Genomic DNA, 57,671 nt, shown 5'->3' on the forward strand with positions numbered 1-57,671 from the left:
CATTACAAGCGACAGCAAGAAAATCAAACTCATTCCGGCAATTTCAATGAAAAGCATAAAAACATACCGTCCGATGACAACATCTTTTCGTTTCAAGGACAAAGTGGAATACAAAATATCCATATTGTTTTTTTCGCCAATGGTAAATGGATAAGATGAAATGGTCACCAAACTAACCATAGCCATTGCCGCCAAAATAGAAACGGACCGTAAGAACAAAAAGAAAAGAACCAAAATCACAATCATCAAATAAAAAGATTTGAGGTAAGGCTTAATGGTGTAAAAATCCAAACGGGCAAACGCTCCGATTCTTTTCATTTCAATTTGACTCATTTTCAAACTCCCTTCTCTTTCTTTTCAACATTATTTTCAACAATATTTCCTGTATCGTTCTTTGTCTTATTCCGGATATTTTTCTCAATAAAGTCGCCGCCTATATTGAATCGAATGACAATGTCATCCAATGTCGCCGGCTCAACGACAACAGAAGCCGGCAAAAATTTCAAATCATTCACGTCGGTTAGTCCGTCAAATCCGAAATTATAATCCCGATAGCCAATGATTTTCTTTTTTTGATCGTCAGAAAGTGTATTTTGTTTGCCTTTGACAAGAACATATTTTTCAAGAAGATTGTCTTTCGTATCTGAATAAATAATTCGGCCGTCATTGATAAATGTGATGTAATCGGCAATTTTTTCCAAATCCTGCGTGTTGTGAGTGGAAAATAAAACTCCTTTTTTCTCATCCATGACAAAATTTTTCAAAATTTCCATGAGTTCGCTGCGGGAAACAGCATCAAGCCCGCTGGTTGGCTCATCCAATATTAACAAACCGGCGCCGTGCGACAAAGCAACGACAATCATGAGTTTCATCCGCATGCCACGGGACAGGCTCTTAACTTTCTTTTTTTTATCCAGCCCAAATTGGGAAAGAAGAGATGAAAACAAGCCCGAATCCCATTTTTCATAAAACGGGGACAAGGCTTTTTCAACATCGGTAATTTTCCACTCTTCCAAGTAAAAGGATTGGTCCATTACAATACCGATTTTGCTTTTGATTTCCGGCTCGTCGGCAAGATGATCTTTTCCAAAAACAGATATAGCTCCGCTATCCAGTGGAAGCATGTTTAAAATGGATTGGATGGTTGTTGTTTTTCCGGCACCGTTTTTTCCGATAAAACCCATAATAAAGCCTTCCGGTAAAGAAAAGGAAACATTTTGAAGAGAAAATCCGGTAAAATGTTTGGTCACGTTGTTTAATTCAAGAATATTATTTGGAATGGTATTTGAAACGTTATTCATAGTGATCTTCCTCCGACAGAAGTTTAAGCATTTCCAAAAGGTCGTTTTGGGTGATTCGGATTGTTTTTGCTGTCGAAATAGCTGCTATCAAATTATTTTCAATTTCCAGCAGTTTTTGTTCACGCAACAATTCCGGATTTTGTGGTTGCACATAGCAGCCCTTTCCTTGAACGTTTGCAACAAATCCTTCCTGCTCCAAATCCGTATAGGACCGCATAGTTGTGATCACACTGACATTAAGATCTTTGGCCAATTGCCGGATGGAGGGCAGCAAATCTCCCTCTCTTAATTCTCCGGAGTAAATGGCAGATTTGATTTGTTCCTTGATTTGTTCATAAATCGGAATTTTGACGATGTTGGAAATGATTATATTCAATGGATGTCGCTCCTGTCATTTCTGTTAATATTGTCTATAAACAGTATAATCTATATGAACATTTCGGATAGATTTATGCCAACGGGTTTATAAATTGCAAAAATATAAAACATAAAATCTTATAAAACTAAATTGAATTGTTTCGGAATTTAAAAGAATGGAGATGAAGGTTTTTGGGTAATTTAAAAGATTATCGAGAAAAGGAATTGACTTGGTACATTATCACAAATATTTTAATTCTGCTTCTTTTGTCAGGAATTTTTGATATTCATATGACAAAAGAAAGCATTGAACTCGTCACAATCTTCTTTGGGTTGTTATATTCCGCAGTCTTATCTGCTGTTTTTTATTGTTTTATTTTAGTTGTTGAAAGCTTGTTTAGTTCCGGCACAAAGGACAAAGTATTGTACATGAGACAAAATCTTCCGGGAGAAACGGCTTTTAGCGAAATGAATGAAAAAAATGTCGATAAAAGATTTACAAAAGAAGATGTTCTTAAAAAATATTCGGAAATCTATGATCAGATGCCACAAGACCTTGAGAAAAAACGTTCCTATGAAAACTCAAATTGGTATAAAATCTATAAAAAACACAGAACGGAGCCGATGATTGAAATGTCCCACCGGGAATATTTGTTGTGTCGGGACCTTTTCATTACAACAGCTTTTATGATCTTTCTTTATTCGCTCCTGACACTTCTGTTTCAGGTGATTGAGTTTGAAATCGTTTATTTAATTTATCTCGTGATTATGCTCGTAATCACATACATCGGAGCGCATCAAAAAGGCAAAAAGTTTGTCTATGATGTCATTGCGTCCGATCTATAAAATTAAATTGAAAAATCATTCGAACAGATTCGCTAAAATTTCAAACTCTTTTTGAGAATCCGTTCTCCTTTTTTCTTTCGGTGAAAAATTCAAATCAAATTTTTCCGCATCCGTCGGATCTATGTCAAAGGCGGCACTTTCAAAAAAACAACCGGAGATGCCGGACAAAGCACCGTCTTGTAGTTCCAAAGCCAGCATCGCTTTTGGAAATTTGCCGTCCGCCCGGCTGATTCCAAAGGCGGATGCCGCTTTAAATCCGAATTTTGAATAATAATCGGGATTGCCGTAAATGATAATTGCAGAAAATTTTTGTCTTTTTGCTTCTCTTTTAGAATACTCAATCAGCGCGGTTCCGATTCCCTGTTTTTGAAAATCCGGCAAAACAGAAACTGGACCAAATGTCAGGGTTGGAAATTCTTGACCGCTTTCATTGACAATTTTGGACCGGGTATAGACAATGTTTCCGACAATTTTGCTGTTGCAAACAGCGACGAAATCCAGTTCCGGAATAAAATCCGGTGACTTTCGCATTTGGTGAAGAAGAAATGGTTCGGTGCATCCGGGAACGTAAACATTCCAAAACGCTTCCCGCGTCAGTTCTTCGACAATTCGCTCGTCTTCTTTTTTTTCCAAACGGATTTGAATCATAATCTTTTCAATTGCGTTTTTCCATCATATTTATTTTGTGCACGGATTTTTTCACATTTTGCGGCAGGATGGTTTGCCGCCGCATACGTGCGTGACCGCAATCACTTTAGAAGATGAAAATCAAAAAACCGTCCCCGGGCTGATAAAAATAAAAACTCAAAAACCGTCCCCGGGCTGATAAAATAAAAACTCAAAAACTTCATCCGGGCTTGATAAAAATGGAAAACTCAAAAACCTCCTCTCGGGCTTGATAAAAATGGAAAACTCAAAAACCTCCTCCCGGGCTTGATAAAAATGGAAAACTCAAAAACCTCCTCCCGGGCTTGATAAAAATGGAAAACTCAAAAACCTCATCGAGCTGATAAACATAGAAAAACAATCACATTGTTTTATTGAAAAAAAGAAAAAAGAAAAGAAAAAAGAAAAGAAAAAAGAAAAGAAAAATGATTCGGAAATTCGAATCATTTTCATATCATATACAATATCACATAATATGTGCAAAATTATTTATTGAACTTAATGTCGCCTTTTTCAATTAAAGCACCCAAGTCTTCCAGGCTCAACCGGCCGTTTTGCTTGAGTTTTTCCTTGGCGGAATCATGGATTTTATCCACACGCTTTTCATCTTTTTCAGCTTGGAAGTCTTTTCCGCGCTCCAAATAAATGTCCAGTTCGCGCCGGGTGATTGCGATGGATTTTTTGAGCGGATCAATTTTCGCGGAAATCGGCTTAATCATCGCATAGCGCTCGGTGAGCCGCTTGTGGTAACCATCCGCTTCTTTTCGGAGCTCGTCCACTTTTCGGTACATCTCAATCATTTCAAGGTGATATTTTTGAGATTCGTCGGACAACTGCTTAATTTCGGCGGACAACTCATCGCTTTTTTGGTACATGCCTTTGTTAGATTCATAAAACTCCTTCATTTGGTGATGAAGAACATTGGCTTCTTTGGCGGCTTCTAACCGGACGGACAAATTTAAAAGCTTCTCAAAGGAACTCTTTTCATGCTCCAAATTGATATCCATTTCCAGGAACGTTTTGATTTCCGCGCGGTAACCCTTGGACAAGCCTTCAAATGTGCTTTGGGAAATTTTGTTGCATTCGTCCCGGCGGGCTTTCATTTGATTAATTTCTTCGGATTTGGATTTCGTGTCCGCCATTTCCGTTGTCCGGGAACCTTTAAGTTCGGCGATTTTTTGATTGACTTCGTCGCGTTTGTTCCGGCTGACCTGTGCGGTTTTGGACAAATCCCGAACCTGGGCGTTTAAAGCGTCACGTTTCTTTTTGAGGTCTTCCACATCTGCCCGGTGAAGTTTCAATTCTTTAAAGATGTTTTTGAGGGTTTTTTCATCCCGGTCTAAGGTTGTCCGGAGTTTGTTGGATTTGCTTTTCACTTCATTTTCCGTCATGGTTGAGACCGAGACTTTTAATTCGTTGAGACGCATTTCAATAAGTTCTTTGTCTTCTTTTAAAACGGCGGCTTCTTGTGCTTCTTGGACAGCCATCGCGTCTTTTTCCGTGAAATTTAATGTTTCAATTTCTTCCGCGGCAATTTCTTTGGAAACAGATAATTCGACGGGTTCGTTATTATTTTGGGTATTATCCATTTGAGTATTGTCAATTTGAGTATTGTCGGACATGTCAACCACCTTTATTTCATTCCTTTCCAGTAAACCAACGCTTCTTGGTGGCTTTCAATTCTCTTTTTCAACCAGTCGACTCTTTTGTTTTCGACATTTTCTTTTTGTTTTTGGTCCAGCAGAATTTTTTGAGCGGCTAAGTTCTCCCCCAACTCTTTCCCATCCAAATACGCCTTGTAAGCCGCGTCAACTTTTGCCAAAAGGACGGAAACATCTGCGTCTAAACTTTTAATGTCGTTGCAAAGGGTTTCATAAACCGCTTTTCGCTCATCGGCCGTGTCCGAGGTTTTGGAAGAGACGAGGTCTTCAATTCCTTTTTGGATTTTTTCAACTTCCGCCGGTTTGGCATTGAGTTTTTTCAATTCTTCTTCAGCTTCATGCCCTGCGTAGTGTTTTTTCTCGTCATAAACACCGGATTTTTCTTCGGCGCTTTCCACATCTTTTTTCAACGCGTCGATCTCTTGGATCAAAGAGGATGTGCCGGAATTGAGGGCATCATATTCGGATTGATATTCCGAAATAAAGCGTTCATGTTTGACAACAGCTGCGGAGATGAGTTCATCTCGGTTCATAATTTTAATTTCTTCTGCTTGCACAATATCACCGGTTCGGCAATTTTTCGATATTGAGAGAAAACACATAAAAAAGAAATTGAAATTGTCATAGGAATCAAATATGGGAAAAATGGAAAAAATACTTTTCCATGATTTGATTTTATAAAAATTTGATTTCTTAATATCATTTAAAATATTTAATCTCAAAATGAAGTCTTTGAATATGGTTTTTAATTTGAAATAAATTGAAATGAGTTGGAGTAAATTAAAACGAATTGAAATGTTAAATGAATTGAAGTGTTAAACGAATTGAAATGTTTATACATAAAAATTGAAATGAATAAGAGAGATTTGTAATTAAATGTAACCATCCAATGCAATCCATAGTTCATAAACTTTGTTCACTTGATTCCGGCGCAGTCATGGCTTAAATGTGAACTGAATTTAAAATCGTGAAATCATTAATCATGAATTTAAATCGTAAAATATTATCATGTTTAAATCGTAAAACATTATCATGTTTAAATCGTAAAACATTATCATGTTTAAATCGTAAAATATTATCATGTTTAAATCGTGAAGTAAAGAGCGTGTGGAATATCGCCGAAGTAAATCACCGAATCCGGGTCGATGAGCTCGCAATCGATTGCACAGGAAACCGATTTTTTTCCGATTAAATTGGCAGTGGTCGCCGACATTAAAAGCCGAGTCACTGTTTCCGCATCCGCTTCATTTCCCTGATAAAAGGAGGCAGATACATGAATTTCACATTTCTCATTTTTTAATTTTTGGCCGATTAAATCCCGGTCGCAAACCGCGACCATGAAATTTTTCTCGGACTTGTAGGTTTTAACATACATGATTTGACCTGAATGAATTGATTTTGGTTTTGGAAAGAGAAGGTTGATTTTGGTTTTTGGAAAGAGAAGGATGATTTTGGTTTTGGAATACAAGGATTTCAAACTTTTGAAAATTGCCGGCATCATTGATTTTTAATGAATCAGTTTCAAATGATCGACATCCGGCTCGAGAATTTCTCCCTTTTGCCGCATTTTGTTAAGATTGACATCCAATTCTTCTTTTGTAATTCCGGATTTTTCCGCTTCGGCATAGACTTCTTTTCGGGATGCTTTTCCGCCTTGCGTACGATCGGAAATGGTTCGGATGATGTCTTTAATTATTCCGATCTTGTCCCGTTGGGATTTGCTGATACCGGATGCGATAATGTCGGCATCCAATTGACCGGTGCTCGGGTCAATGCCGACATTTTTGAGACATTCCATCGTGATGTCCGTGGTGCGGATTGCGTCTTCCATCGTAACTTTGTTGCTGAGGCGGACGCGGGCGCTGGCTTCCGCCAAACGGACCAACGCTTCCAATTGCCGGGCCGTTACCGGAACCGGCGTGTTTTTTCCTTCTCCTTGTTTGCGCAAGCTGGTGTAAAAATCAATTAAATGAATGCGGGCATCTTCATCCATTACCGGATAAATGTTGCGGCGGGCATAAGCGACATATTTGCGCAGCAAATCCGGCTCAATGTCCGGATTAATGGAAATCAGTTGAGCGTCAATCATTTCTTGGGTGATGTGCGACGATGACAGATTATTCTTTTGCTGAATCAGTTCTCCCGCATAGTGTGTTTGGAGAATATGGCCGGCGATTTTGGCATCCATCCGGCTTTCGGGAACGTCGAGGAGAACGAAAATCAAGTCAAAACGGGACAGTAAGGCGGGAGGCATGTCGATTTGGTCGGCTAAGCTTTCAAACCGGTTGAATCGTCCGTAAACAGGGTTCGCGGCGCCGAGGAGGGCGCACCGGGATTTTAAAGTCGCGATGATGCCGGCTTTGGCAATGCTGATGGTTTGCTGTTCCATCGCTTCGTGAAGTGCACTTTTGTCTTCGTCGCGCATTTTATCCATTTCGTCAACGGCCGCAATACCCATGTCGGCCATGACCAAGGCACCGCCCTCAATTGTCCAGCGCCCGTCCCCGAGTTCGTCACGGACGGCGGCGGCGGTGAGACCGCTTGCGGACGCGCTTTTTCCGGACGTGAAAACCCCGCGCGGTGACAGCCGGACAATGTAGCGCAACAACTGACTTTTCGCGACACCGGGGTCGCCGACAAGAATTATGTGAATGTCGCCGCGAACGCGTGAACCGTCCGGGAATGATTTGACAACGCCGGAAAACAGCTGGTACATCAGTGCCCGTTTCACATGTTCGTTTCCGTAAATGGTCGGCGCGATCGAGCTGACGATTTTCTCGTAAATTTGAGGGTCTTTGGACAGCTTAAGAATTTGGTTTTCTTCTTCAGCGGTGATGTCGAGTTCATCAAATTCCTGATCAAGGCGCTCAATGGAATTGGCGTCCAGAACCAAATCGTAAAACGTGGATTTTCCTTCCCGAAGTGGGCGTTGGACCGACCGGAGAATTCCGTTGATAATGACACGGTCGCCGGGAGAAATGAGTCCGGTTAAATCGTCGGTGAAATTGATCTCGATGCTTTGTGGATTGGAGCCGCCTTTGAGGCTTTCGGGGGATTCTTGAATTTGTCCTTTTTGGGAATCGATGAAGTCGGATTGTTCCACAATCAGTTTAAACGGTCCGCGTTTGCCGCAATTTTCATTTTCGCATCCGGAATAGGGTTCGTCCATTTTGTTGCCGGGCTGTTCGACAAAGGTGATCGTGTCGCAGCGCATGCATTTAAAAGCCGCTTTCATAATCCGGGGGCGAACGTCGGTGGCGCGCCGGATCATGCCTTCGACGGCGACGAATTTGGATAAGTGTTTGCTGCGCAAATCCCGAATCGGGATGCGGTTGGGAATATTAACGACGCGGACATGCACGTTGTCAAAGCCTTTCGCAAGCGGCAAATCCGCGTCTTTTAAGGCAAATTCGAGCGCCGCAAGAACAGTTTCCGGGTCTTCAATTAAATCCGATGCAATCGAGCGGTCAAAAATTTCCAAATTATCATAATTCACAATCAGACTGCGTTTGTCCGGATAGTTGTTGGCAAGTTCCAAAACTTCGTCTTGGTAATATCTTTTCAGAAAATCTTTGAGTTTTTTATGCCACTTTTCATCCGCGACTGCCATATTTTCACCAAAAAACGAATTGATGTGAATTGAAAACGGTTGATAAATTTGAAATTGATAAATCGGAGATTGATAAATTGAAATGTCAAGATATTTAATTAAAATTAGAAATATAAATTCTGCAAAAATGTAAAGTATGAAAGTTCAAACCCTTTGATAAATCTTTTTAGATAATCTTCAAACAGATATTTGTCTTGTAAATAAATTTGAAAATATATTATAATTCAGAAATTTCAGATTAAAACTCAAAAAAATCAAACTCAAAACTCAAAACTCAAAACTCAAACCAAACCAAACCAAACCAAACTCAAAACTCAAAAACTCAAATCAAGACTTTAAAAAATTCAGGAGTTTATAAATGATTTCAAAAAAACAGTGTTTTGAAGTATAAATTATTTATATGAAAAACGGTATTTCAACGGACAAGTTGAATTCTTTCTTGTAAAAATTCATTCATCAACGTGCCCGGTTAGTCTAGCGGTAAGGCGGTGGTCTCGAAAACCACTTCTTCTTCGAAGAGCGCAAGTTCAAATCCTGCATCGGGCGCTTCATTTTTATTTTTTAAAAATTACATTTGATTTTGTTGTTTTTTAAAATTTGCACTTCAAAATTTGTTTTTTTGAATAATCCCGGGTTTTGTTCTTTTTTTGCCGCGTTTGCTTGCTCTATCTCAGAATTGCCGCGACTATTTACTGTTTTTAGGTTTGCTGCGTCTGTTTACTGTTTTTAGGTTTGCTGCGTCTGTTTACTTTTTTAGCATTGCTGCGTCTGTTTACTTTTTTAGCATTGCTGCGTCTGTTTACTGTTTTTAGCATTGCTGCGTCTGTTTACTGTTTTAGCATTGCTGTGTCTGTTTACTGTTTTTAGCATTGCTGCGTCTGTTTACTGTTTTTAGCATTGCTGTGTCTGTTTACTGTTTTTAGCATTGCTGCGTCTGTTTACTGTTTTTAGCATTGCTGCGTCTGTTTACTTTTTTAGAATTGCTGCGTCTGTATATTATTCCGAAGATGTGACTTTCTACGCCCTATCTTTTCCGGATTAACAATCCGAAAAATTCGGACGCGGAAACGCGTCCGAATTTTCGGGAGGCTTTTTTTGGATTGGAATAAAATAAGCTGGTTGTTGCTGTTTATTGTTTGTTGCTGTTTATTGTCATCGTTTTATTTTTTGTGCCGTCGCCCGCATTATCGCATCAACTTTTAATTTTTCCGTCAATCCGGCCTATTCTTTAAAAAATGTATGAATTCGTTCATTTTTTTCCGATATTTTCCACTAAATTTATATCTCATTCCTTTCATTAACTCTCCAATTTAGAATAATTTTGAAATATTCAATCATATTTGCCATCAAAGGGAATATTATGCAGCCGCTACATCATATTATTTCAACCCGGGAATATTCTCGGGAAATGCTCGATGAGATTTTGGAAACGGCGGAAAAATTAGAACCGATCGCCCGAGGCGAAAGAACATCCAAAATCTTAGACGGCAAAGTTTTAGCGCTTCTTTTTTTCGAACCCAGCACAAGGACCCGCATGTCTTTTGAAACCGCAATGATTCGCCTCGGCGGACAAATCATCAACATGGGGTCGGTCGAAGCCAGTTCCATTGCCAAAGGCGAATCGTTGGCCGACACCATCCGCGTCGTTTCCCGCTACGCCGACGCGGTTGTCTTGCGCCACCCGCACGAAGGCGCGGCTCTGATGGCTTCCGAATTCTCTTCGTCTCCCATTATTAACGGCGGAGACGGCGCCGGCCACCACCCAACCCAAACCCTTCTTGACCTGTACACGATCAAACGCGAAAGCAGCCTTGACCATCTCAACATCGCGCTTGCCGGCGATTTAAAATACGGGCGAACCGTACACTCCCTTTGCTATGCGCTGTCCCGTTACGGCGCCAAAATCAATCTGGTGTCGCCCCCCGAACTCGAACTTCCCAAACGCATGATCGACGACCTCAAAAACCGTAACATCAAAATTCATGTCACCCACGCCATGGAAGACGTGATTGAAGAGGTGGATGTCCTCTACATGACCCGCATCCAAAAAGAACGGTTCCCGGATCCCGCGGAATTCAACCGCGTCTCCAACAGCATGCGTATTACCGAAGAACTTATCCGAAATTGCAAACCCAATCTTAAAATTATGCATCCGCTTCCCCGCGTGAATGAAATCGCGCCCGGTGTTGATAAAACCCCGCACGCCGCTTACTTTAAGCAAGCGTTTTACGGAATTCCGGTTCGAATGGCGATTTTGTGCAAAGTTTTGGGGGTGGACATATGAGCTCAACACCGGAAAAAAATGAAAAATCCACCATTCGTTCCAAAAAACTCGGGGACAAAAACGACTTGCGTATCAAAGCGATTGAAAACGGAACGGTGATTGACCACATCACCCCCGGGCAAGCGCTCAATGTTTTACGGATTATCAGCGTCGGCGAAAATTTTAAAAACACGGTCAGTATCGTCATGAATGCCGGCGGCGCTCGCGGAGACAAAGATGTCGTCAAAATCGAAGGAAAAGAATTGACGGAAAAAGAAGTGGCAGCCATTTCCCTTCTGTCGCCCAAAGCCACCGTCAATATCATCCGCAATTTTGAAGTGATTGAAAAAAAGCAAGTGGCAATCCCGCAATGCGTTCACGGAATTCTCAAATGTGTCAACCCAAATTGCATTTCCAATAGTAAAGAGCCGATCGACTCCCGCTTTATCGTCAAAGAGTGCAAAAACGGCGCCATTCACCTCCGATGCGCGTATTGTGAAAGCGTGATGACGGAAAATTTCATCAAAAACATTATTTGAAGAACCGTTCTTGGAAACAAATTTGAAGAACCGTTTTTGGGTAAAATATTTGAAAGGATTGAATAATTTATCCATCCTCTCTTTTTTTGAATTTTTCGGCTTTTTAGTTTTTTTCAAGTCATCTTTTCGCCGTCGATTTCTAAAACCGATTGCATCGGATCAATGAACAAGACTTCTTTGCCGTCCATGTACATTCGAACCGTTCCGCCCGACTCGGAAACAATCACCGCGATTGCGATGGTGTCCCGGGTAATGGATGCCGATGACAAATGGCGGGTTCCAAGACCCTTTTCCAGGCTTAAATCCCGGGTGTCCACATCCAAATACCGGCCGGCTGCCAATATTTTTCCGGTGGCGGATACGATAAAAACACCATCCAGCTGCGAAAATCCCATAACGGATTCCCAGTTGTCCCGTCGATTGATATTTGTTTCTTCCGTGTCTTGTGACCTGTAGGGATTTAAAATCATCTGATGAGAACGGTTCATCACTTCCTCTTCGTCCCCGATAATAAACGCGGTTCCGACTTTTTTGCCTTCTCTGCCCTTTGTTGCGATTCCGAGAGACAAGTGAAGAACACTGCGCAAAGTTTCAGGCGACACCCGCTTCTCACATTCACGAAGCAAGCGGATCGTTCCGCTTTCCGCCATGTTGTGAACCACAATGGAATAAGATTCATGGAAATGAACAATACCGATGACGACTCCCAGATTAATGCTTCCCAATGCGTATTCAATCGCGGCGGCGGTTTGAAGCATGGATGTGTTTCCTTCTGCTTCTCGCGTCAGGTTTTTTGCCATTTCCCGGATGTGGGACGGATCGTCCTGCTTCATAAAAGAAAGCTTCTCAATTACGGTTTTTAAATGAAGGGAAATGTTAATGACCGGGATTTGAGGCGGCATATTTTCCAGGCTCAAATCTCCAAACACGAAAACAGCCACCGCTCCGAGAGATTGCGCCAGAGACGCCGCAGATTTTTCAACCTGGTCTCGGCATGACTCGGCAATCGCCGCCGAGTTTTTTGTGGAATGTGCTTCCTGTTCCATTGAGATTTCCATATCTATCCGCATCGATTTTAAATTTTTGCTGATCGCTCTTTTTTTAAAATACGCGCACTATCCGGGCATTATTAAAAAATTTAAAGGCGCAAAAACGCGTTTTTTTAAAAAAACACGAAAAAATTTCAATATTTTTAAATGTATTGGATGATAATTTCTGATTTATTTTTCAAATTTTAATGCATTTTCATAATATTTTAATGCATTTTTTATACGCTTTTATACATTTCAATACATTCTATGATATTTTTAAAAGATTTACGCAGGATACCCTCTAAATCTTGGTTGATGTATAGAACAATTTTATTTTATAAATACTTTGTAGTGGCTTTTGAAATTTTTCGGTATCTGTCTCATCGGATGTATCGACAATTTAAGAAGATTTATCGACAATAGACTAAAATATATTGAATCTTATAAAATTAATCATCTTTGAATATTTTATATATTTAAAAAAATGATTCGAATTGTTTTTTTAAAAACTGTTTTAGTCATTTCAATGATCTATTAAATAGGTTTGAAATAAAGTCGGACAATGATTCACAAACCCGAAAAAAAATCTGTTTCAAAAAGAAAAGGATTAATAAGATTTCGGAGTATTGGTGTTACAAAAATTGAATTGTTTTTCCAATAACAACATAAAACATAAAACATAAATTATAAATCACTGAAAAAATGAAAATATGTTTCTTGCGGATGATTTTTATATTTCATTTATATTTTATTAAAAACCGGTGCGAATTATGAGAGAGGAGATTTGGATTGAAAAATACCGCCCGATGAAGTTAGGCGACATTTTCGGTCAGGAAGAAACGGTCGGCCGTTTGCAATCTTATGTAAAATCCGGCAATTTGCCGCATTTGTTATTTACAGGTCCACCGGGTGTCGGAAAAACCGCGTCAGCGGTTTCCATTGCCCGGGAAATGTTTGGTGAATATTGGAATGAAAATTTTACGGAACTCAATGCGTCGGATGAACGCGGAATTGATGTGGTCCGCAACAAAATTAAAACATTTGCCAAGACGGCGCCGATTGGAAATGCTGCTTTTAAAATCATATTTCTCGATGAAGCGGATGCGTTGACATCGGACGCTCAATCGGCGCTGCGCCGGACCATGGAACGCTACAGTGGGAATTGCCGTTTTATTCTCTCTTGTAACTATTCCTCCAAAATCATTGAGCCGATCCAGTCCCGGTGTGCTGTCTACCGGTTCAAAAGTTTGTCGGACGAAGCCGTCTTTCAAAGATTGAAGTTCATTGCCGAATCGGAAAATTTAAACGTTACGGACGATGGGCTCAACGCGCTTGTGTATGTCGCGCGGGGCGATATGAGAAAAGCCGTCAATTCCATTCAAGCGGCTGCTTTTATCCAAAAAGATATTGATCGGGAAACCATTTACAAAATTACCGCCACCGCTCACCCGGAGGAAATCCAAGATTTGGTCACCACCGCCCTCTTGGGAAAATTCAAGGAAGCGCGGGAAAAGTTATCCAAACTTGTTTTTGACCAAGGGCTGTCGGCGGATGATGTCATCGGCCAAATATACCGTTCTCTTTTTAAATTGAATTTGTCGGACACCGAAATGATTCAAATGGTGGATGCCGTCGGTGAAATTGATTTTCGAATCGCGGAAGGTGCGAATGAGAAAATACAATTAGAAGCGTTGATTGCTCATTTCGCCTTGCTGCGCAAATAAATAATTGTCAGATTCAAAATAAAATAAAACAAAACAAAATAAAACAAAACAAAATAAAACAAAATAAAACAAAATAAAATAAAATAAAATAAAAAATTCAAAAATAAACCTTAAATAAATATAAAAACAGGACGAATAAGATGGATTTTTCCGGATATGTTATTGATTTGCTGGTCGGCGTTCCTTCATGGCTGGTGGTGACTTTTCTTGCGGCTCTTCCGATTGTGGAACTTCGCGGGTCGATTCCGGTCGGCATCGGCGTGTACGGCATGAATCCGTTGGTTGTTTTTATTCTTTCTGTCATTGGGAACATGCTTCCGGTTGCTGTCATTTTTTATTTCCTGGAACCCGTTTCCGAGTTTTTATCCAAGCACAGCCGCTTATTTGCGAATTTTTTTGATTTTCTCTACAAACGTGCCGAAAAGAAAGGACAGGACAAAATGGAACGCTACAAAGACTTTGCGCTCATGATGTTTGTTGCCATTCCGCTGCCGCTCACCGGCGCCTGGGTCGGAACGGTCGCAGCGCTGGTCTTTAAAATTCCGTTTAAGAATGCGTTTATTTCTATTCTTCTTGGCGTCATCATCGCAGGAATTATTGTGACCGTTTTGACACTGACCGGCGTTCAAATTTGGGACATTGCGCGCAATTTCATATCCGGCTCTTGATATCACTCGGTCACAAATCATGAATCCCTTATCACAAATCTTATCACAAATCTTATCACAAATCTTATCACGAATCTTATCACGAATCCTTCACGAATCCTTCACGAATCTTATCACGAATCTTATCACGAATCCTTCACGAATCCTTCACGAATCTTATCACGAATCTTATCACGAATCCTTCACGAATCTTATCACGAATCCTTCACGAATCTTATCACTAATCTCAAATTGAAAAAAATATCACATTGAAACGTCACAAAAAAGAAAAGTTTTCCAAAAACGGAGGAAAAAGCATGGACCTCACATATCTCTCGCCATTTTTCTTAAAAACACTTCACCTTTCCGGTAATTTTTTTCTGACGGAAAATTCATTTTTAGAACAATGCCGCTTCTCTTGCGGGCTTTCACATTTGTCCGAATTGCTAGACATGGCGAAAAATGATTCTTTTCCTTTTGAAACGGTTTTGCTGACGGATTTTGACCGCCATCCCTACCCGAAAAAAATCGGCTTTGCTTTAATTGACCGCCACAACCTTTCTCCTGAAAAAGAATATGAAACCGGCGGCGATTCTTTATCGGATTTCGGTTCAGCCGATCAAGCGATTGAGACGGCCGACATTCTTATTTTTACGCCGATCGTGTCGCCCGCATCTCAAAAAAAGGATTTTGTCACTCTCCTGGAAAAATTATTTGCCTATCAAAATCCAATGCACTTTGTTTCGATTTCTCAAAAAGATCTTGCGGAAGACGTTATTGAATATTATTCCAAAAGCATGCTGGATTTATCTCAAAAAAGCGGGTGCCGAATGCTTGACTATGATTCCGTGTATTCCACCCGCCGCGTCGAAAAAGCCAAAAAAACATTTTTGCGGATGAAACAAGAAGCTGGGATTGAAACAAAATTCGGATCCAAAACCCCAACGAAGTCCGGAAAAAATCCGGAAATTGAAGTGCCGGAAAGTATTTTTCCGGATGTTTTGGAAATTTGCTGCGGAAACGGCATGTCAACGCTGGCGCTTTATGAAGATGATATTTACCCGCTCTCGATTGACATCAACACGGAAGACATTTGCACCGGTCTTTCTCATACGGTTTTAATTCCATCCAAAACCATTCAGATGGACGCGGTCCGCCTTTCCCAATGCATCGCGCCGGAATCTTTCGGAGTGGTTATCGGATTCATGATCGGAACCATTTATGAATTCAATAAAAACATCTGGTTTTCTATTGCTGAGTCTGCGCTTTTCGTTTTAAAATCGGGCGGATTTTTATTTTTGACTCTTCGAACAGAACCGGAAGCTGTTTTGATTTCCGATTATTTAAAAACATGTGGAATGGATGGAAAAATCATGGACAACCGGGACAACGAAACCGAATATGATCAATGGATTTACATCGGACAAAAAAAGTCCGTCTAAAAACTGCTTGTATTAAAAATGGCTGTTAAATTTTAAATTAAAACATGATTTAACACATTATTTTTAAAAATAAATTAAACGATTAACTTAAAAATCCGGCAGCTCAAAAGTCCGACAAAGATCTTTGAGGTTTTCTTTTTCCGGATTCTCTTTCTTGTGGTTTTTGAGCCGGTTTGCTTGCGGCCGGCTCTGTGGAGGGGGGTCTCGTCTCCTCCGGGACGGATTCGGATGAATCCGCTTTTTCAATGATTTCAACGCCCGCTTTTTCAATGATTTCGGCATCTGTTTTTTCAATGATTTCGGCATCTGTTTTTTCAATGTTTTTGACGTCCGATTTGGAAATTGTGTTTGAATCGGTTTGGATATTTGCATCGTCCTTTTCGGCAACATCTGTTTGAATCACCGATCCGGATGTTTCCGCTTCTGTTTCCATGCCGGCATTCGTCTTAGTATTCGTTTCAATTTTCATTTCCGATTCCGAAATGAAATCCGGCTCGGAAATGAATTCGTCTGAAAAATCATCGGTGTCTTCCACTCCGGCAGTTATATCCTCGGCCGCTTCTTCTTTGAGCAGCGGGGATTTATTGGGTCCCGTATCCGTATCATAATCATTCGTGACCAGAGAATTTTTCGATTTTGTAAATCCATCCAACGAAAAAGCCGCTTGCGGCTTTTGGAATTGAGATGAATCCGATAAAGTCGATGAGGCCGGCCGCGGACTTATCATGTCCGGCTCATCCGGACCACCGAAATCAAACAATCCTTTTTGGCGGTATTTGTCCAAAGACCCGGCGTCTACGCCGAAAACTTCCAAAATCCGCTCAACCGGTGGCAAAATTTGTTTTTTAATGTAATAATCCACATCTAACGGAACGTTGTTTTTAAGAACATATTCCGGGTCTTCGGCCCGCTCGACAAACAATCCTTTTCCGGATGTAATGACAAACGGTACCCGTGTTCCGATCGGCGTTGAAATGCCCGTTCTTTTTTTGATTTTTTCGACCACCGTCAAATGCGGCTGCTTGTTCTTGTAATTGTCCGTTTTTTTGGAATAATTTTTCGTCAAAACCAATTTGTTGATGAATTCCGGATTTTCTTTTAAATTCATGGAGCGAAGGTTGCTTGTTACTTGACGGACATACTTGGCGGCTTCGTCCACATTACCTTCAATCAAAACCAGTTCCAAAACGCGGTTCATCGTGTCCGACGTTAATTCACACCAATCGCGGCGTACGGTTTCCATGCCTTTGACTTTAATTTTGTCGGACCAGCCCGACCCCGTCCGCTCAAACAACCATTGAGCATACCGTTTTTTGGCAATGAGAACCGCACGGCGAGCAACGGCTTCAAATTCAAGTTCCATCGGCGCCGGCAAGGACGCGGTCACAATTCCCGCGGCTTTCGAACCGACAAGCGCCGCATCATCGAGCGAAAATATTTCTGCCGCGAATTCGCCGCCTGACTCCGGGGCGCAATGCATAAAAACGCTGTCGGTATCGCCGTAAACGACCGACAAAATCACAATGAGAATTTCTCCCGCAATGACCGCTTTGTCCAAATCCGACAGCGTCCCGGTCTCAAAATCCGATTCCGTTGTCCTGTTCTTTCTTTTAAATTCCGCCGCGATTTCCGAATGCAGCCACGCTTTACTGTCATAAAGATAAACTTTTCCGATGTCTTGCGTAATGATTTTTTCCGTATTCAGAATATTTTCCCGGCCGATGCTGGTCACGGAATTGGCCATCGACATGCTGTACAAACGGGCACGGGAGTAGCCGGAATAACCGTAATAACTGTTGAGCAATATCTTCAGCGCCATTTGTGTCGCATCCAACGCCAAAATCTCATGCATGTCTTTGGTCTGCTTCATTTTCCGCTTCGTTTCCACCCGGCGGTTGAGTAAATCTTCAAGAATGGATGGCACCACGCCTTTTAAAATCGAGCTTTTAACAAAAATGCCTCCGGATGGGGTCTTATCCAAATCACTTTCTGAAAGCCCCATGGATTTTAAATCAGCACCTTCTTCCACGACCGTTGTGTAACAGAGATTGTGTGCCATCATAATGGTCGGATACAAAGATTTGTAGTCCAAAATAATGACATTTTCATGCAGGCCGCGCACGGGATCTAATACCGCGCCGCCTTTAAGCCCCTCATCTTCGGAATCGCGCTCCTCATAAATCTCATCGTCCGGCTTAATCGGCATAACCCGGTCACGTTTTCCATATTCTTTAAGCATTACCTGTTCGACCATGGAAGTCTGCCCGCCGTCTAAGATTTCCTGAATGACAGAATTGGTAATGCGTGCCAGAGCGATGTATTTGTCCAGCATTTTTAAGTCCAGGAGAAGTTCCAGCGCCAGTTCCGAGTCGCGGCGGGAGTAGTTGACGAATTTAAACAACTTTTCTCCGTTGTCATACCAATGCGCTTCCATTTCCGACGGCGCAACATCTAATTTTTCCCGGCCGAGCAGTTCTTTGGATGCGTTTCTTAACGTATATTGTTTCAAACTGAAATTGCGGCGGACCAGCGGAAGCGCGTCGGCAATAATGCGTCCGGTGACTTCCGTTTTCACGGTCAGCCCGAATTTTTTGGAATAAATGGGACTGCCGTCCCGGGAAATTCCGGTTCGGATGCGGGCGCCTTTCTTTTTCAAAGCGTCAGCCCGCTGAAGAAGGTAGGGAATATCAAAATCAGAAATATTGTATCCGGTAATGAAATCCGGGTCATAGTCGTTGATGGTTTTAAACAGTTGATCCATTAGCTCGTTTTCGTCCTGAAGCCAAATGGTTTCATTTTCGGAGTCCGGCGCGTCATCCCATTCGGTCAGCCAGGTCTTGTCCGGTTTTTGTTTTCCGACCAGCACTCGTGTTTTTTTGCCATTCCAAGCCGGTTCAAATGCAAAACTGGCCAAAACCACTGGCGATTTGTCCGGCGTCGGCATGGCGCCATGATCGGGCAGGCACTCTATGTCAAAAGAAAGGTAACGCAGGCCGGCATTGGAAATGCGGTCGATTGGGGTAACTTTTTTGGAACAGATAATTGTGTCGGCTTTAATCGGAATTTCCGTCATCAAATGGTTGCGGTCTAATGCGGGGTCTTCCTCGCAGGAAACCCAAAGAAAACCGCCCAAATCCAAATCCACCAAAAAGCGGTTGCGAAAGAGAATATCGCTTTCATAAAGGGAAACAACATGTTGTAATTTTAAAACGTCGTCACGGATTTCAGGCACGTTTTTGGGTGCTTTTACAAAGATTTTCAAGTAGGGTGTTTTTTTTGTTTGATAACCGACCGGTCCGTATTTTTCCACCGGTTCCACTTGGATGATTTGAGGAAACGTATCCATGAGGAGTTGAATGGTTTCATTCTGGTCAGACGCGCTGCTTTTGATATAAAAATACGGCTCAAATCCCGGAATGAGACAGCAAACGCTTTTTCCGTCATCGCCACGGCCGAAAAGACGAATGACCGGTTCGTCCTCGCCGATTAATTTATAATCCGCGTCAAGTATTTGAAAATTCATCACTGTATAAACCCGACCGTTTTATATATCCTTTTTGATTTAATTTTGAAAAATACTTCTGCCAAAGTGTTCCCTTGAATCCTATCGTTTTTTTCAAAAAATCATCGGTTTTTATCGTTTTTTCAAAAATCTATATAAACCTTTATATAGAATCGGTCCTCTATTCCATTATTCTTAAAATACTTTTATTCAATCGGTTAATCCAAATGGTATTATCTGATTTATTCAATTGATTAATCCAAATGGTATTATCTGATTTATTCAATCGATTAATCCAAAAGGATATTTCTGATTTATTCAAACAGGGTATTTCAATATTATTCCCCCAAATATTATTTTGAAAAATTATTTCTCTTTAAAAATACTGTTTGAATAAAAACAGCATGTATAAGCCACATTAAATTGAATTATTCTTTCATCCTTTCACAAATCACATATTTTTCCATATCTGAGAAGGTCATATTCATGGTTGATGTTAAACAGGAACTTGAGTTGTTGAGGCAGAAGTTATTGGATTTGTCGCTGAACAACAATCTTTTAAATTACACGCCGTCCAAAAAAAGAACGATTGAAATCAAAAATGATAATATTTCTGAAATTTATGACATTTTAGTGGTCCAGGAAAAATCCATGCGTTTTCGGGCGGACGGTGCGGAAACAAAAACCAAAAAAACAGACAAAGCGGAAAAATCCGAATTTGATGCCGAACAAGAAGACGAAGATTCCGGTTTTTTAAGAAACGTGCTGAAGAAAAAAGAAAACAGTGCCCGGGAAAGTTCAGCTGTGATGCTTGGAACACCGTATTCCGCAGACGATTTGGAAAACCGCCTGTTTTATGCCAACAACCAATCCATTTCCATTTTTGAAGAACAAGGTTATCCGATTTTGTATTTGGCGCTCGGATTTTTGCAGTGGACGGACGGCTCCAAAAAAACATTTAAAGCACCTCTGATCCTCATTCCGGTTCAGTTCAAAAGAGTCGGTCTAAAGCGAAAATTTACGATTCAATGGACCGGAGACGACCTGTTCGCATCCATTACGCTTAAAGCCAAGCTGCTCGAATTCGCCGGCTTGGAGCTTCCCGAATTTACCGGCATTGAAGATAAACACATGGTTGATTTTTATCTCCAAGCGGTCCGGGATTTGATTTCGGAAAAAGACGGTTGGGATGTCACAACCGACGCATATCTTGATTTTTATAATTTCAAAAAATTCGTGATGTATAAGGACCTTGATCCGGCGGTTTGGCCCAAAGGCAAAGGTCCCGAAACCCATCCGCTCATAAATCAGGTTTTTAATCCATCTCTTCCCGATTATGATGGAGGCTTTTTAGAAAATGACGTTGATTTAAAACTCAAAACACAAGATATTTACCACATTGTTAATGCCGACTCTTCTCAAATCGCGGTCATTGAAGATGTCAAAGCCGGACGAAATTTGGTTGTTGAAGGTCCTCCCGGAACCGGAAAATCTCAAACCATTACTAATTTGATTGCCGAACTGCTCATCATGGGAAAAAGCGTTTTGTTCGTCAGTGAAAAAATGGCGGCGCTGCAGGTTGTTAAAAAACGGCTGGATGCGATTGGCCTTGGCGACATGTGTCTTGAAATTCACAGTCATAAAGCGCAAAAGAAAGCGGTTTTGGATGAATTGGAACGGACACTCAAACGCCAGCCGCCGGTGGAAAAAAATATTTCTCAGGACTTGGTCGAACTTGAAAATTTAAAGTATGAACTCAACGAATACGCCAAAGCGCTCAGTTTAAAAGTCGGTCCGATCGGGTATTCCGTTTACGATATTTACGGCATCCGCGAACATGTTCATCACTATTTTGCCGTTGAAAACCGGAAAATGAAACCGGTTACGTTTTCCCATCCGGAAAAATGGGACAAAAACCAATGGACACAAGCGGTTTCTATTTTGGAAAAAATGACTGACACACTGCCGGGACTCGGAAGTGTAAAAAACAATCCTTGGAACGGATGCGCTCCCGGAATTATCCTTCCGCCCGATTCTCAAAAAATTGAATCCGACATTGAAGAGGCTTACGCCCGTGTGCAAAAAGCGGACGATGCCCTTGAAACAATTATCGGAAAAACCGGTCTTTACGCGCCCGCATCTTTAAACCATTTGGATGAATTTTTGGAGGCGGCAGAACTCATTTTAGCGTCTCCAAAAGTTGACCGGACGGTTTTAAAGAACATCTTGCAAAAAGGCGGGCTTAAGACCGGGGAAGAGTTGGCTCAAAAGGCGAAGCGGTACAATGAGCTGGACAAGCAGGTGGAAGAGATTTTCACGTCTCAAATCTTTGATGTCGATATTGATTCTTATTTGAAAAATTCCTCTAAGTTGCTTAAATTCATGAATTCTGATTTAAAGGCGCAGCGTGCCGTTGTTTTGAATTGCTACATTAAACGGTCGGACAAAAGCGACGCGGCGATTAAAGCGGATTTGCAAAAGGTTTTAGAAGTCAAGGATTTGGACCGGGAATTGCGCAACTTGGAACCCAAAGCCGTTTCCGTATTCGGTTCTTTTTGGAATATCGGTCAAAAGGATCCGGCGGTTTTGGATATTTATTTGGAATGGGCGGCTCATTTCGGGCGGCTTGTGGAAAACGGTCCGGTCACTGATAACATTTTTTCCAAAATCGAAGCCGGCATTGATAAGGAAAGTGTTTTAAAGGCGGTTGCCACTGTTCAAGAGTCGGTTCAAGGCCTGCCCGAGTCGGTATTAAGAATTCTCAATGGCATTGGCGCCGACCCGGCTGTTTTCTTTAATCCGGGAACGGTTCTGGAAAAAACGCCGGATACGTTTGAAAGCAAGTCGGCAGCAGCGGAATTCGGATCTGCCGAATACAATGCGGCGGAGTTTTCTCCAAAAACGGATGCGGATTTATTGGGGGCATCTTTTGGAGCGTCATCTGATCCGGCTTTCCGTCCGGCGGCAGAAATTATTTGTGACAACGATGCGGCGGACCTGCAAGAGTTGCCGCCCAAAAAGGAGTATGCGTTTGCCGGCCCTCATCCGAAATTATCTGACTCGGTTTCCGCCAAATCTTTGCGCAGCACTTTGGATGTTTGGAAAAACGAGTTGCCGTCTTTGGTTCTTTGGAGCCAGTTTTTGATTTACCAAGACCAATGCCGCCATACGGTGGCGTCTCCGATGATGGATTTAATAGATGCCGATGCGGTGCTGCCGCAAGATATTCTTCCAACCTTTAAGGGAAACTATGCCGATGGGGTTTTAAGAGCGGAATTTACAAAAAAACGTGTCCTTTCTACCTTTATTAAAGAAGTGCATGAAAGCAAGCTTCACAAATTCTCCGATTTGGATGAAAAAGTGATTTTGAAAAACCGTGACCGGTTGAATTCGGAAATTTACAGGCAAATGCCTCAAATCTATGTCGGGGCATCGCGTGAATCCGAAGCGGGTATTTTGCTCAACGAATTTAACAAAAAGAAAGCATATATGCCGATTCGGCGGCTTATGTCCAATGCGGGCGGCCTGATTCAAAAAATTAAGCCCTGTTTTATGATGAGTCCGCTATCGATTGCTCAATATTTGGATCCCTTGACGACGTCTTTTGATGTGGTTATTTTTGACGAGGCCAGTCAGGTCCGCCCGGAAGACGCGCTTGGCGCGCTTTTGCGCGGGCAGCAGGTGGTTGTGATGGGCGACTCCAAACAGTTGCCGCCCACTACGTTTTTTGAAAACCTGCTTGAAGGGGATGATGAGTACAACGAAGATGTTTTGTATTCCGATGTGGAAAGCGTTTTAAATATTTGCAAGCGCAGTTTCCCCTACAAAACCCTGCGCTGGCACTACAGAAGCCGCCATGAGTCTTTGATTGAAGTGTCCAATAATGAATTCTATGGCAACCATTTGTATGTTTATCCGTCGCCGCTTCATGAAGATAAGGAAATGGGTCTTCAATTGGTTCATTTAAAGGAGACGGTGTACGACCGCGGAAAAAGCGGCGCCAACAAGGAAGAAGCCAGAATCGTCGCGCAAGAAGTCATCCGTCATTTTATTCAATTCCCGGACAAAACATTAATGGTTGGCGCGTTTAACGTCAAACAGCAGGAAGCGATTCAAAAAGAAGTGGAAATTTTAGTGAAAAACAGCCCCGGCTTTGAAAAAGTTTTCAATAACGAGAAAGGTGAAAATTTCACGGTGAAAAATATTGAAACCATTCAGGGCGATGAGCGCGATGTGATTTTTGTCAGCGTCGGGTTTGGTTTTGACCAAAACGGCAAGTTGTCCAAAAACTTCGGTCCGCTCAACCGGGAAGGTGGAGAACGCCGCTTAAATGTGCTTTTCACCCGGGCGCGGGAAAAATGTGTTATTTTTTCCAATTTCACGGCGATTGATTTGGATGTCGGGGATGAGGACCCGGCCGGCCTTCGGATTTTAAAAGCCTTTTTGGCGTATGCGGAAACCCGGACCATTTTTTCAAGGATGCCGGAATATCAAAGTGATGAAGCGACGTTTGATGAATCGGTTTACACGTTCCTTCAAGAGAAGGGATATGTTTTGCATCAAAAAGTCGGGTGTGCCGGCTATAAAATTGACATGGCAGTGGTCAATGAAAAGGCGGAGGGTCATTATTTGATCGGAATCGAATGTGATGGTCCGCAATATTTCAATTCTCATGTTGCCCGTGACCGTGACCGCCTCCGGCGTGAGGTTTTAACGGGTCTTGGATGGAATCTTTATCGGGTTTGGTCGACTGATTGGTACATGAATCCGCAAAAGAGCCGGAAAAATCTGCTGGACGCCATTGAAAAAGCCAAGGAAAACGCGAAAGAAGTACCGTCAAAAGTCATTTCCGAGCCGGAAGACGCCGTATCTGTGAACGCCAGGGATGTCACATCCATTTTAAAATTCATGAATGAGCGGGATGCTCAACTTCAAAAAGAAAAAAAATCCACTCCTGCGGCATCCGGTGAAGATATTTTTGAAGAACAAGCAAAAGCGGATGAAAAACCGTGTATAAATGAAGAGACGGCAGGTTCGGAATTTGAATTTGAACAAGAAAAAACGGCATCCAAGACAAAAACCAAGGAAAAAGAAGTCAAGGAAAAAGAAGTCAGGGAAAAGGAAGTCAAGGAAAAAGTAACCCAAGAAAAAGTCATCCAAAAGACAGAAAATAAATACGAAACGGAAGATTCAAAAACAAAATCGTCGGATGACTTTTCGATTTCATCCGAAAAAGACGCGGATCCGGTCGAAAAAATATCGTCGCCGGTCTCCCAGACAACAGCGTCCGGTTCCGACGCGGTGAAACGTAAAACGCAGGTGGATGCGGATGATTGTATCATCGTGGAAACGGTCCCCAAATCCAAGATGCCGCTTAAATCAAAATCGGTTGCCAAAGAAAAATCTGCCGTTTTAACAGAATCGGATGATGTAGATAATATTGTCTTGGATTTGGATGCCGAAATAGATAGCGATGATTTTGAATTTGATGAATTTTTGGACGACCCGTTTTCCGATTCCCGGATTTTAGCGGACGCGACCGAAGAGATTTTTGACGTGACTTACTTGCTGCAAAACGGCATTCCGAAATATCAAAATTACATGGGAACCAGCTTGCCATCCACCGATAATTTGCTGGAGATTCCGCGCCACAAATTGGAACATGAAATTGTGGAAATTGTTGCCTGTGAGGGTCCGATTCACAAAGAACAATTGGTTGCCCTTATTAAAAAGCAGTGCGATGTCAAACGTATGACAAAACCCATGCGGGATATGATTATCCGAGAAATTTCTTCCGCTGAAAAATCAAGCTACATCCGAGTTCGGGGCAATTATTTGTGGCCGGTAAAGTCACGTTCCTGTTTGGTTCGAAAGCGGGAAGGCGATTCTTTAGATATCGACCGGATTTGTGACGAAGAAATTCTTCAAGCCGCTGTTTATGTTTTAAAGACGCAGTACTCGATTCCGAAAGACCAGCTGGTCAAACAAGTGTCGGTTGCGTTTGGATTTAAAACGCTCCGGCCGGCCGCAAAAGAAAAAATAGAGAAAATCGTGGACGACGCGCTGGAAGAAGAAAAATTGGTGACGCTTCCGAATGGAAAAATTTACTTGGATGAGTAAAATCAAGAAGAGGCAGAGGCGAATTATTGGGAAATATTTTTCAAGTCATTTCCGGATGAAAAATCCAAAAACTGTTTTTTCATTCCCTCTTCTTTTATTGTTTTTCTCTTCTTTTTTATTGGTTTTTTCCTTTTTTTTATTGATTTTTCTTCTTTTTTATTGATTTTTCTTCTTTTTTATTGATTTTTCTTCTTTTTTATTGATTTTTCTTCTTTTTTATTGATTTTTCTCTTCTTTTTCTTCTTCCAGCTTCTCTCGGAATTTCAAATAATTACAAGCGGCCGCACCGACCGGAATCACCCGGATATCTTGAACCGTTCCCGGTTTTTTCTCTTCTAACTCTATTTCAACGACGGATGGTTCTGACATGCGCGGCTTAATGGGGGATCCCGGGCAAATCAAATATTTTTCTTGGTAGGCTTCAATCACCGGGGTGTGAATGTGCCCGAAAATGAGAATGTCCACATCCATTTCCCGAAGTGTATACCATCGGGCGGTATTTTCGTTGAGGGAACGTCCGGCTTCATGAACGACACCAAAGCGGATTTTGTTTTGCTCAAACACCAATTTATCAGGGATTTTATTTCGGATGTATTCCCCGTCATTATTTCCGTAAACAGCCTTGAGCTTCCCGGTTTTTTCAAACAAATCAAAAATTTCATCGGAATAGAAATCGCCGGCATGAACAATGATGTCGGCTTCTTTCATTTTTTCGCGCAAAATCTCCGGTAAAATTGTCAATTCGGAGGCATCCCGGACATTTGAAATATCAGACGGCTCTAATTTCGGGATATGTGTATCGGATAAGACTAAAATTTTCATAAAATTCATCTCAATGAATATTTTAATTCAATAATATATATAAAATAATGGATTTCATATTTGGAATTGATTTTTCATTTTTCAATATTTTCAATTTTCAATTTTCATTTTCAAATTTCAATTATTCCATTTTTCAATAATTACAATAATTACACATAATTACAATAAAGATTTAAAAGGATGATTTCATTAACATTGGTATTTAATGTTTTTTTAAATTTATTTAAAATTTTTAATTTATTTTTGTAAATGAAATAAATCCGATGAGGGGTCAAGGATGGATTGTATTTTTTGTAAAATCGCAAAAGGTGAAATTCCCTGCTTTAAGGTGTTTGAAGACGGCAACCATTTGGCATTTCTAGATATTTCTCCATGCTCGGATGGGCACACAGTTGTGATTCCAAAGAAACATTCGGTTTCTTTTTTGGATTTGAATGAAAAAGAGGCGGGAGAACTTTTCTCCTTTGTCAACGCTGTTTCCAAAAAAATATATGATCCGCTGAGTGCGGATGGTTTAACGATTGGCTCTAACATTTACGAGAGTGCCGGACAAACAGTCATGCATACCCATATTCATATTATTCCGCGCTACGAAGGGGATGGTGGCGGCTCGACACATTCGGTTGTCTGCTCCGCACAATCCTCCGACATGAATTTTTTGGCTCAGATTCATAAAAAAATAACAGAATCATCCCGTGCAGAATGAAAATTCAAGACTAAAATCCTATGAACTTCAAAGATTCAGAGATAAAATCCGCAGACAAAGCTTAAAAGAATGAGGAATGAAAAATGAATACTGCCCAAGAAATGAAAAATCAGGAGGAGCCATACCGTCCCGAACAATTCGGACGTTATTTCGGTGTCTGCGCGTCTTTTCACCATTCCAAAGTCTGCCTTTGTCCGACTTGTTCCATACGCCCACCGGTTGGGATTTTAATGTATTGTGCCAAAGGAAAATGTCCGACTTACGGCTCCGGCGAAGAGCACAACAAAACAATCGGGCGGGATGATTCTGGGGACGGAAAAAACGAATTCTGTTTATGCCAAAGCTGTGCCGTTTATAAGCAATTCGCAATGGAAGGCGCTGATTTCTGCTCGACGGACTAAATTTTTCGTGGGAATGTATTTCTTATGTGTTTGTTTTCGTGTGGATATATTTTCTTGTGGATGGGATGGCTGTGATTTCCAAAAAATATTTTCGACAAAATTCGCTTTTGAGTGACGCCGGACAACAGGCGTTGCAAAACTCCCGTGTTTTTATTGCCGGGGCGGGCGGTCTTGGCTCTCCGGTTGCGACTTATCTGGTGGCGGCGGGCGTTGGTCAAATCACGCTTTTGGATTTTGACGCGGTGGATGCAACCAATTTGAACCGGCAGTTTTTGCATCATGAAAAAGATATCGGGAAGAACAAAGCATTTTCCGGAAAAGAGAAGCTGTCATCGCAAAATCCGGATATTTTGATCTTGCCGGTCACTGAAAAATTGACGGCAAACAATGTGGCGGACTTAGTGAATAATTCTGAAATCATTGTGGATGCACTCGACAATGATGAGACGCGGCAGATTTTGGCAAAATTTGCGCATGACCGAAAAATTCCCTATTTCCATGCGGCTGTTTACGGATTTTCGGGACAAGTCAGTGTTTTTTTACCGGGGGGCGGACCCTGCTTTTTCTGTGCGTTTCCCGAATCGGAACTCTTGCCGGAACCCCTTTTGGAATCCTCGTTGAAATCTGTATCGGACTCCGACTCCGGCTCCAACATTGACTCCGGCTCCAACTTCAACTCCGGCTCCAACTCCAAATGCGAAACCGCGGAAAAGTTTCCGATTGTCGGATCGGTTTGTGGGGTGGTCGGCTCGATGGAAGCGAATGAAGTCATCAAATATATCACTCAAAAAGGTGAGCTTGCTACCGGAAAATTATTGATTTGGGACGGACTTATAAATTCGTTGGATATTTTGGAAATTCCCAAAGAAGAAAACTGTCCGGTTTGCGGCAAAAATTTGGAATAATTCAATTAAAAAACAAAAATGGATAAAATAATGGACTCGAAAAAAATGATAAAAATCACAATTTTTGCATACGGGCGCCTGAAAGAATATTTTCCGGAAAAAACAGACCTGGCGGTCTCGGAAAATTCAAGCTTAAAAGACATTTTGATCACGTTTTCACGGTCCAGCGAAGACGGTGGGTCGCTAATATTTGATTGTTCCGGACATCTGCGCCGAAATCTGATTGTTCAATTGAATCAAAAAAGAGTTCTCAACAGCTCGATACATTCTGTTCTTCCAAAAGACGGAGATGAAATCATTATTTATCCGCCGGTATCCGGCGGCTGAATGATTTTTTCGGCAGCTGAAAAGATATTGCCGAAAATTTAAATTAAAAAAGGCAATCTCTAACTTAATCATAATTCTATATTTATATTAATATATATTACTTTTAATCTTATTTTTATATTACTTTTACTCTTATCTTATTTTTATATTACTTTTACTCTTATTTTTATATTACTTTTACTCTTATTTTTATATTACTTTTACTCTTATCTTATTTTTATATTATTTTTGCTTTTATATTTCTTGAAAAAAAATGTTCATCATTGGAAATCCAAGAGGCTTTTGGTTGATTTTTTGGACACCAATTTGGAGACGTCAATTTCGTCTTTCAATATCGAGTTCAAGATTTTTATGGTCCGGATCAGAAAATCTAAATCCAATTTTTCAATATGAATTTCAAAAGCCTGCGTCCCACGCGGGATTTCTAAAAAATCGTCATAATATTTTTTGTCGGTTTTGGATTTATACGCCAACAAATCCGTTCCGTTAAAGTAGCGGGAAATTTGGTGTGGATCAATACCGGTTGCGGCAAGTTCCGTCTCAAAACAGGGCCGCTCAAAAAGAGTTGTGTACAAGTAAACGGCGGTTTCCAAACGGACGGCGGGCGTCAGATGAGAAATTTTGGCTTCCACAATCCGGTAAATATCCGGATGAATGTCCTTTTCATCGGGCTGAACTTCATTTTCGATGTCATCTCTTTCGATTTTTTCGTCCGATTCGGAAAAATCAATTTCGTCCGGCAAATTTTGGCTGTTTTGTCCGGAAGCTGCCGCTTTTTTGAGATTTTCTTCCGTTTGAAAGGGAGAAATTTCAGGGTCTAATTTCATTTGAGAAGGAAGCGTGTAAATTTTAGATGGAGACAAATCGAATTCATTGAGCCTTTTTAAATCATTTAAGGCCCGCAAATAACCGGTCACAATCAAACGGTGTTCATGGATTCCCCGTTTCTTCAATTCGCGCGTGATACCACTGATTGAAAGTTGTCTTCCGTCTTTTAAAAGATCGAATATTTCAACAGAGAGATTGATGTGTTCCTGCATAAATGTCCAACCGTTATCCATGTCGGTTATTTTAAAATATGTCGGTTCAAAAAAACATATCGGAAAAAAAACTCTTAAATCCTTCAAGGTCAACTTTCTGAAATATTTTTTTGGTAAATTCTTTCTTTTTTATTATTTCTTTCTTTAAAAACTTTAAAATACTTTGCAAACCTTACTTTATGTCTCTCTCTTTTATAAATCAAATTTTTATGATTTAGCCGGATGGGAGACAAAAAACATTTTTTCTTGTTCAAAGGTAAAAATGCAAATATTGCAAATATTGCAAATGAAATATACGCCCCTGAATGCATATAATTTTTACCATATTTGGATACAAATCCTATGTGCTTGTTTTTTGAAAAATATTTTACCGCAAGCACTTTTCAAAAATAATAAAAATGTTGTAAAATAAAATCCGGATTCGTCAGAATATTAATCAGAATCCTTTGTATTCTTGCAAAACAAAGCGAATGAATTTGTTTTAAATATAAAATAAAAAATAAGAACAAAAACAAAACAAAATGCAAAAAATAAAAACGAAATGCAAAATAAGAACAAAAACAAAAGGTTACATTTGAGGTCTTGCCATGGGAGAAAGAACACGCATTATTAACGACCCCTCTTACTTAGTTCCGCTTTTGAGAACTTTCGGGTCACGTACACACAAAAAGGTTTTTGATTTACTTTTGACGGAATGGATGACAAAAGAAGAATTGGACGAAGCCATTGATTCAGACTCTCTCAGCAGTTTAATCAATTTAAAGAAGGCCGGATTGCTGGAAAGCAAATGGCGTGTCCCCGAGCCTGGAAAATCCCCGTCCAAAGAATTCCATACGTCTTACACCAATGTTCAAGTGAATTTTCAAAGTTCATTTGAAGATTTAAGTGACATTATTATGCTTGCGTTTAAGCCCTACGACGAAGTGAAAGACACCATCGAAAGTTTGGAATCGCTTGTCGCGGAAGGCAATACATCCATGAGCAAATTAACCCGGGAATTAAATATGAATACGTGTCTCATTTGCGCAACTGCCCGGCGTTCCGACCGGCTTTCCGTTATGGGACAGCGCCTTAAATTGATTGAAAAAGATGAGGAGATCTAACCGTGAGTTCAAAAATCCTTCAAAGCAAAAGTGAGATGACCAAGTTTCAGGTTTTGACCGAAATCGCGGCCCGCCAGCCGACCGTTCGCCAAAAAGAAGTCGCGGTCAAAATCGGGATCACGCCGCAAGCTGTTTCGGAATATATCAAGGAATTGACAGCGGATGGATTGATTCATTCGGACGGGCGCGTTCGTTACAAAATCACAAAAGACGGCATTGAATGGGTTTTGGAAAACGCGGCCGAGCTGCGCCAATATTCTCAATCGGTCATGGAAGAAATCATCAGTCATGTTTCCACCTGGACGGCCATTTGTGATGAGGATGTCCGAAAGGACGACAAAGTGTTTATTGAGATGCGAGAAGGGCTTTTGTATGCCAACAAAGAGAAAAATACAGGCATTTTCGGAACGGCAATTATGACCACTTCAAAAGGGTTTGATGTGGGGGTGACCGACCTTCAAGGCTTTATGCACACGGAAATCGGATCGATTACGATTTGTAAAATTCCCCGAATTAAGCGCGGCGGGTCGTCTAACACCAATCTGGAGCGCCTCAGGCCAATCGTGGAATCCAAACCCTACATCGGTGCTGTCGGAACGGAAGCGCTTATGGCTCTAAAAAGACTCAACGTTGTGCCTCATGTCATGTTCGGTGCATCGGAATCCGTTATTCAAGCTGCCTATCACGGGTTGACATCCGCTTTGATTATTGTGGAAGATGAGGTTCCCAACTTATTCACCCGGTTGGAAGCGGAAGACATTCCGTATGAAATCATGGACATGAGTAAAAACAAATATGCGGAACCTTTTTTAAACTTTTTAAAAAACAAATAATTATTTTATTTGTTTTTTATTCGTTTTTGTTTTATCTTATTCGTTTTATCTTATTCGTTTTTGTTTTTCAATTTTTTCAACAATTCATTTTTTCTTTGCATCCGGCAGCGTTTTTAAAAAATTATTAATCTTTTCGGCTCGGATTTTATTGTTTGTTTCCATTCCATCTCGAATTTTTTGATATTGCCGGAATGTGCTGAACAAATCTTTTTCGTTAAATTCCGGCCAAAATTTGGGGTGAAAACAAATAACACAGGAATTTCCGTTTGCCTGCCAAGGCAGAAAATTAGAGGTCCGGCGTTCATCGCCGGTCCGGATGAGAAGATCTACGTCCGGAACAATTTCATCGGAAAATGGAAATAAATATTTTGAAATAAACTTATCGGAAACCAGGTTGCCGATATTTTCGGCGCCGGCACGGTCGCTGTTATTGTTGCTGCCGCAACTGCCGCTGTTATTATTGATGCGTCCCCTCTCGCTTCCATTCCTCTTTTCGAAAAAGGCTTCGGGTTTTTGAACAATTTTTAAAAAGGCCTGAGCGATGTCTTGCCGTCCGCCGTAGGCGACAGCAACATTTAAATACATTTTATTGTTGCCTTTTGTCTTTTCTTCCAATTCCAAAAATGAACTTTTTATTTTTTCCGGCAAGTGTGACGCGTCTCCAATCATCCGGATTTTAATATTTTTGGAAATGTGTGCGTCTGCGGACAAATCAAAAATCGTCTTTTCTAAAAGCTCAAAAATGTTATCCACTTCATTTTTGTCACGTTTGAAATTCTCGGTGGAAAACGCATAAATCGTCACGTGTTCCACGCCGGACAAATATGCGCCGTGAAGAATTTTGTCAATGGTCCGGGTCCCCATCCGGTGGCCCCATGCCGGTTTTTTCTTGTTCTTTTTCGCAAAACGGCGGTTTCCATCCATGATAAAAGCAATATGCTTCGGTGCCGGGACTTTTTTTTGAATAAAATAACGCCGGGCGGATTTCTCGTAAAAAAAATGTCCGGAATCGAAAGGTTCTTCCGCCTTTTTTTTTTGATAAAAATTTTGAAAAACCGAACACATATTTTTTCCTTTTTTCTTGAATTGTTTTAAAATTGCTGAAAACGGTTTGGTGTAAATCGTTGGACGTTAATATTGCATTGTGCTAGATTGCATTGTGCTAGATTGCATTGTGCTAGATTGCATTGTCTCAGTGTTGCATTATTTATGTCGTTATTTTTTTGTTTTTTCCGGGGCCTTTCGTTCCTCAATCACTTCAATCAATTCTTCCGGACCGTGTATTTTAACCAGTTCGTTTTTTTCAATAAAAACGGTGTTTTGGACCGATTTGACTTTGGATGTTCCGTTGATTAAAAAAACAGATTCCGTCTGGATCACGTCCGAAATGCTGCTGAGGAGGCGTGCTCGTTTAATCACCGTCGGATTGTAATTGCTGACGCCGGTTAAAATCACCGACTGTTTATCTTTTGAAATCGCTTTAAACGGCGCTTGCGATGTTTCTTTTACATCAAACCCGATGGTGGAAATGTAGGACAGCATTTCCTGTTCGGGTGCGTTTCCGTGTCCATGCGCGTGACCGTGAGTGTGACCATGTACATTACTGTCTTTGGATTCGAATTTTTTCTTCGATTCGCGGAGGTATTCTTCCGCAGCTTCCGGAGAAACAGGGGCGGGCAAATCCCTGATCTTTGGCGCGGATTTGGATTTTTCTTTCGGTTCAGATTTTGTCTCTTTTTCCTGATTCTTTTTCACCAAAAAAGAAGGATTTAAAATATCAATCGGCTTGGCAAGTTCGACATTGAGGATTTCTTCCAGCGTCAATACGACGTCAATTGACGCACTCATGCCTTCTTCCTCATATTTGCTGATAGTCCGCCGGGAAACGCCGACGGCGCCCGCAAGGGATCCCAAGGACATGTCATTGTAAAGCCGGGCTTCTTTTAAAGCCGTTCCATCAATGGAAACATAAAGACCTCCAGGAGATGCGGAAATAAAGGAGGTGATGCCTTCCACAAAATAGTCATAAAGTGTTTCGGGATTGATCGAAACGATGTTGTAACGCATGTAAATGACGTTGTCTTCAAGCATTTGATCGCGGGTTTTTGCGCCGATGACCAGCGGCGTCCCGGAAAGCCAATTCGCCAAAAGGCGCATTTCACTTGCGGTATCCTCGGTCAGGCCGTCGATATTCAAAAGAACTTTACACAAAATTAAGACATCTCCGCACCGGGCGGCAATATCAAAACTTCCCGGCCGGATATTACAGCGTTCGGACACATCAAAACCGGCTTTTTGAAGAATGGAAACGACCTGATCGATTAAGACATCTTTTGCCATTGCCGTTCATTATGAAAGCGTGTCTATATAAAGATTCTTTTAATCGTTTTGAATTTGATGATTTGATGATTTTGATGATTTGATGATTTTTAAGATAAGTAAAAATAATTTGCCGTTCCTATGTCAAAAGTTATGGAAGAGATGTGGGTCGGATTGGATGACACAGATTCAAATGAAGGCATGTGCACGACGTTTTTAGCGGCGCTGTTGATTCAAGAACTGGAAAAAGCCGGGTACGGAACCGTCTGCGGTTTTCCGCATCTTGTTCGCCTCAACCCGACCATTCCTTACAAAACTCGGGGAAATGCAGCGCTCGGATTTCAATTTCAACTGAGGGATAATTCTCCCAAAACAAAACAAGATGTGATGGGACACATCATTTCAAGAATCCAAGAATATGCAAAAACGGATTGCGAAAAAACAAATCCGGGAGCGGTTTTTATTTTTTCAACAAATATGGTGCCGGAATTTCAAAATCAACTCAAACCCGAGTTCAAAACTGAATTCAAAACTGAATTCAAAACTGAACTTAAACCCGAGTTCAAAACTGAATTCAAAACTGAATTCAAACCCGAGCTTAAAACCCGGCTGGATTTCTTTTTTAAAAAAGCGGTGACCGATGTGATTGAAATAGATGAGGCTTTTGATATTTTAAAAGAGTTTTCGTTTCCACACTTTTATCTCAAAAATGGGCGTGGGCTTATTGGCGCATTGGCGGTTTGCGGGTCCCTGCTCAATCCGGATTTTGAATCCACATATGAATTCTTGGCCTACCGGTATCCGGAAAAATGGGGAAGTTGTGGCGGTCCGAATCGTTGTGTGGATGCCGGCAGCTTAATTGAGGCGGACAAAATCACATCTCCAAGAACGTGGGATACAATAGATTATTCCGAAAAAAACCAACCGTTTCCGGTTTGTGTTCCGGGGTCCGGCGATCCGGTTCTTTTCGGGATTCGTGGGGAAACACCAAAGGATGTGAAAGCGGCTGCCGAAATGGTGATTTCCGAGCCGATTTATTTGTCGCAGATTTTTAAGACAAATCAAGGAACCGATGCCCACTTAATTCCGGTTCCGTCCGTGTCTGAAATGTCTCCGTTTCACTCCTATATTCTGAGCGGATCCGTGCATTGTGCCGCAAAAACCAATGAGGGCGGGCATGATATTTTTGTCCTGAAAGACTTTTCCGGTCATTTATTGGAATGTGCGGCGTTTGAGCCGACAGGAAGTTTTCGAAAAGTGATCCGGCAATTGGTTCCGGGAGACAAAATTACAGTTTATGGAAGTTTGAAAAATAAAGCGCTCAATTTGGAAAAAATTCATGTTCAATTCCTTTCTCCGTTTATTTTGTTGGAAAATCCGTCTTGTCCGTCCTGCCAAAAAAGAATGGATTCCGCCGGAACAAATCAGGGCTTCCGATGCAAAAAATGCAAAACAAAATCCCCGGAAAAAATTGAAAAAATCGTTCCAAGAAATCTCAAGACCGGCTTTTACGAGGTGCCGCCGTCCGCCCGCCGCCATCTGTCAAAACCGCTGATAAGGGACGGAAATAAAAACAAAATAACAAAATAAAAAACAAGAAAAGGAAATAACAAAAAAAAACAAGAAAAGGAAATAACAAAACAAAAAACAAGAAAAGGAAATAAAGAAATGAAAAAAATCGCGAGGTGCGATTTTTGAATAAATTATTGGAAAAATCGTTTCAGACAATTTTTTGTCCGGCTTCTTTTCCGGAGGTGCAATTAAAAACTTCCGTAATTTTAATCCGGACGATTTGTTTCATGGGAAGTCCCGGTTTCATCGCGCTGACCCGTCCGGTCATTCCACTGTAAACCTCACCTTTGTCGGTGATTTCCACCACTTCGCCTTTCATTTGGAAGCAGCCTGTTGTTTCCGGGCTCCAGACATAAATCGCGACGTGCGGGTTTTCTTTCATGTTGGAAATGGTTTTGAGGAAAAAGTTGTTCATGACATGAATGTAGTCATCTTTTTCATCTTTGTCATTAATTTCGGCGATTCCGATCGGGATCACATTTGGAATTCCGTTTTTAGATGCGGTCGCCAAAGGCAAAACACGGACTTTTTTAATATTTTCTTTCATTTCATTCGTTAATTTGACCATAAAGAATCCTCCAAGTTTTGATTTTTAAATCAATATTTATTAAAACAAGGTTTAAAGGATGAATCGTTTTTTATTTTCATTTTATTATTCATTCTTTCCTTATTAATAATCTTTGATTTATTTTTTAGTTTGTTCCTGATTTACTCTTGATTTATCTTGTTTTGTTTTAGTTTGTTCCTGATCTACTCTCGATTTATCTTGTTTTGTTTTAGTTTGTTTCTGATCACTCTCGATTTATCTTGTTTTGTTTTTGTTTTGTTCTATTCTTGTTTTATTTCTTGTTTTTTTATCATTGTCTATTTATAGAAGTGTCTTTGTTTTGTGTTTTATGAGATTGGACAGTTATTTGGTAGAGATGGGATTTTTTAAATCCCGGGGACGTGCAAAAAGTGCGGTGGAGGGCGGTAAGGTCAAACTCAACGATGTTGTTTGCTCCAAAGCGTCCAAAAATATTACGACGGAAGACAAAATCGAAGTGGAAGAAGGTTTGGATATGCCTAAAGGATATTTCAAACTTCAGGCGATTCAGGAAATGACCGGCATTCTCAATCCCGGCGATTATGTTTTGGATTTGGGATCCAGCGCCGGCGGATTTATGCTTTTTGCGTTGGAAACGGTCGGTCCGTCCGGACATGTTCAGGGAATCGAGTTTTCCAAAGATTTTCGAACGGAATTGGGAAAAATCGCCTTTGAGCACAAGAATGCTGAAATTATGTTTGCCGACGTTTTTACAATCCCGGTTGAAAAAGTGGCAACGCCTGTCAATTCTAAAAATATGCAATTTGATGTGCTGCTCAGCGACATGACGTTAGAGCCGAAAGATTCCATTTTGGCGCTGTCTCGCATGTATGTGCTTTTGAAAGAAAACGGGTATTTGCTTCAAGTGGTGAAAATTCCCCAAAATCGGTCCAAAAAGTCTGTCCTCAAAAAAATAGAGGCTCTCGGATTTCATATCATTGACGTTTTAATTCCCAAAACACAAGAAGCCTACATCATCGCTCAAAAAGGAATGGCAAGACCGGATGGAGAAACAGACTCGGATGATTTATTTGAAGAATTCGATGATGATGAAAGCGGCGAGGATGACGATGACAATCCGGGGTTCGTCGACATTACTGATGTGATTTTTGACGGCGAAGAAGAGGATTGAAATTCATTTTTCAAGCCTCTTCTTTTTTTTATTCATTTTTCATTCATTCATTCATTCATTCATTCATTTTTCATTTTTTATTTTTGTTTTCACTTCTTCATTTTTTAATAAGAATATGTTCAATGGATTAGTTTCATCCTGCTTAGCAAGTCTTTAAATGAAAACAAAACTTAAAAATGTCAAACTAAGCAATCAAATAATTATTCGATAATTATCGAATAACTATCAAATAAAAAACCGTATACTTAAAGCGGATGGAAAAGAACATGGCAGTGGCAGAAAAAAAAGGAAAAAGGCAGGCAGAAAGCGGCGAAAATGATGACATTTTTTTTCCGGTGGAGGCGCTGTCCGTCCCCCAACCCATCCGCGATTTTTACTTGAATTCCGGCATTCGCTCTCTTTATCCGCCGCAATCCCAAGCTATTTCGGCGGGACTTTTAGACAACAAAAACGTGATGATTTCCATTCCGACCGCGTCCGGAAAAACATTGCTGGCCGAACTGGCAATGCTTAAAAGTATTGAAAGCGGCGGAAAAGCCTTATACATCGTTCCGCTGCGTGCGCTCGCCTCTGAAAAATTCCGCCGTTTTACTGAATTTCGAGCACTCGGGTACGAAACCGGAATTTCCACCGGCGATTTGGATTTAAAAGATGAATATTTGGGCACAAACGATATCATTGTCGCAACATCCGAAAAAGTGGATTCGCTCATCCGAAATGAGACGCGATGGCTTTCCGACATTTCCGTTGTGATTTTGGATGAGGTTCATTTGATTGATTCGCCCGACCGCGGGCCGACCCTTGAAATCGTGATTACGAAACTTCGCCGCCTCAATCCGAAAATGCAAATTATCGCGCTGTCGGCGACAATTCAAAATTCAAAAGAAGTCGCACAGTGGTTAAACGCGTCCCACGTTGTCAGTAACTGGAGGCCGACCAAGCTTTACGAAGGAATCTATTACGATGGAGTGTATTGCGCCGATGTTCAAACCACTGGCAAAAGCAATAATTCAGAGGGCAGCAAACTCAAAAATAAAGATGGGACTGACGCTCAAACAAAAACTTCTCCTCTTGAAAAAAAGATTATTCCCGTTTTCATCGGCCGGGAAATCGATGCCGCCGTTTCTCTTGTAAAAGATACATTGGTCGATGGCGGACAATGTTTAGTTTTTGAAAGCAGCCGGAAAAACGCCGTCGGATTTGCAAAAAAAGCCGCCCCGATTATTTCCTCTCTGCTCACACCGCTTGAAAAAGAAGAGTTGGCGAGAATTGCTTTTGACATCGCGGAAGGGAGCGATACGGAGGCGGCAGCCGTTTTGGCAAGCTGCGTCCGCTCAGGTGTTTCCTTTCACCATGCGGGTCTTTCCGCCGAGCAACGGGAAATTGTGGAACAATCGTTTCTTGCCGGCAAAATCAAAATGATTTCCTCCACGCCGACACTTGCGGCCGGACTCAATTTACCGGCCCGGCGTGTGATTATTCGCAGTTGGAAGCGGTACGACGCAAACAGCGGAATGCAGCCGATTCCGGTCATGGAATACAAACAAATGGCTGGACGCGCCGGACGCCCGCATTTAGATCCCTATGGGGAAGCCGTTTTAATTGCTGCCAAAGAAAAAGATGTGGAACTTCTGACTGAAAAATACATTCATTCGTCTCCGGAAAGCATAGAATCCAAACTCGGTGCGGAAAACATGCTCAGAACACACGTTTTGTCCACACTCACAAACGGATTTGCCCGCAACCGGGAACAATTGATTGATTTTTTTAAAGGAACATTTTTCGCACACCAGCACGGCCTTTTAAGCACAATTTCATTGACAACGGTTGTAGACAAATGCTTGGATTTTCTCATTGAAAACGATATGTGCCGGGAACAAAAATCGGAAGCGAACAAATCTGAAACACAAAAACCGGAGACGAATAAAACGGAAGTGAAAACGCCGGAAAAATCCAAATCCGCATTCCAGACCGCTGACAAATTAGATCCAATTGAAAAAAAGAATTCGAATTCTGTTTACGGGAACGATTCTGTCTTGATTCCGACAACTCTTGGGTCAACCGTTTCCAAATTATATATTGACCCGCTGTCCGCATCTGTTATTTTAGAGGACGTTTTAAAATTCAAATCCGGCACCAAAAATCTCTTGGAAATTTCACCTTTAGGTCTTTTGCATTTGATTTGTAAAACAACGGACATGAAACTTTTGTACATGAAATCCGGTGATTACCCTTGGGTTTCGGAATTTATTGCCGACAATGCGGAAAGATTCATTTCGATTCCGGATCCGGTTCGGGTGTCGGAATATGAATGGTTTATGGGGGAAGTCAAAACGGCGGTTTTGTTGTACCGTTGGATTTCGGAAGTTTCTGAAAACGATATCTCCAAAGAATTTGATATCGGGGAAGGAGATTTGAGAAATTTTTCGGAAATCGCTTGCTGGTTATCAAATGCCGCTTCCCGTTTATGCAGGCTTTGCGGTTTTTCCGAGGAATCCGCCCTTTTTTCCGATTTGGAACTGCGCCTTCAATACGGGGCGTCGGTGGATCTGCTGTCTCTTTTAAAAATCCGGGGAATCGGGCGGGTGCGCGCCCGAAAGCTTTATGCGGCCGGTTTTAAATCCAAAGACGCTTTGAAAAAATCAGATTATATAACGGTTTCCGGATTGGTTGGTCCCAAGATTGCGGAAAAAATCTATCGGGACATCGGACTTACGATGGATGCGGAGGAGTTAAGCCGGCTCAAAAATACAAAAACCGGTCACCCCAAGTCCCCTCAAAATGAAAAATTAAGAATCGGTCGGATTCAGGCAGATACGGACGAAATCATTCCATCAGAAATGGATGTGGACGCGGTTCAATTTGTTAGAAATGAATTCGACGGTGCTTCTTTATCGCAACAAGAGGAGCCGGACATGAAAAAATCCAAAAAAACACAGCGCCGGTTTGATGAATTTTTTGATTGACTCCAATTTTTGGATTGATCTCATATCCGGTAAAAATGAGTTTTTGACAATTTAAGTAGTCTCGTCAATAAGATTTATATTATCATGTGATTTATTAAAATTTGATTAAAAACGATAAAATTTTTGATATATTTTATAGATTTTTTTAATCGAAAAAGGTAAATGGTAAACATGGTGTTAATACAGGTGGCTTTGGACGTTGTTGAATTGGATCGTGCGCTTGTGATTGCGAAAGAGGCGGTTGCCGGCGGAGCGGATTGGGTGGAAGCGGGAACACCGCTCATCAAAAGCGAAGGGATGAATGCGGTCCGGAAACTCAAGGAGGCTTTTCCGGACAAGACAATTTTGGCAGACATGAAAACAATGGACGCCGGCGCGATTGAAGTCGAGATGGCCGCCAAATCCGGTGCGGGAGTTGTTGCTGTTTTGGGACGTGCCGACGATATTGTCATTTCCGAATCATTGCTTGCCGCAAAAAAATATGGCGTTCAACTGATGGTGGATTTAATTTCTATTGATGATCCTGCGGCCCGTGCGGAAGAATTGGTTCGGCTGGGCGTGGATTTAATCAACATTCACGTTGGAATCGACCGGCAGATGACTGGAAAATCTCCGCTGGAAGTTTTGGCCAAACTCGGATCAAGTTGTGGCGCTAAAATCGCGGTGGCGGGCGGTCTTAAGCCGGACACCGCAAAAGAAGCGGTTTTGATGGGTGCCGACATTGTTATCGTCGGGTCTTACATCACCAATTCCGATCATGTGGAAAATGCAGCCCGCGCGGTTCGAACAGCGGTCGACGGTGTGGCGGCCGGCTCCAAAACAGGAACGGTTGGCAAAAAAACACAAGAAGAAGAGATTTTTGAAATTTTTAACCGCGTGTCGTCCTCCAATATTTCGGATGCCATGCACCGAAAAGGGGCTATGTCCGGCGTGTCCACGCTTTTCCCCGGAAGAAAGATTGTCGGACGTGCGGTCACCGTTCGGACTTTTGGCGGAGACTGGGCAAAACCGGTGGAAGCGATTGATATGTGCGGCAAAGGCGATGTGATTGTGATTTACAACGGCGACCGCAATATTGCCATGTGGGGCGGCCTTGCGACAAAGACGGCGGTCAATAAAAAAATCGCGGGACTTGTTGTGGATGGTGCGGTTCGGGACATGGATGAAATGAAAAAATATGATTTGCCGGTTTTCGCCGCAAATGTCGTTCCCAATGCGGGCGACCCCAAAGGGCTGGGGGAAATTAATTGTGAAATTAAGTGTGGCGGGCAACTTGTCAATCCGGGTGATTTTATCGTTGCGGATGACAGCGGCATTGTGGTTGTCCCCAAGGAAAAAGCTTACGAAATTGCGCGCCGGTCGGAAGAAGTCTGGAATAAAGAAAAACGCATTTTGGATGAAATCGAGCGGGGACAATCAATGTCATCGGTTCTTGAACTTTTGAAATGGGAAAAACAAAAGTAAAATCCATATGTGTCTAAAAATACCCATAAAACAAATGTCAAAAATAAGTATCAACAAACTTAGTGTCAAAATAAGTATCAAAAATAAGTATCAAAAATAAGTATCAACAAACTTAGTGTCAAAAATATGTGACGGAAATGAAAAACCGGAAAAAAATGTTTTTTTTATTTTTATTTTTTTCCGGTTTTGAAACATAAGCGTTAAATAAGGCGGAAGTGATGAGCGTTTATGAACCTGAAACAACTTCCGCTTTTAATGACGCCCGGTCCGACCCAAGTCCGAGAAAATGTCCGCCATGCCCGGTCCGTGGAGATGACAAATCCGGATTTGGATCCGTCTTTTTTTAAGTTTTACAAAGAAACCTGTGGGTGCTTATCGGATTTTTTGCACACTCGAAATCCGGTTTTGATTCTCGGCGGCGAAGGCATGCTGGGGCTGGATGCGGCCTGTGTTTCATTAATTGAACCCGGAGATCGTGTTTTGGTGATTGAAAACGGTCTTTTTGGAGAAGGTTTTTCGGATTTGGTCCGGCTTTACGGCGCTGTTCCGGTCCTTTTCAGAGGTGACCGGAAACGTGAAATTGATGTTGCGGCACTGGAATCTTTTCTGAAAAAGGATTCCGATTTTAAATTGGCGACGATTGTTCATTGCGATACGCCATCAGGCGTTTTAAACGAGTTGGATAAGATTTGTCCGCTTTTGAAATCTTTCGGAATTTTAACGGTGGTTGATGCGGTTTCGTCGATGGTTGGGGAAGAGATTTTTGTCGATCTTTGGAAAATAGACATTTGTATCGGGGCGTCCCAAAAAGGATTTTCAGCGCCGCCCGGATTGACTTTTCTGAGTATCAGCCCCGACGCGTATGGTGTCATGGAAAGCCGAAAAACCCCAATTGCTTCTTTTTATGGAAATCTTTGGATTTGGAAAAATTATGAACAAGAATTTTGGTTCCCGTATTCACCGCCGGCCAGCGATATTTATGGATTTTCGGTGGCGGTGTCCAATGTTTTGGAAGAAGATCGCATTGTTTTTCGGCACCAATCCATTGCAAAAGCGGTCCGCTCCGCCATCCTGAAAACCGGCTTGTCCTTGCATTTGAAAAGCGGTTATTGCGCAACGGTAACCGTCATGGATGTCCCCGGCGAACTTGACGCGGAACAATTGGTCCGGCAGATTTTGGACGAAGAAAATGTTCTGATCGGCGGTTGTTTCGGATATTTGAAAGGAAAAGTCATTCGAATCGGACACATGGGTGAAAACGCGAGAAGTGATTTTGTCGCAAAAGCACTTTTTTCCATCCAAAAGGTGTTGGAGAGAAATGGGATTCATTTAAAAGAAGATATGCGCACCGTTTTTTTAGAAGAGCTGGAAAAAGAATGTGATGAATTCAAAAAGAAATGAGAAAGACCTATTCGGTTTTTATTTTCACTTCTTTATTTTCACTTCTTTATTTCCACTTCTTTATTTCCACTTTTTTCGAGTGGTGATGTGCGCGCGTTATGGTGGCATATTTTTAAAAAACTAAATCAAAATTGGGAATTTTTTTTAATAAAATTTTCAAAGGGCTGCGTGCCGTTTACGGTTTTAGGACATTTCGACGGTTTATTGTTTGAGTAGTGCTGCGCATTCCCGTCAACTTCTTTTTCGTTTACAAGAACAATTCCGAGAAATTCAAGGCGTATCCTCTCGAATTTTTGAAAAGCTTTTCTTGAATCGGAACTACAAGTGTTTTTATATCTTTAAAAAGAGCAGCAGTCGCATGGTCTTGCCGGACGGATAATTCCGATGACATCTCTTGGACATGATCTGACGCAATCGAAGCAATTCACCGGACAAAGCTCGGGATCCGTGATTTTTGGGAAAAATAAATCCGGCCGGTTCTCGTCTGTTTTGGAATATAAAAGCCGGGATGGGCAGGCAGAAATACAATTTCCGCAATGTATGCACTTTTCCGGCTTAAAAAAAGGAAACCAATGTTTTGCCATTTCATCATCTTTTTCGTTTTTGATTTTATTGTTTGTCGTTTTGTTCAAATTTGGAAGCAACACTCATGGACACAATGGTATTTATGTTGTTTATGCCGCTCTTCTGTTTGCTGGCGTGCTGTTTGCTGCTGTTTCTGTTTACGCTGCTGTTTCTGTTTACGCTGCTGTGCTGTTTGCTGCTGTTTCTGTTTACGCTGCTGTTTCTGTTTACGCTGCTGTTTCTGTTTACGCTGCTGTGCTGTTTGTTACCGTATTGTTTGCGGTTGGGCTCGTATTGTTTGTATGAGCGTTCAAATTGACCGCATTTGCGAAACTTTTCATCAGCATGTCATCCGCGATATTCCCATCCACGATGACCAAAAGGTTGTCTTCCGGCCAGAAATACATGTAGCGGAAATTTCCGGGCGCAAGGATGTATTTTGAAATTTTTGTGACATATTTCCCGTTGATTTCCACCGTTGAAATGCCGTCTTCGGATTTGTACCGGTCAACAAATGCCTTTCTCAATTCGTCCGCTCCGGCATTTCCGGTGGTTTCAAATTGATAAATCGTCAAATACGCATTTCCGCCACCGGAATGCTGATAAGTTCCCTGAAAACCGGGAAGGGTTTTGTTTTTGAAATATTCGTCCGCGTCAACCGGACGAATCGCCATGAGCGAAAATCCGGGGGGAAGTTTGGAAATATTAACCATTTCCGGAGTGACCGTTCTCATTTTGGCGGGCGCTTCAAGCGACAACAGACCCGGATTTTTGGGAATGGCCGAGACGTTGTATACGTAAACATATTTGCCGACCTGAGACGAGGCCGGTGCGGCCAAGGCTGGGCTGAAGAAAAGAGAAGCAATAAAAATTAAAAATATAATGCAGGAAATTGATTTTTTGGACATAATGGTCATAAGTTCACCTCTTCTGACTATCTTTTATTGGAATATATAAATTTCCAAAGTAAATCCCAAACAGAAATGAAAATGTAGTATGTAAACACAAGCAAAAGAAATACGCAAAATGAAACAGGCAAAATGAAATAAGCAAAATGAAATAAGCAAAATGAAATAAGCAAAATGAAACAGGCAAAATGAAATAAGCAAAATGAAATAAGCAAAATGAAACAGGCAAATGTAAACACACGAAAAAATAGAAAAAAAAGAAAGACTTCAATTTGAACATCAAACTGAAGCATTCAATTGATATGGGTTTTCCCTCTGGGGGGACAAAAGCCGCTCATACACAAATTCCGCAGCGTCCGCATTGGATAAATTTCCGCCGGCGGTCTCCGCGGAAAACAGAATTCTGGACAAAGAAAGCGAATCCATATAGTAAAGAGACGCACTGTTTGAACCGCTCAGTTCTTTAGCCTTGTCGACCGCATCATAAAAGTTTCCGAGACCGTCCACAAGCCCGAGTTCCATGGCGGTTTGACCGGTGTATGGTCGACCGTCTGATATTTTCTTGACATCATCCACTGTCATATTACGACCGGTTGCGATTTCTTGGACAAAAACTCCGTACTGTTCATCAATAATGCCCTGCATGTACACGGTTTCTTTAGATGTATACGGACGCCAGCTGCCGCCAATGTCTTTCATTTCACCGCTCTTAATTATTTCAACGTTGATCCCTTCTTTCTCATACGCTTCAGAATAATCCACGTGGGTATTAATGACACCGATGGAGCCGGTGGTTGTTCCCGAGTTGGCGTAAATGTAATCGGCCGGCGCTGAAATATAATATGCGGCACTTGCGGCGACATCGCCCATGGAAATGACCACAGGTTTGCCTTTTTCTTGGGCACGCTTAATTTCTTCCACAATTTCCTGAGCGCACGCCGGACTGCCGCCCGGGCTGTTGACACGCAAAATAATGGCTTTCACACTGTTGTCATCGGCCGCCTGTCGGATGTAACCGCAAATCGTGTCGGAGCCCGCATAGCCGGAACCGTACGGTAATTCACCGGTTGCCATCGTTCCATGAACATTGATCACTGCGATTTTGCCGCCGGAAAAGCCGGAGGCGGATGTTGCACCAATATATGCGGCCGCCAAAAAAAGAACGAGGCCGATTAAAATTATAGCGATAATGGCCGAATTTTTTTTCCATGAACTTTGTTTTTCTTGTTTTTTCCCGGATGAAACCTTTGCCGGCTGAGGTTTTACAACGGCGGCCGGGGGCTTTGACACAGGGTGTGCCGCGACCGACGCGGTGACCGAAACAGCCGAGTCGGAGACCGCTGGCTTTTTAGGCATTTCCGGTTCTGTTTCCGACGCGTAACTATAATATGGGCGGTAACCGGATCCGGATGGATGCGGTTTATTTTGTTGAGAATCTTGGGTCAAATGAATCCTTCCAAAAATTTAAAAAAATGATGAATAATTGATGAATACATTGATGAATACATTGATGAATAATTGGTTGAAAGAGAGTTATAATTATTCGATACAATATATAATTAATCTGTCATTTAACTGACTATAATTAACCTGCAATAATTAACCTGCAATAATTAACCTGCAATAATTAAGGCTATTTAACGGTCATTAATCCGTTTTAATAGGTCATAAAAACGGTCCGCATAAAAAATGTCTCAATCTAAAATCTTTTCACCCAGGCTTTTAATGAAAGTCATGCTATTAAATCATTTGTCCTTTTTTTTCAAAAAATATTTCATTTTTCATCGTTTACCTTTATTTGCTTTTATCCCAAAAAGCCAAATCCACACAAAATTTTATTATTAAAGAGTTCATCACTTGACCATTCTGTTTTTTTAATAATTTTTATTCAAAAACCAAATTTCAGAGGATAAAGTAATGAACCAAGAAAAACCGATGATTGTCACTTGCGGACTTCCGTACGCGAACGGAATGGCGCACATTGGACACTTGCGTACCTATGTTCCCGCTGACATTTATGTCAGGTCCCAAAGAAAACAAGGACGAGACGTTGTATTCATTTGTGGCTCCGATACGCATGGAACGCCGATTGTTGTTAACGCCGAACAGGAGGGCATGACTCCCAAAGAATTAGTGACCGTCTACCATGAGCATTTTTTAAATATTTTTACACAAATGGGCATTCGTTTTGACGCGTTTGGAACCACCGACGATGAAGAAAATCACACCCGGACAAAGGACATTGTTCAGCAACTGATTCAAAACGGATATGTGTATCCTAAAACGATTGAAATCGCCTACTGTCCGCACTGCGACCGGTTTTTGCCGGACCGGTATGTGGAAGGAACCTGCCCGCACTGCTCCGCCATCGCGCGTGGGGACGAATGCGACCAAGGATGTGGAAAACCGTTGGAGCCGGGTGAACTCATCGCGCCCCGCTGCACAGTCTGTAAAAATCCGGCCGAATACCGGAAGCAAGAGCATTATTTCTTTAAATTGACGGAATTTGACGCGTTTTTGAAAAATTATCTGGGAACGCTTCGCGGAACCGACAATGCTGTCAATTACGCGAAAGGCTGGGTTACCCAAGGGTTGGAAGATTGGTGTATCACTCGAAATTTGGAATGGGGTGTGAAGTTCCCGGGCGCGGATGACTTAGTCGTTTATGTTTGGGTGGACGCGCCGATCGGCTACATCGCGTTTACGGAAGAGTGGGCGAAAAATGCGGGACAGCCGGATGCTTGGAAAAAGTTCTGGAAAAATAATTCCGCAAAAGATGCCGCTTCTGTTTCCAATTCCGATTCTGACATTGTGCATTTTATCGGCGGGGATATTGTCTATCACCACTGTATTTTTTGGCCGGCAATGCTCAAAGGTTCCGGCTATTCGCTTCCGACAGACGTTGTCGCGTCGGGAATGGTCAAAATCGAAGACCGTAAATTTTCAAAAAGCCGCGGCTATGTTGTTTGGGTCGGCGACGATTACTTAAAGCACGGGTTCCATCCGGATTTGCTGCGCTACTATTTGTCCAGTTACACGTCCCACACCAAGGAACTGAATTATTCCTGGAAAATGTTGCAGGAAAAAATCAATTCGGAATTGGTCGGTGTCCTCGGGAATTTGTTCTACCGGTCCATGCTTTTTGCGTACAAGAATTACGGGGAAATCCCTGCCGGAATTCCGGATTTGGAAATTTTGGACAAAATTCGGGAAAAGACGGCGTTGTCTATTGATGCTTTAAAGGAATACGAGTTTAAGAAATATACCGACACCGTGATGGAATTGGCGGCGTATGCCAATGCGTATTTCCAATCGCATGAACCGTGGGCAATGATTAAGACCGACAAGGAAAAATGTGGAAATGTTGTTTACAATTGCCTTCAATTGGTCAAAGCGGTCGCCATTCTTTTTGAGCCGGTGGCGCCGGTCAAGATGCAGGAAGCTTGGAACCAATTGGGTTATGCCGGTGAAATTTCAAAAACCGGGTATGAAGACGCTTTAGTTCCGCTCACCGCTCATACAAAAATCAGTCAACCATCGATTTTGTTTGAAAAATTGGAAGATGAAAAAATTGCCGAAATGGAAAAAATCGCAAATGAACGGGTCACGGTTGCCTTGGAAAAAGCCGGCTTGAAGCGGGAAAACATAGCCGGAACCGATAACAAAACGGCAAAAACTGAAAAGAAGGAAAACAGCAAAAATAACATCGGAGATAAAAAAATGGACAGCGGCGATAAAAAAATGGACAGCGACGATAATAAGACCCTTGCGGAAATTTCGATTGATGATTTCTTTAAAACACAAATCAAAGTCGGGAAAATTTTATCCGCTGAAACGATTGAAAAATCCACCAAATTGTACAAAATCATGGTGGATGTCGGGGAAGAAAGCCCGCGCCAAATTGTTTCGGGAATCCGGGCTTATTACGAAATCAATGACTTGATCGGAAAAACCGTTTGTGTGGTTATGAATTTAAAGCCGGCAAAATTATGCGGCGTATCGTCTCAAGGCATGATTCTTGCGGCCGACAACGGTGAAGGGAAGGTGTCACTTTTGGCTCCGGATCAAGATTTAAAACCGGGATCGGACGTTTGTTAAAAAAATCCTCCACAGCACACTTCGGAATTTTTAAAAATCAACAATTTTTATCCGAAATTCCTTTTTCAACAAATCTTTCCGAGAAATTTGGACGCGAAAGCGCGTCCAAATTTCTCTAGAGTTTTTATTGCAATGGGGAGTTGGCAAGAATGCAGCAATGCTCAAAACCATAAACAGAATGCAGCAATGCTCAAAACCATCAACAGATTGCAGTAGTCACAAAAATTTTAAAAAATGTCTTCGTTTTTGTTCTTGTTTTATTTTGAACTTATTTTTTTATTTTTCAAGCAGTGAGAGCGAAATCATCCATTCGTCCACGGCTTCCCGGGTCGTTCCAATCACTAATCTCTTTTTGTCCCCGATTTGCTCCACCATGCCGCGAGCCCGAACATGTTCTCCTTGCAAGGCTTGTCCGGCATAAGTGTGCGTGTAACTGAAAATTTCAGAAATTTCCGGATGGTCAATTTCGTAAATAGCGGGACTGTCAAAGGCATATTTCGCGTCCGTGACAATTGCTTCAATTTCCATTTTTTTTGTATCCATCCCCCGTGCCGGAGGCTTTTGGATTTGATCCGGAGTTCTGGCAAACAGCAAATCAAAGTAAACGGTTTTTTCATTCATCTGAATCATGCCGCGGTTTTCTTTTCGAATTTCGTGGCGGAAAAAGTCTTCAAAAGAAAGCGGCGACTTTCTTTTGTCATAAACCGTATGCCACATGGCATCATCCAATTCCGAAATTATGGGCCGGCTTGTTTGATTTTGATATTGATTTTGATTTTGGGGTTGATTTTGATATTGATTTTGGGGTTGATTTTGGGGTTGATTTTTTTTAATCGACGTGAGTATCGATCTCGCTTTTTCCCAGTTGTTTCCGTAAACCACCAAATCAATGTCTGAAGATTCATTTTCCAGTCCGGCCAAAACAGACCCGGAAATTCCCATAGATGATGCCGGAATTCCTTGTTGTTCCAGGCAGCAAATAATTTCAAGCGCCGCCGGATTTTTTATTTTTCCCAAAAGGATGTCGTGAACAACGCCGGTGGGTTTTAAAATTTTGGAAATTTCCCCACGCGGAACTAAAATGACTTCCGACACCCAATCCGGATATTTATCTTTCACAAATTGAAAAGATTCTTCAAATCCCATTTTTTTATACCGGTGGTTCGTTCCTCTCAAAACCCGCTCTCCGGCAGGGTCCGGAACATACCGTAAAATGGAACGAATCCCCTCTTTGGGATGAAAATAATCCGGAACGGAAAAAATAAGCCCGTCCTTGGTGATAAAAAAATCACGCAGAACCGGGTCGGAAGAAGAATAAGCGAAAGACATATTCAAATCCTTAGGAAGCAGCAGATTAAAATCTTTGTGCCAAGAAGCCAATAAAAGTGAAACAAAACAGAAAACAAAACAGAAAACAAAATAAAACAAAAATGAAAAGAATGAAACAAAAACAGAAAACAAAATAACAAAAATGAAAAGAATGAAACAAAAACAGAAAAAACGAAAAAATTTAAAAAAATGAGAAAAGATCGGAAAAATGAAAGGCTAACTTTAAATAATGAAATAGAGTATGCATTATTTATTTTCTCAGAGTCCTCAAAAATTAAAACCGTTTAACGGAAATATGGAGATGAAAAGAGATTTGTATTTCATTTATTTTGATTTATTTTTTTAAATGAAATAGAGGTTAAACTGTAGATGGACCAAAATGCTACTCCTATTATCAATGCGCTTTTGAAATTTAAAGAAAAGGGAATTACATCTTATGATGTTCCCGGTCATAAAAGAGGGCGCCGAGTTTGTGATTTCCAAAAAGTGGTTGGAAAAGAAACTTATCTCATGGACGTCAATTCGCCGGCCGGCTTAGATGCTTTCGCCCGCCCGACCGGAGTAATTAAAGAATCGCTGGAGCTGGCCGCCGAAGCTTACAACGCAGACAATGCGTTTTACATTGTCAATGGAAGCAGCAGCGGAGTTCACATCATGATTATGACGGTGTGTTACGACGGCGAAAAAATTCTCATCCCCCGAAACGCGCACAAATCCGTCACAAACGCTCTCATTTTGTCGGGAGCGGTTCCCGTTTTTATGGAACCTGAAATCAACCAAGGCTTTGGAATCGCAAGCGGAATCACACTTAAAACTCTCCAATATTATGTCCACGAACATCCGGACGCAAAAGCTTTGTTTTTGGTGTACCCGACATATTATGGAGCCTGCTGTGATTTAAAAGCCATCATTGATTTTGCGCATTCCTGTGGAATTGTGGTAATGGTTGATCAAGCCCATGGCGCTCATTTCTCATTTTCATCCGCGCTTCCCAAATCCGCGGCGGAACTTGGCGCCGATTTGGTAGTCGCAAGCACACATAAAACCGGCGGCTCCCTCACACAAAGCGCAATGCTGCTTCACAATGAAGGACTTGTGAAATATCATTCCGTTAAAAAACGGGTTTTGATGTTTCACACGACCAGCCCGAGTTATTTACTGATGGCGTCTTTGGAGTCGGCCCGAAAATTGCTGGCGACCGAAGGGGAAGTTATCTTCTCGGAATTAGCGTCCGAATGCAAAAAATTAAAGCGTGAACTGGGTCAAATTCCGGGACTTTCTGTTTTGGATGGAGAATCCGGCGTTGTCGGCATGATCTATGACCCAACGAAAATCGTTATCAATGTGACCCGTTTGGGTCTTGATGGATTTGATGTGTATGACATTATGTTTGAAAAATACGGCATCCAATTGGAGCTTGCCGAGCCAACCATCGTTCTTGCGGTAATCGGGGTCGGAGACGACAAAGAAACCGTTTGGAAGTTGTATGACGCATTCTTGGATTTGGCGACCACCTATTACGGTAAATATGAAATTTTGGATATTCCGGAGGAAACCGTACACGTGCCGCCTCAAGTAATGTCTCCGCGGCAAGCGTTTTACGCCGACAAAAAATCGATTTTACTCGAAGACGCCGTCGGAGAAGTTGCCGCCGAAGCTGTGATGATTTATCCGCCCGGCATTCCGATTTGTATTCCGGGGGAATTGATTACGCCGGAGACGGTTGAGGAAATTATCTATTGCCGTGAAAACAGCGATTGTGTCCAAAAGGACAGCCGGGAAGCTGACCGGATTTTGGTTGTCGTACGGGACGAAGAAAATTAAGGATTGTTTTCTTTATCCTTTTTTCCTTTTTTTATTTTATCCTTTTTTCTTTTCATTCTCTTTTTTTCTTTTTTTTATTAGAACGGGATTTGATTTTTTCGGCGCTGCCCGCGCGCTGTAAAAATCAGGTGCCTGATTTTTTTAAAGCAAAAATCAAAAGCAAACAGTTGCAAAATCCGCAAATTTAACCGGAAAATATATTTTTTTAATACCGCCTAAAAAAAGTAAAAAAAGCGGCAGCAAAAAAATAAATAAAAACCAATAAAAAATAAATAAAAACCAATAAAAAATAAATAAAAACCAATAAAAAATAAACAAAAACCAATAAAAAATAAATAAAAACGAGGAATACAAAAAAACGTCAAAAAAATGCAAAAAAAATGCAAAAAAAAATACACTGGCCGGGATTCGAACCCGAGTTCAAGCGTTGGCAACGCCTGGTGATAACCACTACACTACCAGTGTATCCGATGATAATTTTTTGGTAAAACCAAATGCCCAAACCCGGACTTGAACCAGGGACAACTACCTCTTCAGGGTAGCGCTCTCCCAACTGAGCTATTTGGGCACGGTTGGATTTGAATTTAATTTATTTAATAAATTTTTAATAATTTTAATAGAAGTGGGCCCGCTGAGATTCGAACTCAGGACCTCCGCCATGTCAAGGCGACGTCATAACCATCTAGACCACGAGCCCACTATGTTTGAATTGATTCTTCAAGAAACAATCAGAATCAATTTCATGAACTTGCGAATTTATGAATTTATAAGTTTATGATTTTTCCGCATCCGTCCGGGCTTTTTGCCCTCCGTTTTTCCGCGGCTGTGCAACTCTGATAAATAGTATAATCGTATATAAAGGTTTTGCGAAAGGGGATTTGGAAAAGAAAAAGAAGCGGGAAACGAAAACGCCGTTATCCTTCATTTTCCATTCTTTGATTTAAGAAAAACAATGCGCAAAGCGCATCCTCCTTTTTCACGTCGGCAGCATTTCCGCCCGCAATCCACTTTTCGAACTTTGTCAACGAATTTAAATCTAAAATCTTTTTTTCGGCAGCGGCTTGGATCAGAAAATCATATGTCCGGTCCGGATAGTAAGCCGACAACGCGATATTCAGTAAAATGTCCGACTCATGTTTCTACAAAACAGATTCGGCCACTGCCTTGTCAAGCGTCGCCCGAATGTTGACCAAAGCATCCGAAATCGGCGCGTTTGAAAATGGATCGCATACCACGGCAACTTCGTCATCGGACTCAATAATCTTTTTTTTGTACAGGGAGTACACCGTACCAATTCCGATCATTCCGAAACTTTCCATTTCCGATGCGCGAAGCGCTCCCATACTGGATGCTCCCATCACAAAGACACCTTCTTGAATGGCATGCAAAATTTCGCGGTGTCCGACCGCGCATTGTTCAAAAAAAACACCATCAATCAAACAAATAAAACCGGCGCCGTCTTTGACCACTTTTTCCACGTCTCCGCGGGATGCCGGCGGCAAAAACGAAACAAACGGCAGAACGGACTCCAAAAAACAAGCCTTCGCCTCTTTCAAATCCAGGGTGGGTCCTAAAAAAACAATTGCTTTTCGAAGTTTTTTCATAAAATCATTCTCAGGCAGATGAATTTAGTATTCATCTGCATTTCTTTTTATGTTTCCGGGACATATCGGCGGCGGCGCTCTCCGGTATTTTGAATTTTGGCGCGCTCTTCTTTAAACCGAAACCCGGCACGGGTTGAATCCATCGCATACGATTCCAACCCCGGAACCACCACCCGAACCACCGGAATATTAAGTTCGGGGCGTGTCAAATCTTTGACAAGAACGGACGAAAGGCCGGCTTTGTTAAGCCGCAGAATCGTTTCTTTGATTTCGTCTAAGAAATCATCGTGAGAAACGCAAGGAATAGCCGAGAAAGAAATTTTTTCGCTTTCATCAAACCATTTGGCGTTCAGACGCTTTGTCCGCTCGTAGCCCATCTGCTTTCGAACATCCGCAAGCGTCGTGTCTTCCCGGGCGCCGTGAATTTGAGTTGCCCGGCTTTGCGCGACTTCCGTCAAAGCCCGCAAAGCGGCGATTTTGGGAGAAGAGTGGGTTCCCATTCCCAAGCACAAAAGCGCCGGATCTTTAAGAGTAATGTCGTCCGCAATCGCCGCAATCGTCGGGATGCCGAGATTGCTTGTAATGTCGCGCAAAAGAACAAAGACACCGGCTTTTTCAAATTGAGAAAGGAGGCGGCAGATATCTTCATCGTCAATGTCGACAATAACCCGGCCGCCAGTTTTATTGGCTTCACAAAGAGACCAGGCATCCCGTTCGATGACTTCACACAAAGCATGATAAACAGCTTCCTCAAGCGTGTTTCCGGAGGCAATTCCGTTTGTGCCGGTCCGAAATAGGGGGTAATATTGAGACGGCATCGGATGATAAACGGCATGTGCCGGAATTAAAACCGGCGTGATTTGAAGCAAATATGAATTTGTGTCAGATGATTCTGAATCGGTTGCCGGATGGATTGCCGAACCGATTATGGAAGTAGTTTTTGGGTCGTCTCTCGATCTCGTATTTGAATCTGATTTTGGAACGATGGTCATCTCGTCTCCCAAAATCCAAGGGATTGGGGTGTCCGGGTCGGATTCATTGGGTAAAATAAATTCTACCGGGTCGACACATTTTTCTTTTCCGCTCAATTCGGGATAAGATTGTAAAAAAAGTTGCGGGACATCCTCTCTGGTCAATTCCGCTGAATATCGTTCCAGTCCTTCCATGATGGCGGAAACACGGGCGGCAATCGGCGTCACGCCTTTTCCGTTGTAGACTGAAATTGCCCCAAAAGCCGCGCTTGGGCGGATGCAGGAAAAAACCGGAATGTCCAAACGGTCCAGTTTTGTAATGTCGGCGACCCGGGTAATGCCGGCAATTTCCACAAGTCCTTCAACGCACGCGAAAGTCTCAGCCGGCGGCTTTGAGCGGTGCGTTTCCTTCTGATAAACTTTCGGGCAAGATTTCAATTCCATAAAGACCACATCGGCAAAAAACAATAAAACATTTTTGCCGTAAAGGCAGCAAAACAATTTAAATTTTGGGAAAACTTGATCGATTTTCGATTTCATCAAAAAAGAAAATGAAGAATAATTAAAAAATAAGGGTCAAGATAAGAACAGAGGATTTATTCTTACAATCTTTAGAATAAGTAAGTATAAATTCTCTCCCAAAAATTATACCTAAATTCGCATTCCATCAAATTAAAGATAAAAATACTTTTTATTAATTCCTCTGTGTTTATTCATTCTGATTTTTGAGAATCCCCAAAAACCTTCAATCCCGTTATCTGTTGATGGTTACACGGCTCAATCCTACTATTTGGGATATTTGTGTCGCATCCGGATCTAAGGCAAATAGTCGCACAATTTGGCGAAATCTTGCCTCAGAAATTTTCGAACGGTAAACATATTTATTTTTCACTTGCATGATCATGATTTAAACACAATATTATTTGGCTGTTCTTGTCATGACCCAAAATAAATAAAATGTGTTGATAATATTTTTGATAATATTTTTGATAATATTTTGAAAAAATAACCGATTCATTTAAATCGACACTTTAATACAGATTCAACGTGAAAATAACCGAAATAAAAAATCGAATAAAATTCAATAAAAATCGAATAAAATTCAATAAAATCGAATAAAATTCAAATAAAAATCAAAAATAGTCAAAAGTAAAAATTAGATTCCTTTTAATTTTCAAAATTTAAAACCGTGTCTGACATGACTGAAAAACAATTATATATCGCCGACTCTGCCGTCTTCATTATGGGGAATTGTCCGTTTTCCTATTCTCAAATGATTTCAATTCCGGGTGTTGAATCTGAAATCAAAAGTGAAGACGCTCTTTTGAGGTTTGATATTGCCAAGGCGGAAGGTCTTCGTATCGAAGCGGTGGACAAATCGTACACGGATGAAATTAAAAAACATGCGGAATGGACGCGGGACATTGACGAATTATCCAAAACCGATTTGGATGTCTTGTCCAAAGCTTTGGAATACCGGGGAATTGCCATTCTTTTGACCGACGATTTCGCGGTTCAAAATATTGCCACCCGATTGAATATTGCGGTTTTACCGGTTGCACAACGCATTATTAAAGATAACATCATTTGGCAAAAGCAATGCATCGGCTGCTTTAAATATTTCAAAGAGGGGGAAGAATGTCCGATTTGCGGCTCGCCATTGAAGAAAAAAATGAAAAAGAAATTAAAGAAAAAACCGATTTCCTGTTATGAACAAGAAACAAAAGAGTATGAGTAAAGAAAGATAATACCGGATATGAATACAGGATATGAATAAATACATAAACGTTGAAATGCATTTAAATGGATGAATGGTTTAAGAATTTAAAAATAATTTAAGAATAATAAAAGTCAGCGAGGGCATGAAATGAAAAATATTGAAGAATTGTCTCAAAAAGCGGACGAATTGCAAAAAAGCGGCATGACCGCCGGCCAAATCGCGGATGAACTCAACATCTCTTCCGAAACGGTCATTTGGCTTTTGACCAACAAAAAGCCGGCTGGGGATGGAATCATCCCCAAAGACATTTCCGTAAATTGGAGCAATCTCGGACAAAACGCAACCCGCCTCCGTTGCACCGCCCAAATTCTTTGCGATATGGTGATGGCGGAAGCCGCCAACCAAAAAGAATACATTGATGTCGTCGTCGGTGTTTCATCCAGTGGCGTCCCTGTAGCCAGTTATATGTCCAATGAAATGGAGTCCGAATTTACCGTTTATTATTCCAAAAAAGAAAAAATCCAAAAAGACAATCCGGGAACCAAAGGAACTTTCAGCCGCAATTTCGCGAATGTGCGCGGGAAGAATTGTGTGATTGTGGATGACGTGATCACAACCGGCGGAACGATTACCGATGTGATTGCTCAATTGCGTGCCGCCGGCGGAAACCCGGTCGCAGTCGCTGTTTTGGTAGACAAAGTCGGATTTGAGGATATTGAAGGTGTTCCGGTCAAATCCATGATTCGGATTACCCGTCTCGGATAATTCAAAATGATAGATGATGAAAAAAGGAGACGAAACATTTCTTTTTTCATCGTAAGATTCATATATGGAATTATTCGTAATGGTATGTCCATAAAAATGGTCACTTCGATTTGATTAATTCAAATTTTCAAATCAATCTTCCTGCTTATGTTTTATTGCATGATTTAAGAACTCTCACAAAAAATCATGCTTTTTTGAAAAATCACAGACCATCGTTATATATAATTTATAAAATTTAAATTACGACATACACACTTAGAATAATAAAGAGGATTCATTATGAGATGGCAAGGTGCATCGAAAAGAACGATGACAGGCGGAAAAAAAATCGCCTCCAGAAGCAAAAGAAAATTTGAAATCGGCCGCGAACCGGCCGAAACTAAAATCGGCCCGAGCAAAAGCAAGAATGTTGCAACCCGCGGCGGAAACAGAAAAGTTCGTTTGTTGAGCGAACAATTCATCAACGTGACCGACAAAAAAACCGGAAAGACCGTTCGTGCAACCGCTCAAACCGTGACCGGTAACCCCGCCAACAAACACTATGTCCGTCGAAACATCATGACAAAAGGAACTGTTTTAAAAACCGACAAAGGCTTGGTTAA

General features: G+C 41.5%; 48 protein-coding genes, 4 tRNA genes and 1 pseudogene (2 of these 53 cut by a window edge). 25 read left to right on the forward strand and 28 right to left on the reverse strand.

The window, feature by feature from the left end; genetic code table 11:
• The 3 genes in view from MsAm2_RS02295 to MsAm2_RS02305 are tightly spaced (at most 2 nt apart) and all read right to left on the reverse strand, a layout consistent with a single transcriptional unit that may run on beyond the window.
• A protein-coding gene (locus tag MsAm2_RS02295; RefSeq protein WP_338098203.1) for an ABC-2 transporter permease crosses the window boundary here: on the reverse strand, nt 1-333 show its 5' portion. It extends 333 nt beyond the left edge of the window; only the first 333 of its 666 coding nucleotides appear in the window; the start codon lies at nt 331-333; its stop codon lies off the left edge, out of view.
• Nucleotides 334-335: 2 nt separating this feature from the next.
• Nucleotides 336-1,301, reverse strand: coding sequence for an ABC transporter ATP-binding protein (locus tag MsAm2_RS02300; protein WP_338098204.1), 966 nt, complete (start codon nt 1,299-1,301; stop codon nt 336-338).
• Nucleotides 1,294-1,677: a GntR family transcriptional regulator gene (locus MsAm2_RS02305; protein ID WP_338098205.1), complete on the reverse strand. Its 384-nt coding sequence runs from the start codon at nt 1,675-1,677 to the stop codon at nt 1,294-1,296. Before MsAm2_RS02305 ends, MsAm2_RS02300 begins: the two co-directional genes overlap by 8 nt.
• A 173-nt stretch (nt 1,678-1,850) precedes the next feature.
• On the opposite strand from MsAm2_RS02305, the gene MsAm2_RS02310 reads away from it, so the two are divergent.
• Nucleotides 1,851-2,504: a hypothetical protein gene (locus MsAm2_RS02310; protein ID WP_338098206.1), complete on the forward strand. Its 654-nt coding sequence runs from the start codon at nt 1,851-1,853 to the stop codon at nt 2,502-2,504.
• 15 nt (nt 2,505-2,519) lie between these two features.
• Here the strand turns inward: MsAm2_RS02310 and MsAm2_RS02315 are convergent, their stop codons facing one another.
• From MsAm2_RS02315 to MsAm2_RS02335, 5 genes are all read right to left on the reverse strand, one after another.
• On the reverse strand, nt 2,520-3,152 hold the full coding sequence (locus MsAm2_RS02315; protein WP_338098207.1) for a GNAT family N-acetyltransferase: 633 nt from the start codon (nt 3,150-3,152) through the stop codon (nt 2,520-2,522).
• A 503-nt stretch (nt 3,153-3,655) separates the two neighbouring features.
• Nucleotides 3,656-4,792 carry a coiled-coil protein gene (locus MsAm2_RS02320; RefSeq protein WP_338098208.1) on the reverse strand — a complete coding sequence of 379 codons (1,137 nt, stop codon included), beginning with the start codon at nt 4,790-4,792 and terminating at the stop codon, nt 3,656-3,658.
• A gap of 11 nt (nt 4,793-4,803) precedes the next feature.
• Nucleotides 4,804-5,388 carry a hypothetical protein gene (locus MsAm2_RS02325; RefSeq protein WP_338098209.1) on the reverse strand — a complete coding sequence of 195 codons (585 nt, stop codon included), beginning with the start codon at nt 5,386-5,388 and terminating at the stop codon, nt 4,804-4,806.
• 527 nt (nt 5,389-5,915) lie between these two features.
• Nucleotides 5,916-6,332 carry a DUF424 domain-containing protein gene (locus MsAm2_RS02330; protein WP_338098210.1) on the reverse strand — a complete coding sequence of 139 codons (417 nt, stop codon included), beginning with the start codon at nt 6,330-6,332 and terminating at the stop codon, nt 5,916-5,918.
• A gap of 6 nt (nt 6,333-6,338) precedes the next feature.
• Nucleotides 6,339-8,441 carry a minichromosome maintenance protein MCM gene (locus tag MsAm2_RS02335; protein ID WP_338098211.1) on the reverse strand — a complete coding sequence of 701 codons (2,103 nt, stop codon included), beginning with the start codon at nt 8,439-8,441 and terminating at the stop codon, nt 6,339-6,341.
• 463 nt (nt 8,442-8,904) lie between these two features.
• On the opposite strand from MsAm2_RS02335, the gene MsAm2_RS02340 reads away from it, so the two are divergent.
• The 3 genes from MsAm2_RS02340 to pyrI all read left to right on the forward strand — a co-directional run bounded on the left by MsAm2_RS02340 (nt 8,905) and on the right by pyrI (nt 11,243).
• Nucleotides 8,905-8,987, forward strand: a tRNA-Ser gene (locus MsAm2_RS02340).
• Between the two features lie 814 nt (nt 8,988-9,801).
• The gene (gene pyrB / locus MsAm2_RS02345) at nt 9,802-10,725 is read left to right on the forward strand and encodes an aspartate carbamoyltransferase (protein ID WP_338098212.1); all 924 of its coding nucleotides are present in this window, start codon (nt 9,802-9,804) and stop codon (nt 10,723-10,725) included.
• Nucleotides 10,722-11,243: an aspartate carbamoyltransferase regulatory subunit gene (pyrI, locus tag MsAm2_RS02350; protein ID WP_338098213.1), complete on the forward strand. Its 522-nt coding sequence runs from the start codon at nt 10,722-10,724 to the stop codon at nt 11,241-11,243. Before pyrB ends, pyrI begins: the two co-directional genes overlap by 4 nt.
• A 113-nt stretch (nt 11,244-11,356) precedes the next feature.
• Here the strand turns inward: pyrI and MsAm2_RS02355 are convergent, their stop codons facing one another.
• Entirely contained in the window at nt 11,357-12,301 is a 945-nt protein-coding gene (locus MsAm2_RS02355) for a DNA integrity scanning protein DisA nucleotide-binding domain protein (protein ID WP_338098214.1), read from the reverse strand.
• 743 nt (nt 12,302-13,044) lie between these two features.
• Here MsAm2_RS02355 and MsAm2_RS02360 point away from each other — a divergent pair.
• The 3 genes from MsAm2_RS02360 (at nt 13,045) to MsAm2_RS02370 (ending at nt 16,087) form a co-directional block, all read left to right on the forward strand.
• Nucleotides 13,045-13,998 carry a replication factor C small subunit gene (locus tag MsAm2_RS02360; RefSeq protein WP_338098215.1) on the forward strand — a complete coding sequence of 318 codons (954 nt, stop codon included), beginning with the start codon at nt 13,045-13,047 and terminating at the stop codon, nt 13,996-13,998.
• A 140-nt stretch (nt 13,999-14,138) separates the two neighbouring features.
• Nucleotides 14,139-14,666, forward strand: a complete 528-nt coding sequence (locus tag MsAm2_RS02365; RefSeq protein ID WP_338098216.1) for a COG2426 family protein — start codon at nt 14,139-14,141, stop codon at nt 14,664-14,666.
• A 296-nt stretch (nt 14,667-14,962) separates the two neighbouring features.
• On the forward strand, nt 14,963-16,087 hold the full coding sequence (locus tag MsAm2_RS02370) for a class I SAM-dependent methyltransferase (protein WP_338098217.1): 1,125 nt from the start codon (nt 14,963-14,965) through the stop codon (nt 16,085-16,087).
• 103 nt (nt 16,088-16,190) lie between these two features.
• Here MsAm2_RS02370 and MsAm2_RS02375 read toward each other — a convergent pair whose 3' ends face one another.
• Complete coding sequence (locus tag MsAm2_RS02375; RefSeq protein WP_338098218.1) at nt 16,191-19,610, reverse strand: DNA-directed DNA polymerase; 3,420 nt, start codon at nt 19,608-19,610, stop codon at nt 16,191-16,193.
• A 465-nt stretch (nt 19,611-20,075) separates the two neighbouring features.
• On the opposite strand from MsAm2_RS02375, the gene MsAm2_RS02380 reads away from it, so the two are divergent.
• Nucleotides 20,076-25,709, forward strand: a complete 5,634-nt coding sequence (locus MsAm2_RS02380) for a DUF3320 domain-containing protein (protein WP_338098219.1) — start codon at nt 20,076-20,078, stop codon at nt 25,707-25,709.
• A 216-nt stretch (nt 25,710-25,925) separates the two neighbouring features.
• On the opposite strand, the gene MsAm2_RS02385 is transcribed toward MsAm2_RS02380, so the two are convergent.
• Nucleotides 25,926-26,531, reverse strand: coding sequence for a metallophosphoesterase (locus MsAm2_RS02385; RefSeq protein ID WP_338098220.1), 606 nt, complete (start codon nt 26,529-26,531; stop codon nt 25,926-25,928).
• Nucleotides 26,532-26,808: 277 nt separating this feature from the next.
• Between MsAm2_RS02385 and MsAm2_RS02390 the strand changes: the two genes are divergently transcribed.
• From MsAm2_RS02390 to MsAm2_RS02405, 4 genes are all read left to right on the forward strand, one after another.
• Nucleotides 26,809-27,237, forward strand: coding sequence for an HIT family protein (locus MsAm2_RS02390; RefSeq protein WP_338098221.1), 429 nt, complete (start codon nt 26,809-26,811; stop codon nt 27,235-27,237).
• Between the two features lie 83 nt (nt 27,238-27,320).
• The gene (locus tag MsAm2_RS02395) at nt 27,321-27,638 is read left to right on the forward strand and encodes a DUF2769 domain-containing protein (protein WP_338098222.1); all 318 of its coding nucleotides are present in this window, start codon (nt 27,321-27,323) and stop codon (nt 27,636-27,638) included.
• Between the two features lie 38 nt (nt 27,639-27,676).
• Nucleotides 27,677-28,543 carry a HesA/MoeB/ThiF family protein gene (locus MsAm2_RS02400; protein ID WP_338098223.1) on the forward strand — a complete coding sequence of 289 codons (867 nt, stop codon included), beginning with the start codon at nt 27,677-27,679 and terminating at the stop codon, nt 28,541-28,543.
• Nucleotides 28,544-28,588: 45 nt separating this feature from the next.
• The gene (locus tag MsAm2_RS02405) at nt 28,589-28,870 is read left to right on the forward strand and encodes a MoaD/ThiS family protein (RefSeq protein ID WP_338098224.1); all 282 of its coding nucleotides are present in this window, start codon (nt 28,589-28,591) and stop codon (nt 28,868-28,870) included.
• A gap of 260 nt (nt 28,871-29,130) precedes the next feature.
• Here the strand turns inward: MsAm2_RS02405 and MsAm2_RS02410 are convergent, their stop codons facing one another.
• Complete coding sequence (locus MsAm2_RS02410; RefSeq protein ID WP_338098225.1) at nt 29,131-29,931, reverse strand: hypothetical protein; 801 nt, start codon at nt 29,929-29,931, stop codon at nt 29,131-29,133.
• A gap of 566 nt (nt 29,932-30,497) precedes the next feature.
• Between MsAm2_RS02410 and MsAm2_RS02415 the strand changes: the two genes are divergently transcribed.
• Complete coding sequence (locus MsAm2_RS02415; protein WP_338098226.1) at nt 30,498-31,013, forward strand: ArsR family transcriptional regulator; 516 nt, start codon at nt 30,498-30,500, stop codon at nt 31,011-31,013.
• A 2-nt stretch (nt 31,014-31,015) separates the two neighbouring features.
• Complete coding sequence (locus MsAm2_RS02420) at nt 31,016-31,846, forward strand: DUF7839 domain-containing protein (protein WP_338098227.1); 831 nt, start codon at nt 31,016-31,018, stop codon at nt 31,844-31,846.
• 84 nt (nt 31,847-31,930) lie between these two features.
• On the opposite strand, the gene uppS is transcribed toward MsAm2_RS02420, so the two are convergent.
• From uppS to MsAm2_RS08355, 3 genes are read right to left on the reverse strand one after another with little or no spacing between them, the layout of a single operon-like run.
• Nucleotides 31,931-32,911 carry a polyprenyl diphosphate synthase gene (gene uppS, locus MsAm2_RS02425; RefSeq protein ID WP_338098228.1) on the reverse strand — a complete coding sequence of 327 codons (981 nt, stop codon included), beginning with the start codon at nt 32,909-32,911 and terminating at the stop codon, nt 31,931-31,933.
• A gap of 26 nt (nt 32,912-32,937) precedes the next feature.
• On the reverse strand, nt 32,938-33,099 hold the full coding sequence (locus tag MsAm2_RS08350) for a pentapeptide repeat-containing protein (protein ID WP_420846973.1): 162 nt from the start codon (nt 33,097-33,099) through the stop codon (nt 32,938-32,940).
• Nucleotides 33,062-34,186 (reverse strand): transcriptional regulator, encoded by a 1,125-nt coding sequence (locus MsAm2_RS08355; RefSeq protein ID WP_420846974.1) that lies wholly within the window; start codon nt 34,184-34,186, stop codon nt 33,062-33,064. The genes MsAm2_RS08350 and MsAm2_RS08355 overlap by 38 nt, the downstream gene beginning before the upstream one ends.
• A 120-nt stretch (nt 34,187-34,306) precedes the next feature.
• On the opposite strand from MsAm2_RS08355, the gene MsAm2_RS02440 reads away from it, so the two are divergent.
• Nucleotides 34,307-35,755 (forward strand): TiaS agmantine-binding domain-containing protein, encoded by a 1,449-nt coding sequence (locus MsAm2_RS02440; protein ID WP_338098229.1) that lies wholly within the window; start codon nt 34,307-34,309, stop codon nt 35,753-35,755.
• A gap of 130 nt (nt 35,756-35,885) precedes the next feature.
• On the opposite strand, the gene MsAm2_RS02445 is transcribed toward MsAm2_RS02440, so the two are convergent.
• A complete protein-coding gene (locus tag MsAm2_RS02445; protein ID WP_338098230.1) occupies nt 35,886-36,305 on the reverse strand; it encodes a pyridoxamine 5'-phosphate oxidase family protein in 420 nt (139 codons plus the stop codon).
• A 328-nt stretch (nt 36,306-36,633) separates the two neighbouring features.
• Here MsAm2_RS02445 and MsAm2_RS02450 point away from each other — a divergent pair, with 328 nt between their 5' ends.
• From MsAm2_RS02450 to MsAm2_RS02465, 4 genes are all read left to right on the forward strand, one after another.
• Nucleotides 36,634-37,455: an SAM-dependent methyltransferase gene (locus MsAm2_RS02450; RefSeq protein ID WP_338098489.1), complete on the forward strand. Its 822-nt coding sequence runs from the start codon at nt 36,634-36,636 to the stop codon at nt 37,453-37,455.
• 266 nt (nt 37,456-37,721) lie between these two features.
• Nucleotides 37,722-40,421 carry a DEAD/DEAH box helicase gene (locus MsAm2_RS02455; RefSeq protein WP_338098231.1) on the forward strand — a complete coding sequence of 900 codons (2,700 nt, stop codon included), beginning with the start codon at nt 37,722-37,724 and terminating at the stop codon, nt 40,419-40,421.
• A 171-nt stretch (nt 40,422-40,592) separates the two neighbouring features.
• Nucleotides 40,593-41,885 (forward strand): 3-hexulose-6-phosphate synthase, encoded by a 1,293-nt coding sequence (gene hxlA, locus MsAm2_RS02460; RefSeq protein ID WP_338098232.1) that lies wholly within the window; start codon nt 40,593-40,595, stop codon nt 41,883-41,885.
• 228 nt (nt 41,886-42,113) lie between these two features.
• Nucleotides 42,114-43,286, forward strand: coding sequence for a pyridoxal-phosphate-dependent aminotransferase family protein (locus MsAm2_RS02465; RefSeq protein WP_338098233.1), 1,173 nt, complete (start codon nt 42,114-42,116; stop codon nt 43,284-43,286).
• A gap of 247 nt (nt 43,287-43,533) precedes the next feature.
• On the opposite strand, the gene MsAm2_RS02470 is transcribed toward MsAm2_RS02465, so the two are convergent.
• Both MsAm2_RS02470 and MsAm2_RS08360 read right to left on the reverse strand, forming a co-directional pair.
• Nucleotides 43,534-43,677 (reverse strand): hypothetical protein, encoded by a 144-nt coding sequence (locus MsAm2_RS02470; RefSeq protein WP_338098234.1) that lies wholly within the window; start codon nt 43,675-43,677, stop codon nt 43,534-43,536.
• Nucleotides 43,625-43,870 carry a 4Fe-4S dicluster domain-containing protein gene (locus MsAm2_RS08360; RefSeq protein WP_420846975.1) on the reverse strand — a complete coding sequence of 82 codons (246 nt, stop codon included), beginning with the start codon at nt 43,868-43,870 and terminating at the stop codon, nt 43,625-43,627. Before MsAm2_RS08360 ends, MsAm2_RS02470 begins: the two co-directional genes overlap by 53 nt.
• Nucleotides 43,871-43,889: 19 nt before the next feature.
• Here MsAm2_RS08360 and MsAm2_RS08365 point away from each other — a divergent pair, with 19 nt between their 5' ends.
• On the forward strand, nt 43,890-44,156 hold the full coding sequence (locus MsAm2_RS08365) for a hypothetical protein (protein WP_420846976.1): 267 nt from the start codon (nt 43,890-43,892) through the stop codon (nt 44,154-44,156).
• Here MsAm2_RS08365 and MsAm2_RS02480 read toward each other — a convergent pair.
• Together MsAm2_RS02480 and sppA are read right to left on the reverse strand one after the other, a co-directional pair.
• Entirely contained in the window at nt 44,096-44,767 is a 672-nt protein-coding gene (locus MsAm2_RS02480) for a hypothetical protein (RefSeq protein WP_338098236.1), read from the reverse strand. The genes MsAm2_RS08365 and MsAm2_RS02480 overlap by 61 nt on opposite strands.
• Before the next feature lie 270 nt (nt 44,768-45,037).
• Nucleotides 45,038-46,204, reverse strand: a complete 1,167-nt coding sequence (gene sppA / locus MsAm2_RS02485; RefSeq protein WP_338098237.1) for a signal peptide peptidase SppA — start codon at nt 46,202-46,204, stop codon at nt 45,038-45,040.
• A 471-nt stretch (nt 46,205-46,675) separates the two neighbouring features.
• Between sppA and metG the strand changes: the two genes are divergently transcribed.
• A complete protein-coding gene (gene metG / locus MsAm2_RS02490; protein WP_338098238.1) occupies nt 46,676-48,856 on the forward strand; it encodes a methionine--tRNA ligase in 2,181 nt (726 codons plus the stop codon).
• 276 nt (nt 48,857-49,132) lie between these two features.
• Here metG and MsAm2_RS02495 read toward each other — a convergent pair whose 3' ends face one another.
• Nucleotides 49,133-50,185: a nucleotidyltransferase domain-containing protein gene (locus tag MsAm2_RS02495; protein ID WP_338098239.1), complete on the reverse strand. Its 1,053-nt coding sequence runs from the start codon at nt 50,183-50,185 to the stop codon at nt 49,133-49,135.
• Nucleotides 50,186-50,554: 369 nt separating this feature from the next.
• On the opposite strand from MsAm2_RS02495, the gene MsAm2_RS02500 reads away from it, so the two are divergent.
• Nucleotides 50,555-52,009 carry an aminotransferase class I/II-fold pyridoxal phosphate-dependent enzyme gene (locus MsAm2_RS02500; RefSeq protein ID WP_338098240.1) on the forward strand — a complete coding sequence of 485 codons (1,455 nt, stop codon included), beginning with the start codon at nt 50,555-50,557 and terminating at the stop codon, nt 52,007-52,009.
• Nucleotides 52,010-52,402: 393 nt separating this feature from the next.
• Here MsAm2_RS02500 and MsAm2_RS02505 read toward each other — a convergent pair.
• The 7 genes and pseudogenes from MsAm2_RS02505 to MsAm2_RS02535 all read right to left on the reverse strand — a co-directional run.
• Nucleotides 52,403-52,474 (reverse strand) — tRNA-Gly (locus tag MsAm2_RS02505).
• 30 nt (nt 52,475-52,504) lie between these two features.
• Nucleotides 52,505-52,577: transfer RNA gene (locus MsAm2_RS02510), tRNA-Phe, on the reverse strand.
• Between the two features lie 55 nt (nt 52,578-52,632).
• A tRNA-Val gene (locus tag MsAm2_RS02515) sits at nt 52,633-52,706 on the reverse strand.
• A 217-nt stretch (nt 52,707-52,923) separates the two neighbouring features.
• A complete protein-coding gene (locus MsAm2_RS02520) occupies nt 52,924-53,115 on the reverse strand; it encodes a hypothetical protein (RefSeq protein ID WP_338098241.1) in 192 nt (63 codons plus the stop codon).
• A 33-nt stretch (nt 53,116-53,148) separates the two neighbouring features.
• Nucleotides 53,149-53,613, reverse strand: coding sequence for a TfuA-like protein (locus MsAm2_RS02525; protein WP_338098242.1), 465 nt, complete (start codon nt 53,611-53,613; stop codon nt 53,149-53,151).
• Between the two features lie 47 nt (nt 53,614-53,660).
• Entirely contained in the window at nt 53,661-55,028 is a 1,368-nt protein-coding gene (locus MsAm2_RS02530; RefSeq protein ID WP_338098243.1) for a YcaO-like family protein, read from the reverse strand.
• Nucleotides 55,029-55,341: 313 nt separating this feature from the next.
• Nucleotides 55,342-55,482 (reverse strand): annotated as a pseudogene (locus tag MsAm2_RS02535) (IS1595 family transposase); the annotation flags it as partial.
• A gap of 300 nt (nt 55,483-55,782) precedes the next feature.
• Between MsAm2_RS02535 and MsAm2_RS02540 the strand changes: the two are divergent.
• The 3 genes from MsAm2_RS02540 to MsAm2_RS02550 all read left to right on the forward strand — a co-directional run.
• Complete coding sequence (locus MsAm2_RS02540) at nt 55,783-56,322, forward strand: NOB1 family endonuclease (protein WP_338098490.1); 540 nt, start codon at nt 55,783-55,785, stop codon at nt 56,320-56,322.
• Between the two features lie 129 nt (nt 56,323-56,451).
• Nucleotides 56,452-57,069 (forward strand): orotate phosphoribosyltransferase-like protein, encoded by a 618-nt coding sequence (locus MsAm2_RS02545; RefSeq protein WP_338098244.1) that lies wholly within the window; start codon nt 56,452-56,454, stop codon nt 57,067-57,069.
• Between the two features lie 279 nt (nt 57,070-57,348).
• Nucleotides 57,349-57,671, forward strand: the 5' portion of a protein-coding gene (locus MsAm2_RS02550) for a 30S ribosomal protein S8e (protein WP_338098245.1). Its footprint extends 58 nt past the window's final position; 323 of the gene's 381 nt are visible here — the first part of the coding sequence; the start codon lies at nt 57,349-57,351; its stop codon lies beyond the right edge, outside the window.

It is taken from the genome of Methanolapillus ohkumae (genome assembly GCF_032594355.1).
Lineage (GTDB): Archaea > Halobacteriota > Methanosarcinia > Methanosarcinales > Methanosarcinaceae > Methanolapillus > Methanolapillus ohkumae.

Bases quoted from the DNA above. Each gene is read 5' to 3' on its own strand.
- MsAm2_RS02300 (WP_338098204.1), bottom strand. From the start codon at position 1,301: ATGAATAACGTTTCAAATACCATTCCAAATAATATTCTTGAATTAAAC.
- MsAm2_RS02315 (WP_338098207.1), bottom strand. From the start codon at position 3,152: ATGATTCAAATCCGTTTGGAAAAAAAAGAAGACGAGCGAATTGTCGAA.
- MsAm2_RS02320 (WP_338098208.1), bottom strand. From the start codon at position 4,792: ATGTCCGACAATACTCAAATTGACAATACTCAAATGGATAATACCCAA.
- MsAm2_RS02330 (WP_338098210.1), bottom strand. From the start codon at position 6,332: ATGATGCCGGCAATTTTCAAAAGTTTGAAATCCTTGTATTCCAAAACC.
- MsAm2_RS02335 (WP_338098211.1), bottom strand. From the start codon at position 8,441: ATGGCAGTCGCGGATGAAAAGTGGCATAAAAAACTCAAAGATTTTCTG.
- pyrB (WP_338098212.1), top strand. From the start codon at position 9,802: ATGCAGCCGCTACATCATATTATTTCAACCCGGGAATATTCTCGGGAA.
- pyrI (WP_338098213.1), top strand. From the start codon at position 10,722: ATGAGCTCAACACCGGAAAAAAATGAAAAATCCACCATTCGTTCCAAA.
- MsAm2_RS02355 (WP_338098214.1), bottom strand. From the start codon at position 12,301: ATGGAAATCTCAATGGAACAGGAAGCACATTCCACAAAAAACTCGGCG.
- MsAm2_RS02360 (WP_338098215.1), top strand. From the start codon at position 13,045: ATGAGAGAGGAGATTTGGATTGAAAAATACCGCCCGATGAAGTTAGGC.
- MsAm2_RS02365 (WP_338098216.1), top strand. From the start codon at position 14,139: ATGGATTTTTCCGGATATGTTATTGATTTGCTGGTCGGCGTTCCTTCA.
- MsAm2_RS02370 (WP_338098217.1), top strand. From the start codon at position 14,963: ATGGACCTCACATATCTCTCGCCATTTTTCTTAAAAACACTTCACCTT.
- MsAm2_RS02375 (WP_338098218.1), bottom strand. From the start codon at position 19,610: ATGAATTTTCAAATACTTGACGCGGATTATAAATTAATCGGCGAGGAC.
- MsAm2_RS02380 (WP_338098219.1), top strand. From the start codon at position 20,076: ATGGTTGATGTTAAACAGGAACTTGAGTTGTTGAGGCAGAAGTTATTG.
- MsAm2_RS02385 (WP_338098220.1), bottom strand. From the start codon at position 26,531: ATGAAAATTTTAGTCTTATCCGATACACATATCCCGAAATTAGAGCCG.
- MsAm2_RS02390 (WP_338098221.1), top strand. From the start codon at position 26,809: ATGGATTGTATTTTTTGTAAAATCGCAAAAGGTGAAATTCCCTGCTTT.
- MsAm2_RS02395 (WP_338098222.1), top strand. From the start codon at position 27,321: ATGAATACTGCCCAAGAAATGAAAAATCAGGAGGAGCCATACCGTCCC.
- MsAm2_RS02405 (WP_338098224.1), top strand. From the start codon at position 28,589: ATGATAAAAATCACAATTTTTGCATACGGGCGCCTGAAAGAATATTTT.
- MsAm2_RS02410 (WP_338098225.1), bottom strand. From the start codon at position 29,931: ATGGATAACGGTTGGACATTTATGCAGGAACACATCAATCTCTCTGTT.
- MsAm2_RS02415 (WP_338098226.1), top strand. From the start codon at position 30,498: ATGGGAGAAAGAACACGCATTATTAACGACCCCTCTTACTTAGTTCCG.
- uppS (WP_338098228.1), bottom strand. From the start codon at position 32,911: ATGTGTTCGGTTTTTCAAAATTTTTATCAAAAAAAAAAGGCGGAAGAA.
- MsAm2_RS08355 (WP_420846974.1), bottom strand. From the start codon at position 34,186: ATGGCAAAAGATGTCTTAATCGATCAGGTCGTTTCCATTCTTCAAAAA.
- MsAm2_RS02440 (WP_338098229.1), top strand. From the start codon at position 34,307: ATGTCAAAAGTTATGGAAGAGATGTGGGTCGGATTGGATGACACAGAT.
- MsAm2_RS02445 (WP_338098230.1), bottom strand. From the start codon at position 36,305: ATGGTCAAATTAACGAATGAAATGAAAGAAAATATTAAAAAAGTCCGT.
- MsAm2_RS02450 (WP_338098489.1), top strand. From the start codon at position 36,634: ATGAGATTGGACAGTTATTTGGTAGAGATGGGATTTTTTAAATCCCGG.
- MsAm2_RS02455 (WP_338098231.1), top strand. From the start codon at position 37,722: ATGGCAGTGGCAGAAAAAAAAGGAAAAAGGCAGGCAGAAAGCGGCGAA.
- hxlA (WP_338098232.1), top strand. From the start codon at position 40,593: ATGGTGTTAATACAGGTGGCTTTGGACGTTGTTGAATTGGATCGTGCG.
- MsAm2_RS02465 (WP_338098233.1), top strand. From the start codon at position 42,114: ATGAACCTGAAACAACTTCCGCTTTTAATGACGCCCGGTCCGACCCAA.
- MsAm2_RS02470 (WP_338098234.1), bottom strand. From the start codon at position 43,677: ATGTCATCGGAATTATCCGTCCGGCAAGACCATGCGACTGCTGCTCTT.
- MsAm2_RS08360 (WP_420846975.1), bottom strand. From the start codon at position 43,870: ATGGCAAAACATTGGTTTCCTTTTTTTAAGCCGGAAAAGTGCATACAT.
- MsAm2_RS02480 (WP_338098236.1), bottom strand. From the start codon at position 44,767: ATGACCATTATGTCCAAAAAATCAATTTCCTGCATTATATTTTTAATT.
- metG (WP_338098238.1), top strand. From the start codon at position 46,676: ATGAACCAAGAAAAACCGATGATTGTCACTTGCGGACTTCCGTACGCG.
- MsAm2_RS02495 (WP_338098239.1), bottom strand. From the start codon at position 50,185: ATGTCTTTCGCTTATTCTTCTTCCGACCCGGTTCTGCGTGATTTTTTT.
- MsAm2_RS02500 (WP_338098240.1), top strand. From the start codon at position 50,555: ATGGACCAAAATGCTACTCCTATTATCAATGCGCTTTTGAAATTTAAA.
- MsAm2_RS02525 (WP_338098242.1), bottom strand. From the start codon at position 53,613: ATGAAAAAACTTCGAAAAGCAATTGTTTTTTTAGGACCCACCCTGGAT.
- MsAm2_RS02530 (WP_338098243.1), bottom strand. From the start codon at position 55,028: ATGGAATTGAAATCTTGCCCGAAAGTTTATCAGAAGGAAACGCACCGC.
- MsAm2_RS02540 (WP_338098490.1), top strand. From the start codon at position 55,783: ATGACTGAAAAACAATTATATATCGCCGACTCTGCCGTCTTCATTATG.
- MsAm2_RS02545 (WP_338098244.1), top strand. From the start codon at position 56,452: ATGAAAAATATTGAAGAATTGTCTCAAAAAGCGGACGAATTGCAAAAA.